Raw genomic sequence first — 57,671 nt, 5'->3', positions numbered from 1 at the left:
TGAATAAATCGGCGATTCCGGCGCGAAGCGTCGGGATAAGCAGCCACCCCTCCGCAAAGAGCTGCGCAAAGCCGAGCGGGGCCGTAGCCGGAGAAGCCGGTTGCAACGAAGCGGCCGTTTCCTTGCCAGCCTGCGTGCTTACACCCGTTTCACCCTTAGGGCCGCTTGCAGCCGAGCCATAACCCGGCGTCGCTTCGAACGGTACCCAGCCTAGCGAAGGCAGGTAAGCCTCGACCCAGGAATGCGCATCCCGATTCCGCACCTCCACGGTATAGATCGTCGATGTCGAATTGGACGCAGAGGGAGTGTCTGTCGCTGCTGTCTTGGGTGCGTCCGACACAGCCGTGGCAGCAGATGGAACGGATCCAGCAGATGCAGCAGACGTCACAGACGGATCCGATGGAGACGGAGAAGATTCTGATGCCGCCCATTCTGTGGCGATCACTTCTCCGGGGGCGAACCCTTTTACCCAACGAGCCGGAACGCCGACTGACCGAAGCATGACTACCATCGCGGAAGAGAAGTGGTCGCAATACCCGGCTTTTTGCTCGAACAGGAACTGATCGACCAAATCCTGACCGTTTCTTGGCGGCTGGCTGCCGTTCAAGCTGTAAGCGTAATTACTGCTTAAATATCTCTCTATCGCTGCAGCTTTATCGTAAGACGAGGTCTGATCTTTCGTTATTTGCTCCGCCAGCTCCTTCACGCGAGAAGGGAGGCTTGGGGGGAGCTGCAGGTAGGTTTCCAAGTTTGGCTCGGCCAGCACCTGCCCGGAGGACATTCCCTGCGGGCCGGCACTCCCCCCGCTCCAAGCAAACACCTGAACCTTGTAAGAGGCGACAGGATCAGCCATCGCCGGCAGCTGGTATTGGTCGGACATTGAGTTCCGCCAAATCCATGCCGCCGGGACCGGCTTCCCTTGCTCTGAGACAAGCGATTCGACGCGAGCCAGTTTGCCCCCAAGAAATAATTGACGATTCAAGTTTTTTTGCATCAGGGTCACCTCCTGTACGACAGGAGTCCAAGGGTCAAGGGCCGGGTTCGAGCTCTGCGGCATCACCTCCGCCGACAGATCGGTCCCTTGCGCCGGCTTCAGCTCCTCAAACGAGGTCAGCCTCGCTTCCGGCGTCGTCCACCCTTGTCCGGTGTAAAAGGTTTTGGCATCCCCGCGCCAGTACGTCAGCTTGGTTGTCCGGGCCGTGAAGGCGACCGTCTCGTCGGCAGTTAAAGGCGACCCGAGCCGGCTGTCATCCGTACCGTAACCGGTTTTGGCCGCTGCCGGGTAAGGCTGTTGTGTCCACAAGGAGAGCGGCCAGCGATCCTCCCAATGGGACACATAGGCCTCGGTCGGCACCGCAGCGCCTTGAACCGGATGCTGCCCGGCCCCCAGCCAGGCTCCTGCCAGAACGATAGCCGTCCAGACAAGGCTGACCGCAAAAGGAGACCACCCCTTGGTCTCTCGGGCACGAGGAGTATGAGTCCGCCCGGAGGTTCTCTGATAAGTCAATGAAGGCAAATGTTCGCCCTGCCATGCCGTTTCGTTGGCGGGTTGACCCGTTCCTTGAGCAGCCCTCGCTGCCGATGCCAATGCCGCTGCCGCTGTTGCATCGCCCGCTTCCCGCTTCCAACGGGCTCCCCGATCGACCTGCAGCAGCCCCTGCAGCAGCAGGCCCGCTCCGCTCGCCTGGAGCAGCCCGAATGACATATCGACATCAAATACCAGCTGCAATACGACCAAATACAATAAAGTCATGCCTACGAACCAAAGCAGCTGCTGCCGGTCCGCCACAAACATGTGTAAAACCCCGATGAAAAATGCCCAGCCCGTCAAAAACAGCAGCGTTCGCGTTGCCGGCTCCAGACTGTCCAGCCGCCCTTGCAGCGCAGCCCGGACATCCCCGATCAAGCCGTTGCCCCATTCAGCCCACCACCCCGGGGACGGAAGCCACTGTCCGCTGTGCAGCATCGAGGTCACGACAATCACCACGGCGAATTTCGCAGACCATTTGGCGGATCGGCCCCATGGCAGCAGATGGATGATCAAGAACAGTGCGAACGAAACCAGAAACGGGGTCAGCCGGTATATCTCCGTCCTGTCGGACAGCTGCTCCAGCGGGACAAGCCAGCAGCGGAGCAGCCCGAACAAAAGCAGCGCATAGCCCAGACGCAGCAAGAGCGGAGCCGGCGGTTCAGGCGCCGGCTGCGGTTGGATCGGCCGCTTGGCCATGGCCCTCACCCCCTTCGGCGGTGCGGCCGGCACGGGCCGCGCTTACCGCCGTAAAGCCGACACCGGCAGACCCTGCCTGCCGGCGCCATACCTGCACGGCATCGGGCGGCATGCCCTCGCCGTGAATGTAAACCAGGTGCACGGCGCGCGGACGCAGCCTGCACAGAAGCCGCAGCAGCTGCTCATCCGGCTGAGCGGTGACGACGACGATCCCGGCCCCTGCCTGCAGCGCCTCGCGCTGCACCAGGGCGGCTACGGGGTGTTCGCCGTCGCAAGACAGCTGCGCAAGCAGCTCCAGGAGCTGCGGAAGGCTCTCCCGTCCGCGCGCCTCCCGGACCTGCCCTTGCCGGTCGTTCGCGGCAAGGCGCACGCTTAAGCCCTGCTGCAGCGCGGGCAGGGCCAAGCCCCCCGCGGCCCGAAGGGCCGATTCGAACGCCGCTGCGTTCGAACGGCCGCCGGCCGCGTCGACACAGACGAGCAGCCGGTCCGGCTCGGGCTGCTCGGTTTCTTTCGCGCGCAGGGTGCCCGTGCGCGCGGTGGAGCGCCAGTGGATCCGGTTCATCGGATCCCCGGGCGTATAAGGCCGTGTCCCGTATGGAAACGGGGACGCGGCCTGCCGCTGCTGCGCCGCAGGCGTGGTGCGGCGCGGCACGCCATCGCCGGCGCCCGCAGCGGGCCGGGCCGCAGGCGTCAGCGGCTGCGGCAGCACCAGCAGCCGGTGCGCTCCCGCCGTCGCGCGGCGGCTGAACTGCAGCAGCCCGAAGGCATCGCTTACCTTCAAATGGACGTGATCCAGCACGTACAAACCGCGCGGCAGGGCCGGCACATGAAAAGTAAAGGCAGCTGTCCCGGACAGCGATGAACGAACGACCTCCCGGACGACAATCGGGCGATGGCCAGCCACGGTCGAGCTCCATCTCGCCTCAAGCATGAGCCAGCCGGAGGGAACCCAACCGCGGCCCAGCATCAGCTGGCCGTCCAGCTTCAGCGCCTCACCGCTCCAGGCGCGCGTCTGGTCTGAACGTAAGCGGATCCGGCCCGTACGGGCCATCCCCCACAGTCCAACCCCCATATAAATAAACAGAAGGCCCGCACCATAAAAGCAAAACCAGGCGGAACGTCCTCCATAGTTCATCGCCCAATACCAGGCAGTTCCCCAGCAGCACAGCAGCATGCCAAAATTCCATAGGTTGCGCATCACCGGCCGCCTCCTATTGTGCCGGCGCATAGCTGCGCGCCAGCACCGGAACCGCTCCGACAATTTCTTCCACGATCGCTTCCTTGCGCTTCTGCGCCATTTCCGCATCCGGCGTGAGTAGGAGACGGTGAGCCAGCACCGGAACCGCCAGCTGCTTCACATCATCCGGAATACAGTAGGTGCGGCCGGATATAAAAGCTCTGCCCTGCGCAGCCCGCAGCAGCGCGATGGATGCCCTCGGACTGGCTCCCAGCGTCACAGCGGGATGCTTGCGGGTGGCGTTCACCAAATGAACAATATAGCTTTTGACCGCTTCATCGACATGAGTCCGACTCGTTTCCTTTTGCAGGGCAGTCAGCTCCTCCTGCATCAGAACCGGTCGAAGCGAGGCCGTTGGATGCCGCTCCTCCAACCGGTTCAGCAGCTCAAGGCGGTTCAACAGCTCCAGCTCCTCCGCTGCGTCAGGATACCCCATGCTCAGCTTCATAAAGAATCGGTCCAGCTGAGCCTCCGGCAGCCGGAACGTCCCTTCAAAATCAAACGGATTTTGCGTCGCCAGTATAAAAAACGGCTCCGGCAGCGAATGAGACGTCCCATCCACCGTCATCCGACGCTCCTCCATCGCCTCCAGCAAAGCGGACTGCGTTCTCGGCGTCGCCCGGTTCAGCTCATCCGCCAAAATCAAATTGGCCATCAGCGGTCCGGGGCGGAACTCAAACTGCGCATTGTGCTGATGAAACACACTGCTTCCCGTCAAATCGGACGGCAGCAGGTCCGGTGTGCACTGAATCCGCTTGAAGCTGCAATCGACAGTGCCGGCCAGTGTACGAACGAGCATGGTTTTGCCTACCCCGGGCACATCCTCCAGCAGCACATGCCCCTTGCATAATAAAGCGATCAACAGCTTCTCTATGACATCACGTTTGCCAATGATGACTTTTTCCATCTGATAGATGACCTTATAAAGTACCTCATGCGGCGGATCAAATAGGGATGAATGCACCTGCATCTCGAAAATACCTCCTCATAGATTCCATTCTATGATTCTAGTATTTCCATTTCCGAGCCAATTTAGACGCTATCAGCGGATGCTCCCGTCCCAGCTAGCAAATAGAAATCCCGGCTGCATGTCGACCTGAACCTTGTACTGTCCGTTGTCCGATCCGAAGGATGCGATGTGTCCGCCGAAGGCTTCAGCCGTCCCGCGCAGCGGTACCCAGATCGTCCCCTCGCGCAGCTCCATTTCAGGCAAATGAACGGTACGGCTCATCCCCTCCTTGCGGATCCGCTGCTCGTGGCGCGAGAAGTCGTAGCTGATCTCCAGCAGGCCTTTGGTGACAACGGCCGTACGCTGCTGCTCCTTCCACTCGATTTGTGCGCCGAACGCTTGGGACCCTACCCGAAGGGGTACCTGAATATGACCTTTATGCAGCTTATACTGTCCCGGTTGCAATTCGTACGAGGCAGCGCCCACCGTAAGCTTCAGCGGTACCTGGGGCGGAGCCGTCTTGAGGCCCGCATCCTGTCCAGTACTCATCGCTACCGTGGAGCCGCTCGCCAGCGCTTCATTAACCACCGCTGCGGTGTGCGCGTCCGGAACGCCAGGCTGTCCCTCGGCTTCGGTAACGGCCACGCCGCTTGCTTGACCGGCTTCCATCGCCAGCATCTTGCCATGCTGCTCTGCCTCCGCGAGCAGCTGCTCGAACTTCGACGTTGACAGGCTGCGCGGTATCGTCAGCTTGCCTGCGCGAAAATGATTCGGCCGCACCTCCGGTGTGAGCGGAGCGAACGCATAGCCTTTTTCCTTAAAGAGGTGAATAATGTCCGGCAGCGCCTTGACGGTCTGCTCATGTCCGGTTCCGTCATGCATCAACAGGATCACCTGATCGCCGAACGGCCCCTTTTCAATCGTCTGCATGATCTCTGAGGCCGGCACACCGACCCTCTTGGAATCTCCGCTATCTATGTTCCAGTCATGGACTTCATAGCCTGCCTGATCCAAATAATAAAAGTAAAACGCGTCAAAATTGCCGAAGGTGCCGCCCGGCGCCCTTACGAGCCTTGTTCGGATCCCTGTCTCCTCCTTCAACACTTGCTCTGTGCGCTGGACCTGATCCCAGAACGTCTCCACATTGGAATACAGCTCTTTATATACGTGATTGTAGGTGTGATTGCCAATGGCATGACCTTCCTCCACCGCTTGGCGGACCAGCTCCGGATGCGCTTTCACTTGTTGTCCGAGTACAAAGAAGGTCGCTTTCACGTCCTCTTCCTTTAATATATCAAGCACCTGGGAGGTCAGCTTGCTCGGCCCGTCATCGAATGTCAAGTAGACCGTCGGCTGCGCCGGGTCTGCATACGTTTTCTCCTTCCAGACGCGCTGTCCCGCTTTCAGCTGGGCATACGGCCCATCTACGCTGCTGTCGATGCCATCCGCCTCACCGGAAGCCTCAATACGATTCCATGAAAAAGGCATAATGAGCAGTGAACTGAGGAGCAAGGCCATGACAAAACAGAAGGTACGTTGTACGATGACACCAGGACGACAGCTTTGCATGTAGGGATCCCTCCGCATAATCTACTTTTGAATATCAGCCCTCTAGCAGGAAGATGACTTACTAGACTATATGGGAGATTTCGGATTCCTATGCCCAAAATCTTCATACGACTTGGCCCTTTCCGCCACAACGCAAAAAAGACAGCCCCAGCCATGAGGAGGACGCTGAAAAAGCTACGAGCTGCATGGACGGGTCCTTCTTCCGATTCGCTGTTGTCCCCGGATTTTCTTAACTTAATTTCAACCCGCTTATAGCGGTCAAAATCCCGGGACAAAGGCGAACGCTTACGCTTCTTCAGAACGATTCCGTCCACTCCGCCCGTTTTTCAACGGCCTCAACCATGAGAGGACTGCCTTTGCTTGCCTAACGATATGATTTACTCTCCAATCAAGCCGGCGGTTTACTTGACTCCGGCATCGTAACGCTTGGCCGCTTCGAGCACCTCGGCCGCGTGATTTTTTACCTTCACCTTGGTCCAAGCCTGGATCAGCTTGCCTTCCTCATCGACAAGAAATGTCGAGCGGACAACACCCATGTACTCTTTGCCGTACATTTTTTTCAACTGCCAGATGCCGAATAGCTCGCATACCTGATGCTCCTCATCCGAAAGCAGCCGGAACGGAAGCTCGTATTTCTCGATAAATTTATCGTGCTTCTTCAGGCTGTCCGGGCTAATCCCGATCACCTCGGCATTCACTTCCTTGAACGCGCCGGTGTAATCACGGAAATCACATGCTTCCTGCGTACAGCTCGGGGTCATGTCGGCAGGGTAAAAATAAATGACCAGCTTTTTGCCGCGGAATTGCTGCAGCGATACTTCCTCTCCATGTTGAGAAGGAAGGGTGAAATCCGGCACAGCCTGTCCTGGCTCAAGCAGGGCTGTCGTCATGTCTCATCAGCTCCTCGTTGGACACATCTATACAGAACCCGCTTTGTACCAACCGGGTTTCCTTAACGTCTCATTATAGAGAACACAGCTCCGGCTTGTCCACTTCCTTGTTAAAGGAGGCCAAGGCACTGCTAAGCTTGGCAGCAGCCTTCTTATTCTCCGGCAGCGCCCGCTCGGATTTCACAGCCGCGGCCATATGGGCCAGCAGCCGTTCCGGCATATAATCATCCCTCTGATTGTTCCCTGTTGTGGCCAAAACCAGATTCCACTCCGGAACAACAAAGATACGCTGCCCTCCCGAGCCCGCCGCATAGAAGACCAGCGCCGGGATGTCGCTCGAGATGGGTTTAAGCCACCAATTGAAGCCGTAGCCCCCTTGCGTACCGTCCCGAAAGGCAGGCCTTTGCCTCAATTGGACGGATGCTTCCACCCACGAGCGGGGCACAAGCTCCTCCCCTTCCCAAAGACCTCCCTGCAGGTAAAGCAGGCCGAATTTGGCCATATCCCTGGCCGTCAAATACAGGGCCCACGAACCGATGGTGATCCCCTGCGGGTCCGCTCCCCATCCGAAGCTTCGGACCCCCAGCGGGCGGAGCAGCTTGTGCTCAGCGTACAGAGCGACGGGGATGCCGATCGCTTGCTGCAGCAGCCCTGACATCCAGTGCGCGTTTCCATTGCAGTAACGGAATACTGTGCCGGGCGCCTCCGCCATAGGGCGTTCCAGTACATAGCCCAACCAGTCGGGAGCATCGGCCATTTCAATGGAAGACTGCTCCCCCCGATTGTTCCACTCCAATCCCGAGCTCATAGATAATAACTGGGCAATCGTAATCTCCGATTTCCTTACGTCCTTCGCGGCCAACTCCGGGAAAAAATCCCCTGCTCTTTGATCGACTCCCTCAAGCAGCCCCATGTCGATCGCCATCCCGGCCACGGCCGAGGTGAAGCTTTTGGCAATCGAATAGACCGGATGAAGCTTTTCCTCATCCCATGCCTGGCTGTAGCCCTCCGCAACCAGACAGCCATTGCGAACCAGGACGAAGCTGTGTAAATTCCGGCTGCAGCAGGCTTCCACCGCTGCTGCTATCCCTGCGGAATCGATTCCTTGCTCCTCGGGCGATGCCGTCAACCAACGGGTGGTCGGCCATTGGCTCAATGGCTTGATCCGGTTCAATTGTTGTACGATTTTTTCGCCTGAATAGGCTGCTGTAACCGATGATAACACTCTCAATGGCTGCATTGTTATCGTCTCCCTCCTCATGACTCCTGCTTTCTCCGAATACGGCTGCAGCCACCCCCGACAGGAGGTGGCGCTTTGTTGAATGCCTTATTTCTTTGTCTGTTGTTCCGTCTGATGAATCCAGCTTTTCAAGGCCGGCTTTATTTGCTCCGTCAGCTTTGTGATCAGCTCATCCTCTGTTATCCCTTGCGCTGCTGCAATGTCCGCTACGGACTTGCCTTCCGCCAGCTGCTGCTTGACCTGCTCTTTATCCAGTTTAAGCAGCTCCGCCAGTTCAGCCGCCTTCGGTTTGAAGGTCAGCTGCAGGCTCTTGTTGTGCTGTCCCGCTTCCTTCGCCTTATACTGATAGCCTTCCTTATTCACAATTTTCGTTATTTTATCCGTAATTTGTTTATTCAGGCGGTCTGCCTCATCCTGCGTAATTTTGTTCGCCTGCAATGCCTCGTTCACTTGAGATGCTTCCAATTGGACCAGCTGGCTGACTAAGCCTTCCCCGCTCACGCCTTTAGAAGCCGCAACCTCGGCAATCGACTTCCCGCTTGTCAATGCATCGTTTAAGTCAATCCAATCCATACCCAAAATATTGGATGCATTCCCCTCCACTTGACTCCAGTCCAAATGGAATCGTTTGTTCAGAGGTATGGAGGTATCTGCCGGAGCCGGCGCAATCACCGTTGTGTCCTCGTCCTCATCCGCATAAGCCTGCGGGGTTGTCAAGCCTCCGAATCCTCCCAACAGCAAAGCCACCGCAACCGTCCCTGCCCACATCTTGCGCTGCATCGATCTCATAGGTCTCTCCACCTTATCCGTAGCGTATTTTTTACTTTCATCGGGAGTTCTGCTCCCTTGCAAGACTTAGTGTAAGAGTAAAATATGAAAAAAAAATGACACCCAGATGAGTGCCAGCTAAATATATGGTTAAAAATGGGTTAAACCCAGCTTAAAATAGAGGGCGTTCCGAGCTCCGTGTCGGCATCCTTATTGAATGCTAAGAAAGCCTCTCCTGAATTTGACCTACGGACAGAGCATGATACTGGGAAAGCACGCGGCATACATCCTGCAGCTGCTCCTCAGGGCAGCGAACGATTAACGTCAGCTCCGGTATTCTTCCTTTCATCTTGATTCCTGCTGCCTCTCGGACATTTTGGACCCACCGGGTCATCCCGAAGCCAATGACAAAACCGGCTAATGCCGTAAGGATACCCCATATAATGGGCCCCCAGACGAGAACAAAGCCGTAGCAAATGCCAATTACGGAAAGAGCGGTGGCAGCAGCCATCCCAACCTCGAAGGGCAAAGTAGTCCGGCCCGATGTCTGGACTGCGCGAGGAGCCGACCAACGAATCGGGTTGTCCATAGCGACCAGCATGATCCGCTGCCGGCCAATCCCCATGTGCTCCAGAACGGCCAACGCCTCCTCTATCTCTAATGAATGCTCGAAGGTGCTTAAAATTAGCATGCTACCCCTCCGTATCCGAAAAAAGATCCAGTTGAAACTGGGGATACCGCTCACCGAAAAATTGCCTTTGCTCCAGACGGAACAGCCGGTTATGATCCAAGGTTGTCATATAGGCATCATACATGGCGCCCCCAATAACGGAAGGCATGAATAACAGCCACTGTAGATTCAGAATTTGCGTGGCTTCCGTTATTTTCCCATGAAATAGATACAAAAGCGCTTGGTGCGAATGCGATAGCGTCATGTAGATCATCCACCAGAATACGCCGTAAAACCCGAGCGTCAACCGATGGTTGTACAGCTGGCCGAGCCCCGGCAAAATACAGGAGGAAATCATGGCCGCCCACGGCCGTCGCAATGAAATCGTTGAAATGCACAGCGGCCGGATGGCATAAGGTGTGATCCGGGCATTTTCAAGAACAGCCATATGATGCAATTTGTTGGCCTCGGTCGCCCCCAAGTAGCTGTCCCATATCGCAAAAAGGTAGACGAACATATAAGCGAACAGCCATCTCGGATCCAGTACTTCCTTTGCCAGCTCGAATCTTCCGCTGAAGGAATACACCGTTGCCTCGTTGATATGCGTTAAGCGGTTAATAAGCACTTCCCATAGCGACAGAAAGAAACCGCGAAAATGTTGATGCAGCAAAAAGTGGCCAAAGCCCGGGAAAGCTGCTGACCACCACACGACAATGAGCGGATGCTGCCAGCGCAAATAGGTAAGGCCGTCTTGACTGAGCAGTACCATCTGTCTTCTGGGAGGAGACGGAGATGCTGCCTGGTTCAGGTTGTTCAACACACATAACCCCTTACAGGTGTTACATTTTTTTCTAGTAGTATGCGGTGGATTCGGGTATTGTATTCATTCCGCTTCCATGGCTTGTCGTATGTTCCAGGCTTCGAATGGTTAAAGTAACGGTGATCGAACAAGAAGGAGGGAATTGCAATGGAAGACTTGCAGCAATTTGTGGAGAAAATTCATGACAAGCAGGCGAAGGATGAGAAAAACCGACGGCACCAGGGAAAAGGCACGCCGGGGGACAAGCTGCCGAATAAACAGCACAGCACCAATAAGTAACCGATTGAACTTCAACCTGCAGCTTTACTTTAACTTTTCTTCCTTATCGCATTGTGCAAAAATCAAAGCCCTGATCTTGGCGATCAGGGCTTTGGGTCGTGCGATTTAACTTGCGTCGTTACAATACGGTTTATGCAGCAGCACCTTACGATCCCGCTCCGCGGTACCGCTTGATGCCGAAATTCCAAACCAGCAGCGCTATCGTCAAAAATCCGATCCCGACCAGCGGGGTCAATAAAGCAAACCGCCCCCAATGCTCCCGATCCAGGAAATAAGCCGCCGGGTAAAACCCGACAAAGCCGAATGGCAGTACCCAGGTCAGTAGGAAGCCGAGCAGCTTGTTATAAATCGTCATAGGGTACCGGCCGTAGTTTTGCAAATTCCACAGCAGCGGCAAAATCCCTGTCGGCGAATCCGAGAAAAAGGCCAGCGACGTAAAGAAAATATAAACGCCTCCGTAAATCATGATCGAGCCTACTACCAGCAGTACAAAGATCAAAGGGTCATACCATGTCAGGCTCAAACCGAGATGCGTCCAGGAATAGACCATAATCAGAAACCCGGTCAGTGCGCTGAACAGCGAGGACGGGTCCATATTTTCCAGCATCAGCTGAATGAGGTTATAAGCGGGACGGGTCAAAATCCGATCCAGCTCCCCTTTTACAATATATCGCTCACTAAAGCCCCATAGGTTGAAAAAAGTAATAAAAATGCCGTAAGGCACCATAAAATAGCCGTAAATGAACAAAACCTGCTGCTCATTCCATTCGCCGATCCGCTGCGTGTGCTGGAACACCACCAGAATGAAGAACAAATTCAGTCCGTTAAACAACAGATCGGACAAAACCTCAATCCAGAAGTCCGAACGGTAGGCGAGACGCGTTTTCATGTAATTTTTCAAGTAGTCGGATACCAGGCTTAAATAAAACATCGTCATCAACCTCCCTGCACGAACAGCCGCGTTCTGGCGCTGCGCCAGAGCACGAACAACGGTAGGATCAAGATCAAGAACCAGAGCACCTGCACACCCAGCACCTGGTAAGCTGCCGTTCCCGTTGTCTTGCCCGTGAAAACAGCGCCTGGCAAATACGTTATGGCTTGGAACGGAAGCAGCTTCAGCAGACCCTCCGCCCAGCCCGGAAAGAACGACATCGGTACAACAAGCCCGGAGAACAAATCTACGGCCACCCGCTTCATCCGCATCATGCCCTCGTTGTTTTCGAGGAAGAAGGCGAACAGCCCGGTGATGATATTGATCTGGGAGTTAATGAGAAAGCTGAAGAACAGCATCAGCAGGAATAATCCCCATACGCCGGGATCCGTCGGAAGCTTCACCGGAAACAATAGCGATACGATCACCATCCCTGGCGTGGAAAACAGCAGCAGACGGAATATACCTTCACCGAAGCCCTGCATCATTTTGACAATAATATAGTTATACGGACGGATGAACTGAATCGCTACACTGCCGTCCTTGATTTCGTTGGCAATTTCCCGGTCGAGGTTGTTAAAGTAGAACGCTCTAGCCATCCAGGATACAGCTACATACGTCGTCATTTGCCCGACCGTCATGCCGCCAAGCACTTCATTCGTTCCGTAGATCGCCTTCCACAAAAAATAATAAGCGCCGATATTGAGCGCATAAATGAGGATCCCGCTGTAATAATTGACCCGGTAGGCAAGCATCATCAGAAAGCGAATCCGGATCATATCGACATAGGCACTAAGCATGAACTTTCACTTCCTCCTGCTCCGCCTTCTCGTTCAGAGCATGCATCGCTTTGGCTTCGGCCGATCCCGACTTATAAATCTCACGCACGATGTCATCCGTATTCGTTTCGACGATCTTGATATCTTCAATGCCCATGACCCCGACGACACGGCTCAACACCTCGGACACATTTACCTTCTGCTGAGGTATCCAGACCCGGGCTGTCAATTCATTGTCTACCGACCAAGCAACCTCAAGACCCTCCGTCAGCTTCTGCAGACGGTCTAAGGAAACGGCTTCGGCAAATTGCAGGATCACTTCCTTGCCTTTGCCCCACTTCGCCTTTAATTCCTCCAAGCCTCCGTCATAAATGATCCGGCCGTCGTCGAGCATAATAACACGGGAGCACAGCGCCTCGATATCCTGCAGGTCATGCGTCGTCAGCAGGATGGTCGTCTCGTACCTTTGGTTCATCTGCTTCAAAAATTCCCGGATTTCCGTTTTCACCACAATATCAAGTCCGATCGTCGGCTCGTCCAGAAACACAATCTGCGGATTGTGCAGCAAGGACGCCGCCAGCTCACAGCGCATACGCTGCCCGAGACTCAGCTTCCGTACAGGCCGGCTGAGCAGCTCCGACAATTGAAGCCGTTCCACCAGTTCATCCAGCCGCTGCTTGAAGTCTGCTTCAGACACCCGGTATACCTTCTTCAACAGCTGGAACGATTCGATAACGCCGATATCCCACCACAGCTGGCTGCGCTGGCCGAATACGACGCCGATGCCTTTCACGAATTTCTCGCGGTCCTGGAAAGGGATGTAGCCGTTGACGCGAATCTCTCCCGCCGTGGGCACGAGAATGCCTGTGAGCATTTTGATCGTTGTCGATTTCCCTGCTCCATTCTCGCCGATGTAGCCGCAGATCTCCCCCTTCGGGATCTGAAAGCTGATGTCCTTGACCGCTCTGACTTGAGTGTATTCCCGGTTAAACAAATCGCGGACAGCCCCTTTGAGGCCGCTGCGGCTCTTTTGTACCTTGAACTCCTTACGCAGGTTGTTCACTTCTATAGCTTGCATGGTCTCCTCCTGAGCGTGCTTGTATATTTTTCGATACGGGGCTATCTGGTTGTTTTCCACAAAAGGAGGACTTTACGCCCCGTCACCTCCTTGCGGAACGTGTCGCAATCTGACGTAACTTGCTATAAAGTTTGGAAACAAATTATAATAAAAGGACGCCTTTCCTCTAATATCCGGGTATGACCCTGCAACTTTTCCAAACCCTATACACGTTATGATACACGAACCTTTTCTAAAGGAAAAGGAGCCGACGACCAAAGAGAGGATGAGACCCGATGGTTAGAAAAATCAAATGGACCTTGCTCACGTTGCTGCTTCTGCTCTTGGTGGGTGTCGGATATTATACATATGCGTTCTTACATTTCGCGAATAATATTCAAAGCAAGCCCGAAGGGAAAATTTTCGGTACGGTAACCTCCAAGGGCACAAGCAAGCCGGCCGAGTCCTATACTCCGCCCAAATGGGAGGGGAAGCAGCGGGTCAATGTCCTTCTGCTCGGCGGCGATTCGCGCGGCTTGAAGAAGAATGAAATTCCCAGGTCCGACACCTTGATGGTCGCTTCCATTGATCCGGTTACGAAAAAAGCATATTTATTTTCCATCCTGAGGGATACGTATGTCAAAATCCCGGGCCAAGGCGAGGACCGTATCAATGCGGCGCTGGCGACGGGCGGCCCGAATCTGGCCATGAGAACGGTCAGCGATCTGTTGGGTATCCCGATTCAATATTATGTGTATACGGACTTTAAAGGATTTATCGCACTGGTGGATGCCATCGGCGGGATCGACATCGATGTGGAGAAAAACATGAAATACACCGATGCGGAAGACGGGCACGAATATGACATTGATTTAAAAAAAGGCATGCAGCATCTGGATGGGAAAACCGCCCTGCAGTATGTCCGCTTCCGGCATGACGCCATGAGCGATTTTGCCCGTACAGAGCGGCAGCGAAAGTTTATGACGGCGGTAGCCCAGAAGATGCAAAGCACCTCCTCGCTCATCCGGCTGCCCAAAATATTAAACAGCGTTGATCCTTTTATTGAAACGAATCTGTCCACGACCGATATGCTGAAATTAGGCTCCCTAGGCTATGAAGCGAAGACGGAAGGCATGGTCAGCCAGCAAATCCCTCCCTCGGACCTGTTGATTGAAAAACGGGTTGGCGGAGCCGAAGTGATCAGCGTAAACAAAGACAAGCTGCAAGCCTATTTGAAGCTGCTGTTCGAAGGGAAGGACCCCGCCACAGCACAAAAGGAAGCCTCTGCGCCGACGACCAAGGGAAGCATAAAAACAACAAGCGGCACATCGGACAGCAAAAGGTAATCCCTCATCCCCTATGAACGGGCAAGCTCAGGCAAACCAAAGAGCAATGGGCTCAAAGGAGAGGTTCGACATGATTCCAATTTATACGGTTGATGCTTTTACGTCTCAAGCTTATTCCGGCAACCCGGCGGCAGTATGCATTCTGCAATCATTTCCTGAAGAGGATACTTGGCTTCAAAGCATTGCCGCGGAGATGAATTTGTCGGAGACGGCCTTCCTCTGCGCCACGGAGAAGCGGGGAAGCTATAAGCTGCGTTGGTTTACGAAGCAGGCGGAAGTCGAGCTGTGCGGCCATGCCACGCTGGCGAGCGCTCACGTATTATGGGAAACAGGAGCCGCCTATGGCCTAGACAAGCTTCATTTTCATACCCTGAGCGGTGTATTGACGGCCCGCCGACTCCAGGATAGCATTGAGCTGAACTTTCCGGCCGAGCCGCCCGAGCCGAGCTCTGCTCCCGAGCTGCTGAAGCAGGCGCTTGGCGTTGAGCCAGTTGCTGTTTCCCGCAATCGGTTCGATTATATTGTAGAAGTGGCATCGGAGCAGCAGGTCCGCGAGCTGAAGCCCGATTTTCAGCTGCTTAAGGAGCTTCCTGCACGAGGAGTCCTGGTGACCAGCCGCTCGGACGACCCGGCCTACGATATTACGGCACGGTGCTTCTTCTCTCCCATTGGCATTGACGAGGACCCGGTGACAGGCTCCGCCTACTGTGCTCTGGCTCCGTACTGGCGGACGAAGCTTGGAAAAAGCGGCATGACGGCCATTCAGCTATCGGCTCGAACCGGTGTGGTCAAGCTTCAGACCGTTGAAGACCGAGTACGGATCGAAGGCAAAGCCGTTATTGTCATCAAAGGCCTGCTGATGCACTAATAACCCGTAGGCTACGATGAGAAAACCTCTATCGAAGCCTTGCTAGGATAAGCGACCGCGTTCAGCGGAATGAAGAAATAGAAGGAGCTTGTTTTCCCCTATGACGAATTTGAATTTGAATCCTAACCAACAACCTTTATCCAGACCCCGGTCTGCTGCATTATACGAAGAAGCACTGAAGCATATCGTCGGAGGCGTCAACAGCCCCTCCCGCTCCTTCAAGGCTGTCGGGGGCGGCGCCCCTGTATTTATGCAGCGAGGCCAAGGCGCTTATTTCTGGGATGCCGACAATAACCGGTACATCGATTATTTGGCCGCTTACGGACCTATCATTTTGGGGCATGCCCATCCGCACGTGACGGCCGCTATCGTCCGCGCAGCGGAGAACGGCACGCTGTACGGAACGCCGACCGAGCTCGAAATCGAATTCGCGCGTATGATCAAGGAAGCGATTCCTTCCCTGGACAAAGTGCGCTTCGTCAACTCCGGCACCGAAGCGGTTATGACGACCATTCGCGTCGCCCGTGCTTATACGGGCCGCAACAAAATAATCAAGTTCGCCGGCTGCTACCACGGCCACTCTGACCTGGTACTCGTCGCCGCAGGCTCAGGACCTTCCACGCTGGGCATCCCTGACAGCGCCGGCATCCCGATGAGCATCGCGAACGAGGTCATCACGGTGCCCTTCAACAATGCCGAGGCGCTCGAAGCCGCGCTCGCTCACTGGGGCGACGACATCGCCGCGGTGATGGTCGAGCCTATCGTCGGCAACTTCGGCATGGTGATGCCGAAGCCGGGCTTCCTCGAGGCGCTGTGCTCCCTCGCGCGGGCAAACGGCTCCCTCGTCATCTACGACGAGGTGATTACCGCGTTCCGCTTTCATTACGGCGCGGCGCAAACGTTTGACGGCCTGGAGGCGCCGAGCCTCGCGGCCATCGAGCCGGACCTGACGGCCCTGGGCAAAATCATCGGCGGCGGGCTGCCGATCGGGGCCTATGGGGGCCGCAAGGAGATCATGGAGCAGGTAGCGCCCCTGGGTCCCGCGTATCAAGCGGGAACGATGGCGGGCAACCCTGCCTCCATTTCTGCAGGCATTGCATGCCTGCAGGCACTGCGGGAGCCGGGCGTCTACGACCGGCTCGACCGTTTGGCCGCCCGGCTCGAAGCGGGCCTGGCCCAAGGCGCGCGCGAGCACGGCATCGCGCTGACGATTAACCGCATCCGCGGGTCGCTGTCCACGCATTTCTGCGACCATCCGGTCACAGACTACGATCAGGCGCAGGATACCGACGGCGAGCAATTCGCCCGCTTCTTCCGCCTGATGCTCGAGCAGGGCATCTGCCTCGCCCCCTCCAAATATGAAGCGTGGTTTATGACGACCGCTCATACCGATGAGGATATTGAGGTGACGATTCAAGCAGCGGAACGGGCTTTTGCCGTCATGGCTTCCGAATCGACGACCCGATAAACGGCTTCCATGCCCTTCTATTTCGAGAATGAACTATAGGGAGAACCGCTTCTTTACGCTGCGGTTCTTTTTGTCGTCTGAAGCTCATTCGCCAGAAAGAATAGGAAATCCAGTTGTTCTTTTGTACAAGCCTTACTTTTTTGATGATTTACCTTACTATCTTTTATTCCTGAAATAGGCATCAGCCTATAAAATATGACATGTAAGCACTTACAAAAAAAGAGTCGATCAAGGGGGTAATCATTGATGAACAAAAGAGTCGCTTCATTGACGTTCATTTCGCTTGCGCTTGCCTTAAGCGGGTGCTCGACAGCTGCACCGAAAGATACCAAACAAGCCTCTACAGGGAGCACGAATAAGAAAATCGAGCTGCGCATGACCTGGTGGGGCTCGCAAACCCGTCACGATCTGACAACCAAGGCTTTAAAGCTGTTTGAAGAAAAACACCCTGAGATTACAATCAAGCCTGAGTTTTCAGGCTGGGACGGTTATTTCGACAAGCTCTCCACCCAGGTGGCCGGAGCGAACGCCCCGGATATCATTCAGATGGATTATGCCTTTCTTGCCGACTATGCCAAGCGTGGCGCCCTGCTCGATCTGGGACCTTACGTGCAAAGCAAAGATCTAAATACCGATAAGCACGATCCGAGCATGATCAAAGCAGGCTCCATCGACGGCAAGCTGTATGCCATTACGATGGGTGTGAATGCTGCCGGAGTCATTTACAATGCTTCCGTGTTTAAAGAGCTTGGCATCGAGGAGCCAAAGGACAATTGGACGTGGAAGGATTTCAGCGCAGTCGCGGGCAAAATTGCTCAAGCCAAAGGCAAGGGCTACTTCGGGTCGCCGGACATTTCAGGAACAACCAATATTTTCGAAATCTATACCCGGCAGAACGGTCACGGCTTATTCACCGACGGCAAGCTGGGAGCTTCCAAGGAAGACCTGGCTTCATGGTTCGGCATGTGGGAGGGTCTGCGTAAAAGCGGCAGCGTTACGACACCGGAGGTTACCGCAGCCATGACGAATGCTCTGGAGACGCGCCCGATCTCGCTGGGCACCGCGGCGATGGATTTTGCCTGGTCCAATCAGCTGTCCACGTTCCAAAAAGTAATTAAAAATCAAAACGATAAGCTGAAGATCCAAGTGATTCCTCATCTGGAGAACGAGAAAAAAGGCGGCCAATATTTGAAGCCGAGCCAGTTCGTCTCCGGGTATTCCAAAACAGCGCATCCGAAGGAAGTCGCCATGCTGATCGATTTCCTGGTTAACGATCCGGAGGCGACCAAAATTCTTGGCTCCGAGCGCGGCGTACCCGTCAATTCCCAAGTCCGGGAGCAGCTCAAGCCGACATTGACGGAGATGGACCAATTAATATTCGACTTCATCAATACGGCCGCTAAGCAAGCAAGCGACATCGACCCTCCTTATCCGCAGGGCTTTGCCGAAATCGATAAAAACTTCAAAACGTCTAGCGAGCAAATTTCGTTCGGACAAGGGGCGGTTGATTCGATTGTAGGCCAATTTATTACCGGCTCCAATGCTATTCTAAGTAAAACAAACAAATAAATAATAAAAAAATACTCTGACGGTGGCCGTAAAGCTCTTTTACGGCTGCCCCTCATTTGCTGAATTTCTGAGAAGGCGGTGACTTCTGTGAACGGACAATCTACTGTATTGCTTGCCGAATCGGCTCCATCCCAAAACCGGGTAAAGGTCAAAAAAAGGTATCATCAAAACAAAGTCGCCTTGCTGTTCCTGACTCCCTGGCTCGTCGGGCTTGTGTTCCTCACGCTGGGGCCTATGCTCGCCTCCCTGTACTTTTCCTTTACGGACTATAGCATTCTGTCGCCTCCCGCTTGGGTCGGGACCTCCAACTATGTAACGATGTTCACCGGCGATGCGCTCTTCACGAAATCATTAAAGGTTACGTTTCTTTATGTTTTCGTCTCTGTCCCTCTCAAGCTCGCATTCGCCTTGGCCGTAGCGCTTTTGTTGAATAAAGGCATTCGCGGCTTGGGTATTTACCGCACCATTTATTACATCCCCTCCCTGTTGGGGGGCAGTGTAGCGATTGCCATGCTGTGGCGCAAAATGCTCGGCGGCGACGGCTTGCTGAATCAGCTGCTTCTTTATGTGGGCATTCATGCACCGGATTGGGTGGCCAATCCGAAGTATTCCTTATATTCCATTGTTTTGTTATCCGTCTGGCAGTTCGGCTCCTCGATGATCATTTTCTTGTCAGGTTTAAAACAAATCCCTTCCGAGTACTACGAGGCTTCTTCCGTGGACGGCGCGGGAAAAATCAATCAGTTCTTCAACATTACGATTCCGATTTTATCCCCGGTTATTTTCTTTAATCTGGTCATGCAAATTATTACGTCATTTCAATCATTCACACAAGCGTTCGTCATCAGTAACGGAAGCGGCGGCCCGGTGAACTCGACCTTGATGTATTCGCTGTACTTGTACAAAAAAGGCTTTGCCTTTTTCCAGATGGGCTACGCTTCCGCAATGGCCTGGGTGCTCGTGATTCTGATCGGATGCTTCACGCTGCTTGTTTTCCGGTCCAGCAGGACATGGGTTCACTACGAGGATGGGGGGAAATAACCGATGAATGTAACTGCAGGAAAAATGGTGTTCTTGAAGCATATGTTAATTCTTGTGATTGCCTTCGTCATGCTGTATCCCGTGCTCTGGATGCTCGGCAGCTCGTTCAAGCCGGCCAACATGATCTTCTCGGAAATCTGGATTTGGCCCAAGCAATGGAATTGGCAAAATTACGTATCCGGGTGGAACGGTACCCAGGGCAATTCCTTCTCCCATTTCCTTGGGAACTCCCTGATCGTTTCCTTGGGGGCTGTCGCAGGCAATGTCATTTCCTGCTCTATGGCCGCTTACGCCTTTGCCCGTCTCCATTTCCGCTTCAAAGCCATCGGCTTCGGGCTGATGCTGATGACCATTATGCTCCCGCATCACGTTACGCTCATTCCGCAATATATTTTGTTCAACAAGCTGGAATGGGTCAACACCTTCCTGCCGCTCATTATACCGAAGTGGCTCGGTACGGATGCATTTTTTATCTTTTTAACGGTGCAATTCATTCGCGGGCTGCCCAAGGAGCTGGATGAAGCGGCGACGATTGACGGCTGCGGACCTGTCCAAATTTATTGGCGAATCGTGATGCCTCTCGCGCTTCCCGCACTGATCACGACGACCATCTTCACCTTTCTGTGGACGTGGGACGACTTTTTCAGTCAATTAATTTATTTAAGCGATGTCACCATGTTTACTGTACCGCTGGGTTTACGGTTATTTCTCGACTCCAGCTCGCAGTCCGATTGGGGCCCTATGTTCGCCATGTCCGTCCTGTCGCTTGTGCCCTGCTTCATCCTGTTTATCGTGTGTCAAAAGTACTTTGTGGAAGGCATTGCAACGTCTGGTATTAAAGGATAAGATCGAAGGTAAACGGACCTTGACAGCCGGGACTGGATGTTGATCACTCATGCGCACATCAAGATATGCGAATTACAGCTCGTTATTTCAGCGAACGAAGCTCTCGACTTTGATGGCTACCTGCTTCATCATTCTGAATCTGACCTTCCTTCTCACGATTATTTGGATTGCGTACAGCTCCTTCTCGGGAGTGACCTTCACGGAAATAAGCAAAGCCAGACTTGCGCTCTTAAACGAGAGCACCAAGCGCGGCTTCGATTTCATAACCAATCTGACCAACACCGCTTATTCGGTAGTCAGCAATAAAGAAGTGGTTGATCGTCTGGACGGAAAAAGCATATCCAAATACGAAATGATTACGAAAAGGCGGGAAATTTCCGATATTTTGCATCACACGCTGGTGCTCAATACCGGAATTAGCTCCATTGAAATATACTCGGATTTGTATAACGAGGTTCCCTATGCCGCAACGGATTTGGTTTATCCGATCCGGCTCATAGCCGACAAGGAGTGGTTTCCCGCGCTGAAGCAGGCGGATGCCGTCTGGGTACCGGTTCAGGAGAAGGGTTCGCCCGATTCCCTGATCGGCTACGCGCAGCACGTGTTCAACAGCAAGGGAGAGACGGTTGGCTATGTGCTCATCCGCATGTCGCAGAACGATGTGCTGCGGAAATTCGCCGATGTCCCGATGGCGCTGGATGGCCAAGTGCTCGTAGTCGATACGGCAGGCAAAATTATTGTGAAGGTCGACTCGCCTCAGCAAAAGGAAACAGAGCCGATCGTCGATTCAAACTGGCTGGGCGAAAGGTCGTATTCTTTGACCGACGGCTTCGAGGTGTTCCGCAAGGACGGCCACTCTTATCTGGTCGTCTTCTCCAAGCCGAGCACGGTACAGTGGCGGCTTGTGCAGATTATTCCTGTGAGCTCCCTTCTCGCTTCCACCCAGCAGGCCGGCTGGGTTGTCCTCGGCATCGGCGTGCTCATTCTATTCATCTCCGCCATCTTGGCGTTCCTGTTCGTCAAAAGCAGCATCAATCCGCTTCGCAGGCTTATGATGGAGATGAAGAAGCTGGAACGCGGCGATTTCCACGCCCATTCGGCCAGCTCTTACACGGAGGAATATGTCCAGCTGTCCTACAGCTTCAACCATATGGTGTCGCGCCTGAAGGACCTGATGGACAGCGTCAAAAAAGAAAGCAAAGCGAAGCGCGAAGCGCAAACCAGTCTGCTTGAGGCACAGATCAAGCCGCACTTTTTGTATAACACATTGGATATGATTCATTGGCGGGCACTCGATTATAAGGCGGAGGATATCAGCTTTATGATTCAGCAGCTGGGCAAAATGCTGCGGATCGGGCTCAGCGGCGGCAAGCTGTTCATCCGTCTTCGCGACGAGCTGGAGCATGCCCGCTGCTACATCAGCATTCAAAAAGAAAGGCTCCCCTTCCCCATCGAATATACGGAGCAAGTCGAGCCTCGGGCGCGCAGCTATTATATCCCGAAGATCATCCTTCAGCCCCTGATTGAAAACGCAGTCATTCACGGCAAGCCGGGGCAGGAGGAGAAGCCTCTGCAGATCGGGCTGACCATTCGGCAAATCCAGCCTGAAGGCAGAGCACCTTATCTAGAGCTGCAGCTTACCGATAACGGTACCGGTCTGCCGGAGCATTGGGAGCTGGAGCATACGACGGGGATCGGCATCCAGAATGTCCGGCGGCGCATCCAATTGTACTGCGGCTCCTTCTACGGCCTCCGTATGGCGAACCGGGAGGAAGGCGGTGTAGCGGTCACGGTTCACCTTCCCGTAATCGAAACGGAGGACCAACTAAAACAATGGTTAGACGGTGAGAATGAATGAGATCGATTCTGCTCGTGGATGATGAACCGCATATCCTCAATGCACTATCGCAGCATGTCGGCTGGACGAAGCTCAATATACGCATTGCAGGCATGGCGAAAGACGGCAATGAAGCGTATGTGATGTATAAAGAGCTGAAGCCGGATTTAGTGATGACGGACGTCTATATGCCGGGAATGAATGGCATTGAGCTCGTTCAGACGCTCCGCAAGGAGGATCCGAAGCTGCCTATCATTATATTAAGCGGCTTCGAGGAATTCGAAAATGCGCGCCAAGCCATGCGATGGGGCGTGTTTCATTTTTTGCTGAAGCCCGCCGGCGTCTCCGAGATCGAATCCGTGCTGGACGAGGTGCTCCAGGAGCTCGACGTGCTCGAACAAAAGCAGCGGCTGGAGGCGCATTACAAAGTCGAAATCGGACGCATGCTGCCGTATTTGCGGGAGAAGCTGTTTTATGAGCTGTTGACAACCCGCTACCATAAGAATGAAATTTCCGAAGAACGGCTGGATTACCTAGGACTCCCCAACCCGCAGGAGGTGGCAGCGGTGAGTCTGCGGATGACGCGGCCGTCCTTTCTGACCAAGCTGAAGGAAAGAGACTGGCAGCTGCTGAAGTTCGGTGCGGACAACATTGCCCGCGAGCTGCTGGAGGAGGAGCTGAAGCTGTTCCCTTCCGTGCTCGGCCATGTGCTGAACTATTCGGACAGCCTATTCGTGCTGCTGTTATTTCATACGGAAGCAGAGCAGGAGGAGCTGTACCGGATTTGCGAGCAATTGGCTCAGAAGATCACGGAGAAAATGACGACGTATTTGAAAATCGAAGCGATCGCGGGAATCGGCTCCGTCAAGCACGGCTTGCACGAGCTGATGGATTCGTATCTCGAAAGCCGGGAAGCGCTGGAGGCAGCGGAATTCCAGGGCACAAGCCAGGTTTACCCTTACCGGGACTGGGTGCGGCTCCAATCGTCGGCGGATGGCTTCGCCCCGCTGCTGAAGCAGTGGAATGAGGCGCTGTCCGGCAAAGATCTGGACAAAGCCAGACAGCAGTGGGTTCTCCTCCGCACGCAAATGCAGCAGGAGGGCAGCGGCTCGCTAACGGATGTCCAGACGATATGCGTCGGGCTTTTCAGCTCCATGATCTTTTACTGGAACGACCAGTTCCCGCTCATTGGGCCGCCGCGGACGATGTCCCAGTTTCTACAGCAAATCCAACAGCATTACAGCTTGAAGGAGCTGCTCAGCTGGATTGACGAGCTGGTGGAGGAATGGCTCCAATCGTCGGTTCAAGAGCTGTCCGGCCGGAAGAGCAACCGCCTTGTCGAAAGCGTGAAGCAGTACGTGGAGCAGCATTACAGTGAGGATATCAGCTTCGCCTGTATTGCCAAGGAATTGTTTGTCCATCCCAAATATTTAAGCCAGCTGTTCAAACGGGTGACCGGATCCAACTTTGTCCATTACTTGAATCATTATCGCATCCATCGGGCGATCGATTACTTGCAATCGGGACAGCATATGGTATATGAGGTCAGCGAGATGGTCGGGTTCAAAAACCCGACATATTTCAGCCAGGTATTCAAAATGATTACCGGCAAAAGCCCTTCGGACTTTTTTCACCCATAATCGTGCTTTAGTCCATGCAAGAGCCTCCGCGAGGCGCTGTGCTCCCTCGTGCAGGCGAACGGTTCCCTCTTCGTCCCATGACGACGTAATGACTGGGGTGCATGACAAAGGGAAGCTATGTAGTCAACCAGTCGCTTGACCGTTGAACTCCCATGCACTACACTGGAATAGACAACTTAATGCGTACGGGAGCTTGGGGAACCAGGCTGAGAGGGAAGCTAAGCCGCTTTCGACCGTTATACCTGAACTGGATAATGCCAGCGGAGGAAAAGCACGTGGTAACCCTACATGTAAGGACCGCTTCTTTCCCGTTGCGGTCTTTTTGCCGTGCGGTTACAAAGAGCCTTTCTCCGGTTGTCCTCAATTACGCAGTGACGGATAAAGCACTGCCCGAGGAGGAACGACCTATGACAACACCCCGTAACAATGCATCCGATTCAGCCTTGGTAACCGGTCAAACCAGCAGTAAGGAGCCATCCGTGCAAGAACCGAGCCTGTCCTCTTTTCCCGGAAGCCGCAAAGTATATGTGGAGGGCTCCCGTTCCGACATTCGAGTCCCGCAGCGCGAAATTACTCTAAGTCCTACAATCACCACAACCCAGGAAAGTCCGAATGCACCGCTGCGCGTCTATGATACGAGCGGTCCTTATACCGATGAAGAGGTGCATACCCGGATTACCGAAGGACTGCCTCCCCTGCGGGCGCCTTGGATCATGGAGCGCTCCGATGTAGAGGCGTACGAAGGACGGACCGTGAAGCCGGAGGACAATGGTCTCCGGGCACGCAGTGCCCTTTCCTCTGCCCCTCTGCCGGAGACAACTCCCGCTGACGACCCTACAGGCATCTTTCCCGGCCTTCGACGCACGCCGCTCCGTGCCAAAGCGGGCCGCAACGTGACCCAGCTGCACTATGCCCGCCAAGGCATGATTACGCCGGAGATGGAATTCATCGCCATCCGCGAGCAGGTGCCGCCTGCATTCGTGCGTGATGAAGTGGCTCGCGGCAGGGCCATCATACCTTGCAACATCAATCATCCCGAGAGCGAGCCGATGATTATCGGGCGAAACTTTTTGGTCAAAATCAATGCGAATATCGGCAACTCCGCCGTCACCTCCTCCATTCAGGAAGAGGTCGAGAAAATGCGCTGGGCGACACGCTGGGGGGCGGACACGATCATGGATCTGTCGACAGGCAAGCATATTCATACGACCCGGGAATGGATCCTGCGTAATTCCCCCGTTCCGATCGGAACGGTCCCTCTGTACCAAGCCTTGGAAAAAGTGGACGGACGCGCGGAGGCGCTAACCTGGGATGTTTATCGCGATACCCTGATCGAGCAGGCGGAGCAAGGCGTCGATTATTTTACTATCCATGCAGGCGTGCTGCTGCGCTACATACCATTGACCGCAAGCCGTATGACGGGGATCGTATCCCGCGGCGGTTCGATCATGGCGGCTTGGTGTCTGGCTCATCATAAGGAAAACTTCCTGTACACCCACTTCGAGGAAATCTGTGAAATCATGAAAGCCTATGATGTCTCGTTTTCCTTGGGAGACGGATTGCGGCCGGGCTCGATCGCCGATGCGAATGACGAAGCGCAGTTTGCCGAGCTTGCGACGCTGGGTGAACTGACGCAAATCGCTTGGAAGCATGATGTACAGGTGATGATTGAAGGTCCGGGACATGTGCCCATGCATTTAATTAAGGAAAACATGGACCGGCAGCTCGAGGTATGCCAGGAGGCGCCGTTCTATACCCTGGGACCTCTGACGACCGATATCGCTCCGGGGTACGACCATATCACTTCAGCTATCGGCGCGGCCATGATCGGCTCGTTCGGCACTTCCATGCTTTGTTATGTTACGCCGAAGGAGCACCTCGGGCTCCCGAACAAAGAGGACGTACGCGAAGGCGTCGTTACCTATAAAATAGCTGCGCATGCCGCTGACTTGGCCAAGGGCCATCCGGGGGCACAGGATCGGGACAACGCCCTCTCCAAAGCCCGGTTTGAGTTCCGCTGGAGAGACCAGTTCAACCTGTCCCTCGATCCGGAGAAAGCCATGTCCTATCATGATGAAACGCTCCCCGCCGAAGGAGCCAAATCCGCCCACTTCTGCTCCATGTGCGGTCCGAAGTTTTGCAGCATGAAGATCTCCCACGACATCCGCAGCCTTGCTGAAAATACAGAATTCGACACCAATATACAAGAAGTTCGAGATGGAATGAAAGAGAAATCAGAGCAGTTCCAGGCGTCCGGATATCAAATCTACCGTTAATCCCCAAACGGAAAACGAACTATTATCAGATTATGATAATAGTTCGTTCGTTTTTAGTGAAAATTCACACACTTGCCACACTTTCCCTTTATTCACCAGTTATGCAAAATAGATAACGCTTACATCCATTGTTTACCCGGAATGTTCTATTGTGTCGAAAGCAATTTCGTGATATTCTATAGATACTCTATTTTTAAATAAAATCGGCTAATTTATAAGGTTTTTGGCAAGAAAGCCGTAATGATATGCGCTCATTTTGTCGAGGTGGGCTCATTGTTTTTTTTTGTAGAGCCTCATTCTATCATCATTCGCTATCATCGACCAACCGCTGCAAGTCCCTTTTATGCAAGTAAAATGTATTTTTATTCATTTCGACGTCATAATTGGATTTGTCCGCTTTCCGCTTTCTTACTGCCTTGGATACAAACCTTGCTTGGTGACGATTTAGACCCGCATACTTTTATTGGGAGGTGACGGTCAGCCTGCTGACCACAAGAATGAATGAAGTAATGCGCAATGAAGGCCGTTTTCAGAATCTGTTAGGTACCGAGCACGATAGCTGCGGTATTATTTGCATCGTAGAGAAGGACGGTTTTCCATCCCGCGATAACATTCGCAAAGCGATTGATGCCCTCGTTAAGATCGAGCATCGTTCGGGTTTTATTAACGGCGAAGGGGACGGCTGCGGGATTCTTACCGATATTCCAAGAGCACTTTGGGAGAAAAAATTAACGGACGCCGGTTTGGACGGCAAACTGGCACATGACAACCGCTTCTCCGTTGCCCATATTTTCGTTCCGCGCAACTTGGATGTTTCCGCATCTGACATGCAGCAAGGCATTCGTGAATTGTTCGCCCAGCACCAAATCTCCATTATTCTTGAGCAAGAGAACCAAGTGGACAGCAGCGTTCTCGGTCCGAACGGCCGCAACGATGAGCCTACCTTCTGGCAGGTTGCCGCTATTTGCGACAAGCCTGAAGTGGTCGTAGCCGACCATTTGTTCGAGCTGCACACAGCTATTGAGAAGAAGTACTATGTGCACGTAGCTACATTGAGCAATGTAACGGCTGCCTACAAAGTGATGGGCGCAGCCAGCATTCTTCCAAAATATTTTAATGATATGCGCGATCCGTTGTTCGCGGCTCAAGTAACGATCGGTCACAACCGCTACTCCACAAATACCCAATCCAGCTTCTTCCGTGTTCAGCCTTTCTCTTTGCTTGGTCACAACGGGGAGATCAACACGGTGAAAAAGCTGCGTCTGGAAGCAGACATGGTCGGCGTACAGCTGGTTGATAACGGCAGTGACTCGCAGGACATGAACCGTACGATCGAAACATTCATTCACCGCTTCGGCATCAGCTTGTTCGAGGCAATGGAAATCGTATTCCCTCCTATTATTAATGAAATGAAGCTGTTCCGTCCGGAGCTGCAGGATCTTTATGTGTACTTCCGTCAAATTTGGGGTCATTACGCCCAAGGTCCGGCGGGTATTGTATCGCGTTACGGCAACGAATGTATTTTTAGCGTCGATGCGCTCGGTCTTCGTCCGGTATGGATGGTAGAGAGCGAGACATCCCTGTATTTCTCCTCCGAGCAAGGCGTCATTACGGTTGGCGAAATGGTTGCCGATCCGAAGCCGATCGCTCCGGGCGAGAAAATGGGTGTCATTCTGACGCCAGGTGAGCACGTTCAAGTGATCCCTTACTCCGAGGTTCAGTCCTTGGTTTACGAGCGCGCAAGCAAGCGTGTTGATTTCAAAGGTCTTCGCAAGCATTTGGTTGAAGGCGTGTCTTCGGTTGAAGCAGCTTCCAGCTCTGACCTAACCGTTACAGATGCATTGTACAGTGCATTTGGCTGGGACCGCGAAGGCATTCAGCAAATCGAGACCATGTCCGAAACCGGCGCGGAGCCGATTCGTTCCTTGGGTCATGACGGTCCTCACGCCTGTATCAATTGGGAGCGTCAAAACATTCCTGACTTCATTAAAGAGAGCGTAGCGGTTGTTACGAACCCTGCGATCGACCGTGACCGTGAGATGGAGCATTTCTCCACCCGCGTTGTCGTTGGACCTCGTCCATCCGTTTTCGGTCAGCCTGATGAGCGTTTGCGCGTTGAGCTGCTGACTCCGCTTCTGCTTGAAGGCGCTAATGGCGCAGCTTCGCTTGCAGAGCTCGGCCAACCAAGCTATGAGCAGTTGATCGCTCAATTCTCCGGCCAAGGAGCCCAGGCGGTTGCCGTTCTTTCGACAACCTATGCACGCGGCACCTCCTTGCAGAAGGCTTTGGATCAATTGGCGGCAGACGCCATCGCTGCTGTACAGAACGGAGCTATGCTGCTTGTTCTTGACGACGCTCAGGCTCATCAGAACGATCGCTTGTTCCTGGATCCGCATCTTGCGGCTTCCAAAGTCGACATTGCGCTTCGCGCGCAAAAATTGTCCTTCGGCGACAACCTGCGCCGTCAAGTGACCGTCATTCTTCGCACCGCTGCGATCCGTAACCTGCACGATATCGCTGTAGCTTGCGGTCTGGGTGTGGACCTAGTGTCCCCTTACCTGCTGTTTGCTACCGCTGCTGACAAGAACGGCGCACCGGCGGCACATAAAGTATACACAGCCTTGTCCAAAGGCTTGGAGAAAGTCATTTCCACAATCGGTACGCACGAGCTGCGCGGCTACACCCGCTTCTTCTCGTCGATCGGCTTGAAGCCTGAAGTATCCGATGTGCTTGATATCGTGAACTACCTGGGCAGCGAAAAAGCCGGTACCGGCTTCGCCCAATTGGAAAAGGATGCGGAAGCCCGCTACGAGGACTTCTCGAATGCCAAAGCCAAGGCAGCTCGCAACTTCCACTTCTTCCAACGCATGTGGAAAGCACTCGGCGAGGCAGCTGCAGGAACGGCTCCTTATACGGACTACCGCGACAAGCTGCGCGAGGAAGAGAAGCGCAATCCGATTTCCATCCGTCACGTTGCTGATTTCGACTATGAGCGTGCGCAGCAGGAAGGCCGCAAGCCTCTTGACCCGTCCAAAGTCAACATCGGTATCGGCGGACATGATTTGCCTATGCTGATCTCCTCCATGTCGTTCGGTTCCCAGAACGAAACTGCTTTCCGTGCGTATGCGGAAGCCGGTGAGCGTCTGAACATGGTCACCATGAACGGTGAGGGCGGAGAAATTAAAGATATGCTCGGCCGTTACAAAAGAACACGCGGTGCGCAAGTAGCATCCGGTCGTTTCGGTATTAACGTTGAGCTTGCGAACGCCGTTGCTTTCTTGGAAATCAAGATCGGTCAAGGTGCAAAACCGGGCGAAGGCGGTCACTTGCCGGGCTCCAAGGTTACAGCCAAGATCGCTGCAGCACGTAACGCAACGATCGGTTCGGACCTGATCTCGCCATCCAACAACCACGATATTTACTCGATCGAGGATTTGGCGCAAATCATCTCCGAGCTGAAAGAAGCCAGCGGACGTAAAGCCAAAATCAACGTGAAAATCCCTGTTGTACCGGGTATCGGTACGATCGCAGTCGGTGTGGCCAAAGCAGGCGCGGACGTCATCACCTTGTCCGGCTTCGACGGCGGAACAGGTGCGGCTCGTATCCACTCCTTGACTCACGTCGGTTTGCCTACCGAGATCGGTACCAAGTTGGCTCACGTCGCCTTGATCGAAGCTGGTCTTCGTCACAAGGTCGAGCTGTGGTCTGACGGCGGCTTGAAATCCGGTGCGGACGTTGTCAAAATGATGCTGCTCGGCGCAAACCGCTGCGGCTTCGGCAGTATCTCCATGCAAGCCATCGGTTGTACGACTTGCCGCGGCTGCCACCTGGATACTTGCCACGTTGGTATCGCAACACAAATCGATTCGATGGAAGAAGCCGAAGAAAAAGGTCTTCGCCGCTTCGTTCCTCGTGTATATGACACTGCGGTAGATTCCCTGGTTCGCTTGTTCGGCGGCATGGGCGAAGAAATCCGTGAAATCGTCGCTCAGCTGGGCTTCGAGAATGCTCAAGATCTTGTAGGTCGTTCCGACCTTCTGCAGCAAGTGAGCTGCCTGGAGCAAATCGACTTGTCCGAAATTCTTCGTCCGGCTCCACTTTCGCTGGTGGCTGCTCAGGATGCTCAATTGGAAGCAGCGGCGGCGGTATCGTCCGATATTCGCATCGCGGCTGGCGCAGAAGGTCAAGAATTCTTCCCGGATTCCTTATCCTTCGACGCACCGGTTGAACGCGTATGGTCCAAACTGGATGCCGAGTCCCGTATTCTCGGAACACGTTTTGCCAGCCATCGCGTAAGAGACCGTTTCGACGGAAGCTATGACAGCTTGCCTAAGGTATCCTTGAACTTGACAGACGGCTCCGTAGCCGGTATCGGCTTGGGTGCCTTCAATGCCCGCGGCGTTGAAATTACTGTTAACGGTGGTGCCGAAGACGGCGTTGGTAAAATGTCGCTCGGCGGTAAAATCGCCATCCTGAAATCCAAAGGCCAGAACAAACAATTCATCAACGGCTCTGTTGGTAAATCGTTCGGCTATGGTGCTCAAAAAGGTTTGTTCCTGATTCAAGGCAATGCCGATACACGTGCCTGCATCCGTTTCTCCGGAGCAGACGTTGTCTTCGGCGGAGAGATCACCTCTCCTCTGGAAGATCACCTCGGTGGTCTGGCAAGCCGCGCGAACCTGAAGGGCTTCGCTTTCGAATACATGACCAACGGTCGTGCCGTCGTGCTGGGCGATCCAGGTCCATGGATTTGCGCAGGGATGACCGGTGGTGTGATCTACCAACGTTTGGTTCCAGAAATGGGCTTGGACGAAGCAGCAATCACACGCCGTATCGCCAAAGGCGCGAAAGTAAAAATCGAGAAGGTCGGTGCTCAAAGCATCAAAGACTTGAACGAACTGCTCGGCGCGTACCACGAAGAGCTTGCTGCTTCCGGCCAATCCGAGGCTGCAGCTACCATCGCACACTTGCTGGCGAATTTGGAAACCAGCTTCGTACGTATCGCTCCGGTGAATCTGCAAGCAGACCAATCGGTTGCTACAGAATAATTAATTCTCTAAATAAGATAACAGCCTCACCCATGAGCGCCATGCTCGGGGGGAGGCTGTTTTTTTGTTTCAAACCGATCCGAATTGTATAATGAGTGTATAAGTTAAGATACATCAGGCAAATCTGCGACAGGAACGGTCCATATCTATTCCGACCATTAGATCAACTATGACGATACACACGATACCGCATCAGTAAAGGAGGATCTTACCTATGGTTCATGGGGTTAACGAGAACTACCGGGCAGGCCGTGATGAAGATCATGAGGTATTCCCTTGTACTTGGTACGCGGTCGGCTGGGGAAAGGAAATCAAAACGAAGCCTGTGAAAAAGAGGCTGCTTGGACGGGATGTCGTGCTTTTCCGTGACGCGCAAGGGGAGCTTCGTGCCCTCCATGCTTATTGCCCTCATCGCGGCGCAGATCTTTCATTAGGCCGCTGCGATGGCGGGCTGCTGCAATGCCCTTATCACGCCTGGGGCTTTAATGGTCTTGGGGAATGTGTTGAGATTCCGGCTCATCCGGATCGAGCTATCCCTGGCTTTGCCCATACCCGTTCTTATCCGGTTTCAGAGCAGATAGGCCTCATCTGGCTTTACCCCAAAACGTATGAGGAACTGGAAATGATGGAGCCCGCTCCCCTCTCCCTGTACCCGGTTCTCCAAGAGCCTAGCTACAGCCTGGCTCCTTATGACGCCGTCTGGAAGGCGCATTTAACCCGTGTTGTCGAGAGCGTACTGGATGTGGCTCATGTGCCCATCGTACATAATAAAACAATAGGCAAAAAATCAACGGTTGAGATCAAAATCGACTTTGAAGCGCACGGAGACGAAATCCGAATCCGCAACGGGGGCGGCATTCTGGATTATCGTTTTCCGCAGCAATGGCTATTAACCCCCTTGAAACAGGAAGGAAGCCAGTTTATTAACTATGTTACCTTTACCCCCATCGATAAGGAGGTTACGGCAATTTACGGCCTGGCCGGCCGAAATTTTGCCACCAAGGTACCGGGGCTGAATACCATTTTCTCTAAGTACAGCAGCAAGGTGCTGAAGGAAGATCAAGCCATCGTCGAGAGCCAGCATCCCGGCCCGATTCCGGATTCGCTGCGGCTGGAAGCCCATGTGCAGGCCGATGGGCCGCAGATTCGGTTCCGGCAGCGATGGTATCAATTTCTGACGAGTGAGGAGCCGCGCGTATTCATTCATGAGGCCACTGGGGGTTAATCGCCCATTTTCTGTTCCGGTAAATACAATGATGGCCTGCTTCGAACCAAACAGAGCGCCGATAAGGCCGACCATGGACGAGACCGAGATAAACTAGTGCATGGGTATGGGTATGGCTCTATGTACCTGCCGAATTATAGTTGGCGCGCCGCAGCTACCGCTTCAAGAAATTCTTTTGCCGCAGCCGTAACTTTACGGTAATCGCCGTCTTTTTGCGCCGCTTTCGTAATGTAGCTGCCAACTCCAACCCCAACGCATCCGGCCTTGAGCCATTCATGGACGTTCTGTGGCGTGACGCCGCCTGTCGGGGTAATCGCTGCCTGCGGCACTGGAGCTTTGATCGCTTTCACATATTGCGGACCTACGGCTTCCGCAGGGAACAGCTTCACAATATCGGCGCCTGTTTCCAGGCTTTCTATAATCTCTTTGGCGGTGAATGCACCGCTTACCGTTACCGCTTGATAGCGGTTCGCCATTTTGATCATATCGGGATTCAACTGCGGACTTACAAGCAGCTCGGCACCGGCCAATATGGCAGCCCTGGCTGTCTCCGCATCCAGAATCGTTCCGGCACCGATAAGCACATCCGGGTACTTCACAGCTAGTTTATTAATTACTTGCAGAGCGTTCGGCACACTCATTGTAATTTCCAATACCTGAATGCCACCTTCAATAGCCGCTTCGGCTACAGCCAGCGCTTCCTGCTCGCTCTCGGAACGGATGATCAGAACGATTCCGCTTTCCGCAATTTTTTTAAGGTTTTCGAGTTTTCTCCACATAGTTCATGTCCCCCAATGTTTTAACTTACTCATGATCCATATACAATTTCTCACCACTGTAGCCGAGTTGACGAGAAAGCTTCAATGCGGCTTCGGTAACTAGCTTGACGATCATTTCTTCACGCTCAGGCGTCATATTGGAATAAATGCTTGCGACACTGATCGCGCCAACCGGATGATGGGTCTGGTCATAAATCGCCGAACCGATACAATACATTTCCAAATTATCTTCACGGTCATCGATCGAGTAGCCCCGCTCACGGATTTCCTTCATATCCTGCAAAATATCGGAAAGCGTTACCTTCGAATAAGGCGTCTTACCCACGATGTCCCCATCACCGACAATATATTGAATTTTGTCTGTTGGCAGTGCGGCCAGCAGAGCTTTCCCCAATCCAGTCGTATGCATGAGTCTGCGGGAGCCGAGCTTGGCTGTAGGCCGCACCGCCGAATAGTTTTCCGCTTTGTCGAGGTAAACAATTTTCCCTTTATCTTCAATTCCCAGGAAAGCAGTACTGCCCAACTGACGGTTCAGCTCCTCAAGATAAGGTCTTGCCTGTTGAGGAAGCCCTGCGCTCGACAGATATGCACTTCCTACCTCAAAAGCCCCCAATCCCAAGCGGTACGTCTTCAGCCGCGCATCATCCATTTCGATAAAGCCTTTGTAGAGCAAGGTCTGAACCAGCTCAAAGCCGCTGCTTTTGGGAAGACCCAGGCCGGTACAGATTTCATTGAGCGTCAAAGGCGAGCCGCTTTTAGCCAGCAGGACCAGCAGGTCAACCACTCTCTCTGCCGATTTATTCAGACGAATATTGTCCATATAGTCTCCTTTTGTTGTCGAGGCATTCATGAAGTTCGTATATGCGAACTAGTTTCGCAATGTCGAATTTTGAGTTCATTATATCTATAAAATGTTCCGAATTCAATAGTAAAGTTGATTTTTTAAATTGGCATATTATTTATGATTTATTCTAAAATAATTTTCCTCACAGGATTGAATTCCTCATGTAAACGGTATATCCTAAGAGGGGTTAATTCATATTCGCGAATCAAGTTCGTATATGCGAACCAAAATTTTAATGACAGCGCATTTTTACCTCTGCTGTCTTTCTCTTTATCTTTTTCACTCTTTTATTCGTCAGGAGGGCGAGGTTATGGAACCTACCGTCATTTTTTTGATTGGCTCCGCAGGGTCCGGGAAATCGACTATCGGCAAGCTGATCGCGTCCGAATATCATTTTTGCTATCTGGATAAAGACATTGTTTGCAATAAATTCACCGGACGATTACTGGAATCGAATGGATACTCCCCCCACGATCGGGACGGGAACGCATTTTACAGCGATGTCGTGATGGGCCTTGAATATCAAACCCTGCTTGACATTGCCAATGACAATCTGCAGCTTGGCCGCTCTGTCGTGTTGGATGCCCCATTCCTCGGCTACTTTGCAAATAAGGACTATATTCGGCAGTTAAAGGAGACCTATGGCTGGACGCACGTCAAGCCGCTAGTCGTACAAGTCACTATCGATTTCGACGTTCTGAAGGAGAGAATGCAGGCTCGGGGGCTGGAAAGGGATGCCTGGAAGTTCGACAATTGGGATGCCTTCGTACAAGGCATTAAGGAAAAGCAGTGCTTGTGGGAGGATATTGAGATCATACAGCTTGATAATAGCCCAGCCGTAGTGGATATAGAGAAATTACGGCAAACACTGCCATTCGAACAATCTCCTGGCCCGTCTGCAAATCCGCTGGCTTGATCACAAGCAGGCAGCTGGGATATTTCAAATAAAAAAAGAAACTGCATAGAATTCCATTCTACGCAGTTTCTGTCAGGTGAACTGTCAATTATTGCTTCGCTGCACGATACGCTTCGATATACTGTGCCGCTTTCTTGGCGACCAGGCTATAATTCCGCTCTTTGACCGCATCGGTCGTCAGATCGGAACCGATCCCTACCGCTATGGCGCCAGCTTTGATCCACTCGGCCAAATTGCTGAGCGATACGCCGCCTGTCGGCATGACGTTCGCATGAGGCAAAGGACCTTTAATGGCCTTAATAGTCGATGGCGAGTACAGATTGCCAGGGAACAGCTTGACGATGTCGACGCCCAGCTCCAGCGCCTGCTGGATTTCTTTGACCGTCATGACGCCGGGCATCACGGGTACACTGTAACGGTTGCACAGCGTGATCGTGTCCGGGTTCAGCGACGGTCCGACAACGAACTCGGACCCGCTTAAAATCGCAGCTCGCGCTGTCTCCGGATCCAATACCGTACCTACGCCGATGATGGCGTATTTCGATGGATCCTGCGTCGAGCTGGAGTATTTCTTTGCAAGCTTCTCAATCGCTTGCAAAGCGAAAGGCACGGTCATCGTCACCTCGATGACCTTGATACCGCCCTCGATGGCTTGCTCCGCCATCTCTACAACTTCCTCCGGCGTTTCGCCGCGCAGAACCGCGACGACGCCTTCATTACTGATTTGCTGCAGCAATCTAATTTTTTTCATATCGTTTCATCCGTTCCTTTGCTTATAGTAATATTACCGTTCCACGTGCTTCACATTGTTCAGTACTGCCTCAACCTGCTCCCAGGTCGGGATACCCTCCCAGTCGCCTTCCATCTGAACGACCATCGAGCCGATCAGGTTGCCAAGACGAACCGCTTCCGCATGGCTGTAGCCCTTCAACAGACCTACGATGAATCCGGCGCAGAAGCCGTCACCGGCTCCAACCGTATCGATAACCTGCTCCGCCTTGAAGTAAGGAACTGCCGTCACTTTGCCCTGCTCGACAACGTACGTTTCGTCGTCTCCGCCCTTGACGATGGAGACGGCGTTCAGCTCACTAAGATGCTTCACAATCTCATCGAAGCTTTCGGTTTGGTACAGCAGCTTCAGCTCGTCCAGCCCCGGCAGGAAGTAATCCGCTTCCTTCGCCAGCTCCAGAAGCACACCGCGGGCTTCTTCAATCGACCACAGCTTCAGACGCAGGTTCGGGTCGAAGCAGACCTTGACCCCATGCTTGCGGGCCAAGCGAATCGCTTCTTTCGCCGCTTCGCGGCAGGACTCGCTAAGTGCAGGCGTAATGCCTGTCACATGCAAATATTTTGCTTGCTTAATATATTGTTCATCCAAATGCTCCGGCTTCAGCGTGCTTGCCGCAGAGCCTTTGCGGTAATAGTATACCGAGGTTTTACCGGATACGACCTCGCGAAGCATCAACCCCGTCGGCGCCTCCGTCGTCAGCTCTGCACGCGATACGTCTACGCCTTCGCCGCGGATTTTTTTCAATATGAGTCTGCCAAAAGGATCTTTACCGAGACGGCTGAACCATCCGACACGGTGGCCGAGACGTGCTACTCCGATCGCAACGTTGCTCTCAGCGCCGCCGAATAATCCCTGAAACTGCGGGGAATATTCAATGCCTTTGGAGCTGGTAGGCATCATCAGCGCCATCGTCTCGCCAAACGTAATGATTTCCGGCTGAAACATCTGATTTGAGCTCTGTTGTCCTGCCATTATCGGTTCATCCACCCGCCGTCAACGCAAAGCACGTGACCGTTCATATAATCGGAAGCGGCGGATGCCAGGAAGATTGCAGGTCCTTGCAAATCTTCCGTTGTGCCCCAGCGTCCAGCAGGAATACGTACGAGGATTTGGGCATTACGTTCTTCATCGGCACGCAATGCTGCCGTATTATCTGTGGACATATACCCCGGAGCGATCGCATTGACTTGAATGCCTTTGCTTGCCCATTCGTTAGCTAATGCTTTCGTAATCCCTGCAATCGCATGCTTGGATGCTGTGTAGCCAGGCACGTTAATACCGCCTTGGAAGCTGAGCATCGAAGCAATGTTAATGATTTTACCGGAGCCTTGCTTGATCATCTCACGGCCAACCAGCTGACACAGGAAGAAAGCGGCATTCAGGTTCAAGTTAATCACATCATGCCAATCTTGCGCAGAGTGGTCTGCGGCAGGCGTACGGCGAATAATCCCAGCGTTGTTGACCAAAATATCAATTTTACCGAATGCACCCAGCGCTTCGCTGACGACGCGCGGCAACTCGGACTCATCGGACAAGTTCGCTACGACCGTATGAACCTTGCGGCCCATCGCCTCGATTTGCTGTTGGGTTTCTCTGTTCCGATCGTTGCTTGTTACGATAACAATGTCGGCACCGGCTTTGGCCAAGCCTAAGGAAATACCGCCACCTAAGCCTACCGCACCGCCAGTGACAATCGCTACTTTACCGGATAAATCAAAAAAACTCATGTCTGCACCCCATTTAAACGTTTAATGTTAATCGACAATAAAACCACTGCTAGGTTGTCTCCCTTCTTATTATAAGTGAAGTACCCCTATTGTGCCAGCCTTCACCTTATAAAATCACAACCCTGTCTGAAGAATGTCCACCCTCAGAACCTCCTGTGAGCTGCACTCCCTGATAGGCGAATCATTCCTCGGGCCTGGGTCGGACCCGTTTCACTGCTTCTTTACTTATAGGGCACTACAAAGCACACCGCTCGATTTCAAAGCCCAATTGTTCGATCATTCGATGGTCCTCTTCTGCAGCTTGCCCCTCCGTCGTTAAATAATCGCCCACAAAAATGGAGTTCGCCGCATACAGCGCCAACGGCTGCAATGAACCCAGATTCAGCTCGCGGCCCCCGGCGACACGGATTTCTTTGGAAGGAAGGATGAATCTCATCAGTGCAAGAATCTTCAAGCATCTGCGCGGATTCAGCTCTGTGCGGCCCTCCAGCGGCGTCCCCTTTATGGGATTGAGGAAATTAACCGGGATCGAATCTGCGTCCAGCTCTCTGAGCGCAAAGGCCATCTCAATCAATTGAGCGTCCGTTTCCCCCATGCCGGCAATCACTCCTGAGCAGGGCGACATCCCGGAGGCCTTCGCCTTTTGAAGCGTCTCTACTCTTTGATCATATGTATGGGTTGTCGTAATTTGGTTGAAATGCCCCTGGCTCGTATTCAAATTATGATTGTACCGGTCCACGCCCGCTAGCTTCAGCCGCTCCGCCTGCTCCTCCGTCAAAATCCCGAGACATGCGCAAATTTTCATCGGCATCGCGGATTTGATTTCCTGAACGGCTTCAATCACCTGCTCCAATTCCTTGTTGGTCGGTCCTCTGCCGCTGGCTACGATACAATACGTTCCGACCTGCAGCTCCATCGCCTTTTGTGCACCGGCCACCAAGGTTTCCTTGTTCAGCAGCGGGTATTTTTCGATCGGGGCCTTCGATACGATGGATTGGGAGCAATAGCCGCAATCCTCCGGGCATAGGCCGCTTTTGGCGTTAATAATAAGATTCAGCTTGACCCTTTTCCCGTAAAAATGCTTACGCACCCGAAAAGCCGCATCCATCATCGCCAGCAGTTCATCCTCTTCCGCCTGCAGCACATGCAGCGCCTCCTCCCTCGTAAGCGGCTCCCCGCCAATGGCTTTGTCTGCGTATGCGTACCAATCCGTCTTCCTATATAACATAACGAACCGCCTCCCATGCGATACTGAATCGTAGAAAAAGAAATCGGCCCATCCATGCGATCAAATAGGACGGGTCCCTTTTTAATTCAATTGTAAACCATCAAATATAATTAATGGTTAACAATTAGTATAAGTTATACTACCTCATTCTCAGGAGATGGACAACTCTTTCTATGGAACAATAGCTTCGGCCTCTCTTACCTGCGGCCTGTTCATCAAGCTTCGGGGGCTGTGTACTGTCAATCCGGGGAAAGCCCCTCCTCAAAGCATTCCTGCGTCAGCCGGATCCATTCCCGCGCGGCAAAGCTTAAATACATCTGCTTCCGCCATATCATCGCCAAATGCCATGGCAGCGTTGGGTGAACCAAGGGAAGAATGCGAACACGGGCCGGATTCAGCACACGGCAAATCGGCTCTGGAAGCAGTGCAATGCCGAGATTGGCCGCGACCATCTCCCCGATGAAATCCCACTGGGAGCTTTTGTATAGCACTTGCGGCCTAAATCCCGCCCGCACGCATTCCGTGATGATCCGGTCATGCAGCGCAAAATCCTCGCTGAACAAAATAAACGTCTCTTCCGCAAGCTCGGCCAGCGGCACTTCTTTCCTATCCGCAAACGGATGTGACGGGTGAACGACCAGCTTCAGCTGCTCTTTTATAATCGTGTACGTCTCAAAAAGCTCCGCATCGGTCGGCAGCAGCACGACGCCCATATCCAGATGTCCGCTCGCCACCTCCGCTTCGATTTTGAGCGAGCCGTCCTCCACCATATGTATCGTGACGCCGGGGTACTTGTCCCGGAACCGCTGCATCACCTTCGGAAAAAAGCTCGATCCCGCCATGGGCGGCAGCCCGATGCGAATGCTTCCTTTTTGCAGGTGCGTAAGGTCATGAATTTCCCGCTCCAGATCGTGAAAGGAGTTCACAATGTCCTGTGCCTTCCCCAGGATGGCCCTTCCCTCCTCCGATAGCTCCACACGCTTGCCGATGCGTAAAAACAGCTCGATCCCGAGCTCTTCCTCGAGGTTTTTAATCATTTTGCTTAGCGTCGGCTGGGTGATGTGCAGCGCCTCTGCCGCCTTCGTAAAGCTGTTCGTTCGTGCCAGCTCCAGCACATATTGCAGGTGTCGGATATCCAATGATAACCCCTCTTTTTTTCATAGATAAATGGAATGATCTTTATTCTAATTATTCATTTTACCAATGAAAACAGATGCTGTACACTTTCAATAAAGGGGGATTTCCCGATGCGGACTTTTGTCAAAAGCACGCTGCAAGTGCTCATTTTCATTATCATTTCCTACGTCATGAACCGGATTGCCGACACGCTGCATGTAAGCATTCCAGGCAGCATCCTCGGCCTCGGCCTCGTATTTGTTTTGCTGCAGACGAAGGTCATCAAGCTTGAATGGCTCGATCTGGGCGCCAAATGGCTGCTCGCCGAAATGCTGCTCTTCTTCATTCCGCCCGCCGCAGGGATGATTCAATATAAGGCACTGCTGCTTAACAGCGGATTCCGAATTGTGCTGGTTGTCGTGATCAGTACCGTTCTAGTGATGGTGTGCGCAGGTCTTGTTGCGGAATGGATTGCCAAACCAAAGGAGAATAAACCGTCATGAACCTTATCGCTCTTGGCTGTCTTGCGGCCACAATCGCCATATATATGTTAACCAAGCGCTTTTATCAAAAGGTGCCTAAGCTCTATTTCACACCGCTTCTGCTGACCCCTGCCATTGTCGTGCTCTCCCTGGTGCTGTCCGGTATTCCTTATGAATCGTACCACGAAGGAACCCATTGGCTGAGCGACATGATTGGTCCCGCAACCGTAGCTCTGGCCGTACCGCTGTACAAAAATATGGCCGTGCTCAAAAAACACGCATTCACCGTCTTGGTCAGCGTGATGTCCGGAGCCATGGTGGCTATTCTCTCCTCCGCATGGCTGGCCAAGGAATTGCACCTCAGCACTGAAATTATGGAGAGCTTGGCGCCCCGCTCTGCAACGACCCCCATTGCTATGGCCGTTTCGCAGCTGACTGGAGGCGTACCTACAATCACGGCGCTATTCGTCCTGATGACCGGACTCCTTGGCATGCTGATCGGTCCCGTTATTATTCGTATCTTCCGAATCCGCAACGATATCGCCCGCGGCGTTCTCCTCGGAACAAGCGCCCATACCGCCGGAACCTCTAAAGCATTCGAGTTCAGCTCCATCTCCGGCTCCATTTCGAGTATTGCTATGATCTTAACCGCCTTTATTACTTTGTTGATTACGCCTTGGGCTTTACAGTGGTTTCTGTAAAGCCTTTTTTATTTGTTCCCATCTCCCCTTATCTCCTACTCCTTTAGGCCCCTCCCATCTCCCTTGTTGTTCCTGTGTTCGTATGTTCGTATGTTCTAGTGTTCGTATTATTGTTCTGTTCGGATTGATGAAAAATAGGTTCAATTTCAAGAAAATTGAAGGAATCCATAGGAAATTCAAGGTCTATGCCTGTTAATCCCTGTAATGACGCTAATCCTATACGAAAAAAGCATTTTTTTCCTCCTTGCTTTCCCAGCTGGAAGAGATTAGAATAATTAACACGAACAAGTGTTCTTATTTTGTTCGTGTTTTTGGAAACCTATTTCTTTTACAACGCACCAAGAAGGGATCATATCCTGTTCGTGCACTGCCTCTGCTCGCTGCTGGAATGATGGCTCCGACAACATCTCTCAAGCTAAGAAAGCTTTATCGTTATACCCAATCTGATCTTTCATACGGAGGTTTCGCCTATGGGAAAAATAATTATAGATTTGGACAAAGGTGCCCGGGAGTATACCCGCAAATATGCAGTGATCGATGCCAAGGGCATCGCGCTGCTGCTTCGAGACGGTCATCATATCCGCTCAAGAACGTACTATCCGGGAGATTATGCCGGAATCGATATTTTAACGGATCTGCACCAGGCCATGTCGGTCGCCTCACTCACGCCACGCCAAAGCGAATCGATCGCATGGGTGTACGGCTGCGACCTGACGCTGGATACCGCCGGCGTGCTCATGGGCATCACCAAGCAAGCGGTGAAGCAGGCCATCTGCTGCGCGACAGAGAAGATCGCAGCCGTCTTTCGCCACTGGGGGGAGCTCGAGAACAGGATGGAAGAATGCAAGGCAGGTGATCGGCATGAGCTTTAATTATAAAGTGGAATTCGAGCAGCAGGTCCGCAAGCTGGTCATGTGCAGCATCATGGATCGCCATGTGCGCATGCAAGAAATTCAGAAGCTGATCGACTCGTACATCAACTCGACGGACACCGTCCCTGATACGACCCCATTGGAGCGGCTGGCAGACTATATTCTGAAAGAGGAGCTGACAGATCGGAATCCTTACAAAGTGTCCCATACCAGTCACCCGATTATGAGTACTTGGCAGCTGGACCTGCGGCATAACCGCGAGGTAACGCTGAAGGTAGCCGAAGAGATCGCAGCCGACGGCAAACGGTACGCCGTACCGAAGCGTCGTTACCGTTCGACAGCCGAGCTTCTGCTGCTGGACGAGCAGGCCCGGATCCGCAATGCGCAGCGGGCCGCCCAGTACGAGAAAGATACGGCCCCCGGCCCCATTCACACTTATTTCCTCCCGAATATGGGGACTCCCCCCTATAAATCCCACGACCATAATAAGTAATTTTAAAAAAGTTATTAACTTACCTTTACTTCTCCCCCTCCTCAAGCCTATACGTTATGAAACGGTTGAAGCATCGCTTGTGCAAGCGGTGCTGACTCCGGTAATGAAGCACCAAGGAGGTGACTATATCATGACGTATCGGCGGCTGAAGCACATTCGGAAAACGAACGAGACATCCAGAGGGGATCCGCTGCAACATTTTCGTACCGCTATCCAAAGATGCTGTGAAGCGGCACGCCATTAATTTTGCAAAGGGGGTGACGCTGTGTCACTCATCACGGAAATGCATTCGATTGAAGCCTTTCTGAAGGAGAAATTCCCGTCCGCCCAGGTCCTGCTGCATGACATGCCTCAGGAGCCCGCGGCCGACAGCTTCAGCGTTGCCTTAATGAACGACGTACGCAAATCGGAGACGCATCTGCACATCCGTACAGAGCGGGAATTCCAGCTCCGATATGCAGGAACGGGCACAGAAGCGGTACTGGAGACAATGGACCTGCTCAGCTCCCTCGTCTACCAAACCCAGCTCATTCCTATCACGGATGCGCCGCGGTTCCTTCGTATCGCATCCTTTACTTTTTCTACGCCTAATCCGACCGGGAATGGCCTGTTTATTTGTACCGGGAGTCTGCGAACGGAAGGACGCACGGCACGAACACAGGAATCGTACGAGAAAATGCAGCATGTCTACGTACAGCAGGTGACGGTGTAGGACGGTTTCATATCACGGTCCTAATGAGCTATCGGCAGCTCATCAGCAAAAGCAAAATACCTACTAACAAGGAGGCTTTACTATGGCAGGAGGCAGTTGGGATTTGACATCATTACCGGTTCGTCCGGGTTTGTATATGAATTTTAAAGAAGCGGCGGCAGCGCAAATTACCGGTGGACAGCGCGGGGTCGTTGCCGTTCCGCTGAAGTCCTTCACAGGCGGTACGGCAGCGGCCAAAGCCTTTTATACGGTAACGACAGAAACCGAGGCTTTGAAGCTATTCGGGGCCGACTCTATTCAATCGATCAAGCTGGCTCTGCAGGGCGGCGCTAAAGAGGTGCTCGTTTACACGTTACCGGATAGCGCGACGGCGGCAGATTACGCGGATATGCGTACGGCTTATGATACGCGCCCATTCAACGTATTCGTCTTCGACGGAGAATACAACGAAAGCGAGCAAGCCGCGCTGAAGGCCTGGATTGCCGCCAATCGGGAAGAAGGCAAGCATTTCATGGCGGTGATCGGCGGCAATGCCGTGTCCGATGCCGACCCTGTGCAGGGCAACTCCCGCTCCGGCCTGAACAAGGACGATTACATCATCAACCTGATCAGCGGCGTAACGGTAGGCAATGCAACCTACAGCTCGTCGCAATTCGCCCCCTACATCGCGGGCTTGGTCGCAGGAACCAGCATCAACCGTTCCATCACCTATGCTCCGATTCAAGCCTCCGATGTGACGAAACGTCTGACCAACACACAGATCAAGGATGCGCTGCTGGCGGGATCGCTCGTTTTGGTGCATGACGGCGAGAAGGTGAAGGTGGAGCAGGGCTTGACGACAAGCAAGCACAAAATCCGCGCCGTCCGCACCCGCCAAGCGGTCAGCACCGACGTCACGCAAACCGCCAACGATGCCTACATCGGCAAGATCGATAACAACATCGATGGACAAGCCGCATTGATCAGTGCCGTCAAGGCGTACCTGGAAACGCTGGAAACGTCCAACGCGTTGTCTGACATCAACGTCAGCCTGGATCCTCAGCATCAGAGCACAGGCGACTCCGTCTATTTGCTGATCAGCTATCGCGAGATCGACTCGATGGAACGTATTTTCCTTACAGTCGCCATTTAACAAGCTCAATCATTTACAACATAAAATGAAGGACGGTGCATAGGCATGAAGCCAAATATGTTGGATTCCACCAGAACGATTCAAGGCAGCTTCGGCGAGATTTACAGTGAAGGACAATGGCTCTCTAACTTTTACTCGGGTGAGGCTGCAGCCGAAATTTCGTACGAGAAAATCAAACGGGCCGGCTCCCGCATCAGCGGCAACAAAGCCGGTACCATCGAACTGTCGGGTACCATCAAGGGGTACAAAGTGACCTCTGAGCTGGCCCGTAAAGTAGCTCAGGTCATGAACAGCGGCAGCAAAGCCTTCGTTACCGAGCTGAATATGAAGCTGAACGACCCGGAAGCGTATGGCTACGAGTATGTGCGTCTCAAAGGGGTGCAGTTTACCAAGATCGACATTATGAAGTTCGAGCATGGCACGATCGTGGAGACGGAATGGCCGTTCGTGTTCGATGATTTCGAGTGGCTTTCCGAGATTAAAGCGAACTAATCCACGAGGCTAGGCTAACATATTCCGCAGCCCCTGCTGCGTTAACGATACCGGAATCCGACGTGATCACACGCCGGGTTCCTTTTTCTAATAACCCTTTGGAGGATGATGACATGGATGCATTGCAAGCTTTTTTAACCGCGGATTTGACTATTGAAAAAGAGGTCCTTCTTCGCCGCCTGCAGACGACTCTGCTGATTAAGGCGATCGATTCCGGTACGCTGGACAAGGCTCGGGAGCAGGCTACCTTTTATACAGGCACAGGCAAGAACCGGGAGCGCGAGGTGGATAATGAGAAATTCAAAGCTATCCTCATTACCCATATGGTAATGAACGTCGATTTCGGGAACAGCGACCTGATGAAAAAGCATAATGCAATGAATGCGGTCGACTGCGTCCGCAAAGCGCTGCTCCCCGGTGAAATCGAGCGCGTTGTGAACGAAGGGCTTGCCCTCTCGGGCTTCGGTGATACCGACGAGACGATCGACGACCTAAAAAACTAATCCGGTCAGGCGGTGTGCCGTTCTTGGTTCATGTCCTGTTCCAGCGATACCATATCCCGCCTGACGAATTTTATGCAAAGCCTTATGCCTCGAGAATGGCTATGCTCGCATCCGTCCTAGTCCAGCTCGAGGATGAAGAAAAGGCAGCCCAACGAGGAGGTGGCAGGTAATGGATTACGTGAAGGTCGTCGTCGAGCTTGACGATAAATTTAGTGGAAAAATGAGAAAAATTACAAAAGAAATCATTCGTTTTACCAAGGTTACAACCTTGGCTACTACCGCTGTAAAAAGACTAGCCTTGCTAAATGTAGCGGCTGTAGCCTCTTTTGCCGTATTAAACCTAAGTGCCAAGAACGCATTCACTTCCATAAAAAAAGGGAGCTTATCAGCTTCATCCAACCTCATGCTGCTCACAGCCCAAACCGCCCTATTCGGTCGTGTTGCAAAGAATGCATCCGCTTCTTTCAAGGGTGCATTACCTGCAGCTGGTGCAAAGGGATCCTCGGCAGCAGCTGCAGAAGGAAGCGGAGGAGGTCTGCTCTCAACCATTGGTGGAGCTGCAGTCAAATCTACCTATGCCGTTAGCAAGGCCGCGCTCAAGCTGTCCTCCGATGCAGAGCAAGCCAACATTGCCTTTGAAAGTATGCTGGGCAGCAGCGATAAAGCCAAGCAATTTAGCGATGAGCTTGCCGCTTTTTCCAATAAATCTCCATTCGAGCTCCCACAAATACGGGAAGCATCCAAGAAACTGCTCTCTTATGGAATGACGGCCGAGAGCGTTGTCCCTATGCTGACTGCGGTTGGCAATGCTACGACAGGATTGGGACTAGGCAGCGAGAGTTTCGATGAAATCACTGGGGCCTTAGCCAAAATGAAATTGGATGGAAAAGTAAGCAGTGAAGAGATGGACAAACTTGTCGAGGCTGGAATTCCGGCCTGGGACATTTTGTCCGGCAAAATTAAAGTAAGTACCGACGATTTGAATGAAATGGCTGAGTCAGGTACCCTCCCGGCAGACAAGGCCCTCAAAGATTTAACGGACGGTATGAATAACCGATTCCCTTCTGCTATGGCAAAGCAAGGCCAAACGTTAGAAGGACTTTATAGTCAACTCAAAAAAACCTTTGAAAATAGTCTGCTTCAGAAATGGGGAGACGGGATTTCCAATGCGTTAAAACCGCGGTTGGAGATGCTTATGGGTTGGATTAGCCAGAATAGCTCCACGATAAGTCAATGGGGGCAAATGATTCATACTGCAGCATTCGGTGCAACGGATGCCATTTTAAATGCATTCCAGTTCGCTTTTAACTATGTTAAGACCCAATATTTTAATAACCCTGAATTTATGAATTTGTCCGTTCCTGCCAAAATCGCATTTATATTGGACGACCTTTTAAATAATTTCAATACATGGCTAAAGTCAGGAGGGCAAGAGCAAATCAGTAAGACGACGGAGCTGCTTGCCGCCTCCCTTACGGATAGCATCAAAACGATTGTTGAGCCCCTGTTGCCTGTAGCCCAGGACATAGGAATCCGCATTGCGGGCGGGATTATCGAGGGACTTGAGAGAACGATCGCAGAAAATCCCCTGCTTATGACAATCATCGGGGGATTCTTGGGTGCTGAGATGGGAGCCATATTTGGTCCTTATGGGGTTTTGATCGGCGCTGGTCTTGGAGCTGGCCTTGGTCTGTATGGCAGTTACGCTGCAAAGGATGCGGTTGCCGAAAGGGATAAAGTCGCTGCAGCCTCTAATAATTCATCCGTCCCTTTTTCAAATGGTCCTCGACTACTGCCTTCGCAGAATGTCCCTAGTATGTACCATCACGCCGGCGGGCTCGACCGCGTTCCCTACAACGGCTACCACGCCCTCCTCCATAAGGACGAGCGTGTCCAAACCAAAGCTGAAGCCGACGCATGGCGCAGCGGCGATGCCAGGTCCCCGCTTCAATTCAATTTTCATTATCACGGGGAACGTATGAGCGAAGCGGAAATTGATAACGTCATGGGTATTTTCGTACGCAAAATGGAGGCGCTAAGCTGATGAATAATATAGCTATCTGGCTTTCGTTAAATACGGAGGAGAAGCTGCGCATTCCCGTGAATCCGGAGACGATCAAAGTGTCCGCAACCGGAGGCTTCGAAGATGTTGAGGTCACACAGCTCGGGGAATATACATTCATGGGAAACCCGAAATTGCGGGAATTCACCTTTTCTTCCTTTTTTCCTAGAGATTACAGCCCTTCCTATTGTGAATCTCTCAACGAGTTTAAGGAACCATGGACGATGGTCGAGCAGCTTCAAGCTTGGATGAATGGCCGAAAGCCCGTCCAGCTGGAGGTGGCCCGTTCTAATCAAGAGGCCCCGGAGCGCTTGTACCAATTGATCAACGTGCCTGTGACAATTCGTTCTTTTTCCTATGAGGAGCGAGCCGGTCATGTCGGAGACCTTTTTTATGATTTAACTTTAAAGGAATACCGTTCCATCGAGTTCAAAAGACTTACCCCATCTGACGATGGAAGTGTCCTGCTGTCGGAGAATACCTCCCGCCCCGATCCTGCAATCCCACCGGAAAGCTATGAGGTCCGCAAAGGAGATACGCTATGGCATATCGCCCAAAAGACGCTGGGTGCCGGAGACCAATGGCCACGCATATATGAGCTGAATCAAGAGGTAATCGGTCCGAATCCGAATCTCATCTACCCTGGACAGACGTTGGTGATTCCCCAATGACCCTTCAAGTGCTATACAACCAGGAGATATACCTCGATCCCATCGTCAACTCGGTCACTTGGTCCGGCGACATCACACAGGCTTATCGTAAGCTGGAGGTGTCTATCACCAACACGATCGATGGAACGGCACAGGCAGTCAGCATCGAGCTGGGAAAAGAGCTGAGGCTGCTGGATGGCGATTCGGAGCTGTTCCGAGGCGTCATTTTCCAACACAATATCGATGCCAAAGGAAAAATGTCCATCACAGCCTACGATGAGAACATTTATTTAACCAAAAACACGGATTCCCGGAAATTTAGTTCCATGACCGCCTCTGCCATCATTCGTGAGCTCTGTGCTCATTTCCAAATTCCAGTAGGTGAAATTGCCGATACCGAATACGTCATTCCCAAGCTGATCTTACGGGACAAAACCGTGTGGGACATGATCGTCACCGCGCTTACCGAGACGCGCAAGCAGACGGGCCGGCGCTTTCTGCTTTCAGCCAGGGAAGGTGCAGTCCAATTGACGGAGCGTGGGAGTAAAATAACCGATTGGGTGCTTGAAGATACAACGAATCTGCTTGGTGCTTCCTATTCGCAATCTATCGAAGAGCTCCGGACCCAAATTAAAGTCATCGGCGGGGATGAGGAGAAACATCCGATCGAAAGCATGATCGCATCCGAGGAGTTAATTCAAGCCTTCGGTACCATGCAGCATCTGGAACGGGCCCAATCCGACATAAACGCTTCGCAAATCGCCCAACTGGCAGCCCAATTGGCGCAAGAGCATGGGAAAATCAAAGACGATGCTACCGTTGAGGCCATCGGCAACCTGGAAGTCATCTCGGGAACCGCAGTCTATGTCAAAGATTCTCTTACCCGCATCGTTGGAGCTTTTTATGTCAATAGCGACTCCCATACCTTTGAAAACGGAACGCACAAAATGAGTCTGACGATTTCAGGCGATGAGAATTTACCCCAATTGGCATACGAGCAGCCGAGCGAACCCAAATCCCCCTGATAGGAGGTCTATCGATGGTTGAAGGCTCCAATGTCAGCAAATTCGTTCAACTGATCAGACACATAGGCTACAACGACTTCGATCGGTTCGAATTAGCAACTGTGCTGTCCCCACCTCCTGCACTCCGTATCAGAGTCGATCATATGAAGATCGATTTGGACGCTGCAGACGTTGTCGTGGCAGAGCATTTAACCGAGCACGGTCGAAGCGTCCGCTTTCAAAATGATCCGATATCCTCGGCTTCAGCCGATGAGGATTCGGGTACCCCTTCCCCGCTCCCCTCCGGGGACGTGCTGCTTACTTTCAAATCCCCGCTGCAAGCGGGTGATCGAGTCATTATTGCTTCTGCCAATGCCGGGCAGACGTATGTCATTTTAGATAAGGCGGTGAGGTATTTTGGCACTTAGTCCGTTAAGCAAACCGGAGCAAAGAGCCGTGCGGGTGAACAAACAGACGAAACCGTCCAAAACGTATGCTTTGGATTTGGATAACGGCACCATCGGCGGTTATATTGACGGTCTGGACGCTTTGAAGCAGTTTATCCGCAAAACATTAGCGACGCCGCGGTACCGATACATGATCTATAACGGCCAATATGGCTGTGAAATGGAATCCTTGATTGGACAAGACCTGCCTGCAGCGCAGCTGCAATCTAGCCTGCCCCGAATGATCAAAGACGCGCTGATCTACGATGACCGGATCCGGGATGTAACCGGCTTTGCATACCGTAGGGAAAACGATACTTTATTTGTCACCTTTGCCGTATCGACTACACTAGGAACAATTCAAGAGGAGGTGACCGTCTGATGGCTTATGAAGCTCAAACCCAGACCGCTATTTTAACGCGGATGCTGGATGCTTCTCCTTCCAATATGGATAAGCGTCAAGGAAGCGTGACGTACGACCTTCTATCCCCTGCATCCATCGAGCTGGCAATGGCCTATATCGAGCTGGAGCAGGTACTGAAGCTTGGCTTTGCAGATACCTCCTACGGTATCTATTTGGACCTGAGGTGCAAGGAACTCGGACTGACACGGAAACCCGCCGTAAAAGCGGTCGGGGACATTACTTTTACAGGTCCAGAAGACACCTTCATCCCGAAAGGCACCGAAGTATCAACCGGAGGAAAGATCCCGGTTTATTTCAAAACTATGGCAGATTGCCGATTAACCGGCGGCTCAGCAACGGTCGGTGCCGAAGCAAAAACCGGGGGGTTCAGCGGAAACGTCACGATCGGGGCGATCAAACTGCTATTCGGTGCCTATAGTGGTGTCGTATCGGTTACCAATACCTCTACTTTTAACGGTGGCGTGGACCTGGAAACGGACGAGGATCTTCTGAACCGCTACATGGAAAGGGTACGCAGACCTGCCGCCTCAGGAAACGCCAATCAATACCGGCAGTGGGCCTTGGAAATCGCCGGCATTTCGGATGCCAAAGTATACCCGCTCTGGAACGGAAACGGTACCGTCAAAATCGCATTGCTCGATTCCAACAAACGCGCCCCCCTTCCTTCAAAGGTCGCCCAGGTGAATCAATACATCGCTTCCGTTGCCCCGGTGGGTGCCGCGATCACTGTCGTTGCAGCCACGGAGGTTCCGATTCATGTCAGCGGAACGTACACCTTAAAGCCCGGCGCCACACTGGAAGATGCGCGTCGTCAAATCGCGGAGGGCGTAGCCAATTACTTAAAAACTCTTGCATTCTCCGATGCCATTGTAAGATACACCCAAATTGCCAATGTCGTTCTGGATACGGATGCCGTCGTGGATTATGCCAATTTGCAGGTGAATAGCGGAACTGCCAACCTGACCATTGAAAGCGGCAGCGTTGCGGTACTGGGGACGGTGAACTAATGAGGGACCATCCAACGATACACCAAGGCATGACGGATTACCTCCCCCATTACTATCGGGAATCCCCTATTACCCAGAACCTGCTGGACCGTGAAGCAGACGAGCTTGCCAGCTTGAACTCCGCCATTTTCGGTATCATCGAACAATGGTTTGTGGAAACCGCAACCTGGGGGCTGGCAGCTTGCGAACGGGTTTTGGGGATTGTGACGGATCCGCTCAAGCCTTTGGATCAGCGCCGCTCCGTCATCAAATCCAAGCTTCGCGGCACCGGTACGATTACCGTGGAGCTTATCCAAAATGTCGCGGAATCCTACGCCAACGGCACTGTACAAATCATTGAGGACTATCCCCACTATACGGTGACCATAAAATTTATAAGTACCCGCGGAATTCCCGCCAATCTGGAGGATATTCGCAACGCCCTGCGGGAAATCATTCCCGCACACTTGGCTGTTGTCTTTGAATTCACCTATCTTACCTGGGGTGAGCTGGATAGTGAAGAGCTCTCTTGGGATGCATTCGATACTTTGGGGCTGACTTGGAACGAATTAGAAGTATATCGAGCGAATTAATGAAACGGAGGTCATTGCATGCCAGATGTAACGCCGAGACTCGGCTTAAAAAAACCGCTAGGTAACGAAAACGTGACCCGCGCAGCCTATAACGAAAATTTGGACCTGATGGACGCGAACGCAGCAAAAAAATCCGATGTGGACGCTCTCCGCTCTGACAACACCAAGCCCCTCGCCGCCGAAGTCCGCACCTCCGATCCCTCAAGCCCTGTGTTGGGCCAAATCTGGCTGAGAAGCGATTTGTAGGGGGGTGGGAAGTATATGCCAAGCATTACTTTATATCCTATAGCTGATGCTCGCGTTTCCCAAAAGTATCCTACTTCAAACTTCGGTACGGAAACATATTCACAGGTAAACTATGAGGCTAGCGGGACAACGCTATCAAACTATGTTTTAATACAATTTGATTTATCAAGTATTCCATCAGGTTCTATCATTAACAATGCATCCTTAAATATATATGCTTCTGGAATTTCCGGAGCAACTGGAACATCATATTTGTATGCTGACCCCATCAAAGGTGGTTCATGGAGCGAAACTTCTGTAACATGGAATACTAAACCATTCGCCGATTCAGGTGGGCCTACTTCTGGTTCGTATTCGGGCTCCACAACTTCTGGAACTTACTCATGGCGGCAACTGGATGTACAAAAAATGGTAGAGGCATGGTCATATAGCATACTCGGCAATTATGGAATCCAATTATCTATGGTCAATAATGGTAGTAAAGGTATGAACATGCCTATGAGAGAGCAAGGTTCATCTAATGCAACATACTTGTCCATAAATTATACACCCGTTCCAGGAAGAACAATAAGAACTTTAACCTGCAATGCAAACAGAGGAACAACTGTTAACACATCCGTTGGTGGAGCTGTTTCCGATACTCAAACTTGGTATGGGGTTCCGAGTACAATAGTAACAGCGGGAAGTATTTACAATCCAAGTGACGAAGATTGGACGAATTACAGCCGTGCCTACTTAAATTTCGACATGTCGTCAATTTCTGGAAATATAACAAAAGCATATTTAAAACTTGCAGGATATCGTTACAACAACAACAATGGTGGTAATTTAAGAATAGGTACTCCATCCATCCATTGGGATGAATCTATTCCTGTTTCTGGCACTGTTAATTCTGTTTCTATTAATAATGGAACTGACTTCAGCCTTGGCTCTACCCAAAATTCGTATGACTTTATAGATATTACAAATATATTTTCTGCTATAAAAACTGCCGGAAATGGATTTGTCATAGGGGGCACAAGTACCACTGCTTATTACGGACAAAATGATATAGAAATACAAACAAGAACATCTTCATTGCCTCCTCAATTAGTTGTAATTACAGACAATACTCAACCCAACGCCCCTGTCCTCGGCTTTACTGACGGACAAGCGATAAACACGCGAACACCGACCATAACCTGGACATACAGCGACCCCGATGGCAACCCACAAGGGGGATACTTTGTTCAAGTCGTAAATAGTACTTACACAGCCACCGTCTACGATAGCGGTTGGATCCATGATGCCAATGCACGCAGCTTTACGATTCCAGCGGGAGCTATCCCTTCAGATGGACAATGGTGGATACGTATGGGGGTTATGGATAGCAATGGTGCCGTTAACCAGGCAAACGGAACAGGCGGTGGGGATAGCTCCTTCGGCAACCGCCGCATCATTATTGATACCGTTGCCCCCTCCTACTCCAGTGTTGGAGGCAATACGAATGGAAGACGCACAGATAACCCACAATACGTTAACATTGCTTCCAACGGCACTTTCCGTGTCTGGGTCAATGGTGTAGGAGATACTACGTCAGGTATCAACCGTGTACAATTCCCATCCTGTAATGCTACAACCGGCTCACCATGGAGTACGTGGTATAACGGCACACATGACGGTTCAGGCAATTGGTACTGTGATATTCCAATAGCTGCAGTAGGGAATAACGCGGAAGGTATTTATTTTACAGACCCTTACATCTTTGACAACGCAGGGAACGTAACAGGCTGCACCCGTGTGCAAACATCCGTTGACCGAACCGCTCCAACCATCTCAAGTGTCCAAGGCTACAGCTACACAAATCTAACCGCAGGTTCACGCCGCGTTTGGGCATACGGAGTCACAGATGCAGGGAGCTCGGGATTATTACAGGTACTTTGTAACTATACGGTTCCAGGGAGTGCAACAGTGAATAGCGTAACCTGCACGGCTTCAAGCTCTGACTATTACGTGGATATTCCCTTGTCCGCACAAGGCGAATACAGGGTAGATTTTTACTGTGTGGATAAAGCCGGTAACTGGATGAGCAACCCAAGCAGCAAAACCTCCTATTTCTTCGTAGACAGCCAGCGCGCAAACGATCCTAATCCTAACGTAACCTATGGTACAACGACTGCCACCTTTGCCTGGAATGCCTTTTCTGACCCTGCCCCATCTTCTGGTTATGATAAGACATACATGTATCTTGGAGAGTGGAACGGGTCCGGTTGGGTAGGGACTCCACTGTATAGTGGGGCGAGCATTGGTAATGTGATCACGCTCAGTGTAAGTGGACTAAAGCAAGGAGCACGCTATCGCTACACTGTCACGCACTACGATAAGTCCGGCAACGAGAGCGCTTATACGTATAAAGAATTTGTCACCAAGAAAAAAATTGGAGAATGTCACATTCAGAAGGCAGGTCAACGGATAACCTTACCGGTATACGACCTTGCTTCCGGAGTCAACGGCTCTAAGGCTCTACGTACAAAAGTCTCCGTCGGCATTGGCTGCTTCGAGCTCGTTCCTACGACTTCTACAAGTGCATCACCGTTTCGGGTGGCCACCCCTCAAGGAATTAAAGCTATTTCAAAATAGTTAACGAATTTCACTCCCTAAATCTTCAATTATCTAAAATACTCTTCACTGAATAATTTCCTATCTAATACATTGCTAAAAATACACGCGAGGATGATTCGTATTTGAATCTTTCTCGCCTTTCTTTACTTTAGAGATAAACTAGCACTGCCAAAACTCCCCTATCCTTTAAAGCTAATTAAGTTACTCCAATAACCAGAGGAGGTACACAAAGATGGAAGGTGTTGATGTTCTGACCTATTTTTTTACCCAAGGGCCCTTTGCCGTTTTGTTTGTTTGGCTGCTCTTCTCTTCCCATAAGGAATCTCGTGATCGGGAACAGAAGCTTATTCATGAAAGTCGAGAGCGTGAAGGAAAACTCCATGATATTCTTGATAAGTTCAGCGATAAATACGACGTGATCATTACAGAAATCAGGGATATGAAAACTCGGTTTAAGGAGTAGTACCTCATGGAAAACGACATATTAACCCTCGCAGCGCTAGTTGCTGCTTACGTCGGGGTAGTTAAGCGATTCGGCATGAATGAAAAATGGACTCACATCGCTGCCCTCTTGTTTTCAGCCATTTTCGTTCTGATACCGGAATCCGCCCAAAGCCTGACCATAAAGATGAGCGTTATCGGACTGACCGCTTCAGGCGCATATCAATATGTTAAGAAACGGAGTGATGGAGACACATGACATTCAGAATAAAATACTCCGTTTCCCCGTCCTATTTAACAGGCGGTTCTCTGCGCCGTCCTTCACTTCCCATGAACCAAGTGCGTTTTATTGTTGCTCACGATACAGGGAATCCCGGCTCTACAGCCGCTAATAATGTCGCCTATTATGAAAGATCTCGGGACGATATGGAAGCGAGCGCTCATATTTTTGTAGACGACTCAGACATTATCGAATGTATCCCCTTTCTAAGCGGCCCTGCCGAAAAAGCTTGGCATGTTGTTTACAACACACCTATTGATAATCAAACATTTGGAGTCGACGCGAATGATTGTGCCGGTGGGATTGAATTGTGCTACGGAGAAAACATCAATGGCAAGGAGGCATACCAGCGTTATGTCTGGGTGATGGCTTACGCTTGCTGGCGCTATGGCTTAGATCCGGCTACGGACATCACTGCTCATTTTATTTTAGACCCATCACGCAAAATAGATCCAAAGAATGCACTAAGTCCGTTAGGCATCACCTTTGAGCAATTTCTTAATGACGTTAAACAAGAATATGATACCTGTATACAAAAGGAGCCTGAACCTATGCTGGATAAAGGCGTGGCACAAACCATTATCAGTACCTGGATCTCCCCTGCATGGCATCAAATGACTGGCAATCGTGATCAGCAAGATTACCTGCATTGGCTGGCTAATGAATTACGCAAAGCAGCAGGATTAGATCCTGAGTAAAAAATAAAAAGCCCTGAGACGGATTACGTCTCAGAGCTTGTCCACCCAATCAGATTCTTTCTGCTTCCTTCCTCTGCTTCTTGCTTAAAACCCCATCAAATTGATAGACATATGTCCCGTTGTCTGCCTTACAAAGTAATCTAGAAAATAAAAAAAAGCCCTCTACAGGCTTTAGCTTAAACGTCCCAGGAGGGATTCGAACCCCCGACCGACGGCTTAGAAGGCCGTTGCTCTATCCAGCTGAGCTACTGGAACATAAATATGGAGCGGGTGATGGGAATCGAACCCACGCTACCAGCTTGGAAGGCTGGAGTTCTACCATTGAACTACACCCGCTCACTATGAAATTAATGGTCGGGACGACACGATTTGAACATGCGACCCCCTGGTCCCAAACCAGGTGCTCTACCAAGCTGAGCTACGTCCCGATGATTATGGTGCCGGTAGAGGGACTTGAACCCCCACGGTTTCCCTCACGATTTTGAGTCGCGCGCGTCTGCCAATTCCGCCATACCGGCTTGTTAAATGGAGCGGAAGACGGGAATCGAACCCGCGACCCTCGCCTTGGCAAGGCGATGCTCTACCGCTGAGCCACTTCCGCTTGCTCCTAACAAAAGAGACAAGAAATATCTTACTATAATTACCCGTTTAATGCAATAGTTTTTTTTGGAGCGGAAGACGGGAATCGAACCCGCGACCCTCGCCTTGGCAAGGCGATGCTCTACCGCTGAGCCACTTCCGCGAAAAAAATGCGCGTAGAGGGACTTGAACCCCCACGGTCGCCCGCTAGATCCTAAGTCTAGTGCGTCTGCCAATTCCGCCATACGCGCGCTTGAGAAAAATGGTGAGCCATGTAGGACTCGAACCTACGACACCCTGATTAAAAGTCAGGTGCTCTACCAACTGAGCTAATGGCTCAAACAATGGCTGGGGATCTAGGATTCGAACCTAGGCATGACGGAGTCAAAGTCCGTTGCCTTACCGCTTGGCTAATCCCCAACAGTTTGGATTAAAAATGGGGCGATCGATGGGACTTGAACCCACGAATGCTGGAGCCACAGACCAGTGCGTTAACCCCTTCGCCACGACCGCCATATTCAATTACTACTGGTGCCGTCGAGAGGACTTGAACCCCCAACCTACTGATTACGATTCAGTTGCTCTACCGGTTGAGCTACGACGGCAGAAAAGCAATACAACCAAAACAAAACCAAGAAAGTAACGAGCCAATCGAAAGCAAAAAAATGGCGGAGCCGACGGGATTCGAACCCGCGGTCTCCTGCGTGACAGGCAGGCATGTTAGGCCTCTACACCACGGCTCCACACTGATATTTTTGAAACCATAGTAGTCCCAAAAATAAATTGGTTGCGGGGGCAGGATTTGAACCTGCGGCCTTCGGGTTATGAGCCCGACGAGCTACCGGGCTGCTCCACCCCGCGTCATTGTATTTCTATGGTGGAGGCTGACGGGATCGAACCGCCGACCCTCTGCTTGTAAGGCAGATGCTCTCCCAGCTGAGCTAAGCCTCCATAACTGGAATAAATAAATGGTGACCCGTAGGGGATTCGAACCCCTGTTACCTCCGTGAAAGGGAGGTGTCTTAACCCCTTGACCAACGGGCCTTGCATTAAATTAATTCTACGGAGAGAGAGGGATTCGAACCCTCGAGACGCTTGTGACGCCTACACGATTTCCAATCGTGCTCCTTCGGCCAGCTCGGACACCTCTCCATATGGCTCCCCGAACAGGACTCGAACCTGTGACAACTCGATTAACAGTCGAGTGCTCTACCAACTGAGCTATCAGGGAATATAATTTCACTGAATAGCAACGGGTGCTATTATAAAATTCGCTTGGCGACGTCCTACTCTC

Annotated in this window: 52 protein-coding genes, 17 tRNA genes and 1 riboswitch (1 of these 70 running past the window's edge); of the genes, 33 read left to right on the top strand and 36 right to left on the bottom strand. The window is 52.2% G+C overall.

Features of this window, described 5'->3' with window-relative positions:
• The 9 genes from CF651_RS10005 to CF651_RS09965 all read right to left on the bottom strand — a co-directional run.
• A protein-coding gene (locus tag CF651_RS10005) for a DUF4129 domain-containing transglutaminase family protein (protein ID WP_144029038.1) crosses the window boundary here: on the bottom strand, nt 1-2,227 show its 5' portion. It extends 449 nt beyond the left edge of the window; only the first 2,227 of its 2,676 coding nucleotides appear in the window; it begins with the start codon at nt 2,225-2,227; its stop codon lies off the left edge, out of view.
• Nucleotides 2,190-3,425: a DUF58 domain-containing protein gene (locus CF651_RS10000; RefSeq protein WP_179232751.1), complete on the bottom strand. Its 1,236-nt coding sequence runs from the start codon at nt 3,423-3,425 to the stop codon at nt 2,190-2,192. Before CF651_RS10000 ends, CF651_RS10005 begins: the two co-directional genes overlap by 38 nt.
• Nucleotides 3,426-3,438: 13 nt before the next feature.
• Nucleotides 3,439-4,434, bottom strand: coding sequence for an AAA family ATPase (locus CF651_RS09995; RefSeq protein WP_094014710.1), 996 nt, complete (start codon nt 4,432-4,434; stop codon nt 3,439-3,441).
• 72 nt (nt 4,435-4,506) lie between these two features.
• The gene (locus tag CF651_RS32225) at nt 4,507-5,982 is read right to left on the bottom strand and encodes a polysaccharide deacetylase family protein (protein WP_179232750.1); all 1,476 of its coding nucleotides are present in this window, start codon (nt 5,980-5,982) and stop codon (nt 4,507-4,509) included.
• 401 nt (nt 5,983-6,383) lie between these two features.
• Nucleotides 6,384-6,872, bottom strand: coding sequence for a thioredoxin-dependent thiol peroxidase (gene bcp, locus CF651_RS09985; RefSeq protein ID WP_094014709.1), 489 nt, complete (start codon nt 6,870-6,872; stop codon nt 6,384-6,386).
• A 73-nt stretch (nt 6,873-6,945) separates the two neighbouring features.
• On the bottom strand, nt 6,946-8,112 hold the full coding sequence (locus CF651_RS09980; RefSeq protein ID WP_179232749.1) for a serine hydrolase domain-containing protein: 1,167 nt from the start codon (nt 8,110-8,112) through the stop codon (nt 6,946-6,948).
• 87 nt (nt 8,113-8,199) lie between these two features.
• A complete protein-coding gene (locus CF651_RS09975; protein ID WP_094014707.1) occupies nt 8,200-8,901 on the bottom strand; it encodes a hypothetical protein in 702 nt (233 codons plus the stop codon).
• 199 nt (nt 8,902-9,100) lie between these two features.
• Complete coding sequence (locus tag CF651_RS09970) at nt 9,101-9,571, bottom strand: hypothetical protein (protein WP_094014706.1); 471 nt, start codon at nt 9,569-9,571, stop codon at nt 9,101-9,103.
• Nucleotide 9,572: 1 nt separating this feature from the next.
• Nucleotides 9,573-10,367: a hypothetical protein gene (locus tag CF651_RS09965; protein ID WP_245855822.1), complete on the bottom strand. Its 795-nt coding sequence runs from the start codon at nt 10,365-10,367 to the stop codon at nt 9,573-9,575.
• Between the two features lie 150 nt (nt 10,368-10,517).
• Between CF651_RS09965 and CF651_RS09960 the strand changes: the two genes are divergently transcribed.
• A complete protein-coding gene (locus CF651_RS09960) occupies nt 10,518-10,649 on the top strand; it encodes a DUF4023 domain-containing protein (protein WP_094014705.1) in 132 nt (43 codons plus the stop codon).
• Nucleotides 10,650-10,794: 145 nt separating this feature from the next.
• Here the strand turns inward: CF651_RS09960 and CF651_RS09955 are convergent, their stop codons facing one another.
• From CF651_RS09955 to CF651_RS09945, 3 genes are read right to left on the bottom strand one after another with little or no spacing between them, the layout of a single operon-like run.
• Nucleotides 10,795-11,580, bottom strand: coding sequence for an ABC transporter permease (locus CF651_RS09955; RefSeq protein ID WP_094014704.1), 786 nt, complete (start codon nt 11,578-11,580; stop codon nt 10,795-10,797).
• A gap of 5 nt (nt 11,581-11,585) precedes the next feature.
• Nucleotides 11,586-12,380, bottom strand: coding sequence for an ABC transporter permease (locus CF651_RS09950; protein ID WP_094014703.1), 795 nt, complete (start codon nt 12,378-12,380; stop codon nt 11,586-11,588).
• Nucleotides 12,373-13,437: an ABC transporter ATP-binding protein gene (locus tag CF651_RS09945; protein WP_094014702.1), complete on the bottom strand. Its 1,065-nt coding sequence runs from the start codon at nt 13,435-13,437 to the stop codon at nt 12,373-12,375. The genes CF651_RS09950 and CF651_RS09945 overlap by 8 nt, the downstream gene beginning before the upstream one ends.
• A gap of 275 nt (nt 13,438-13,712) precedes the next feature.
• On the opposite strand from CF651_RS09945, the gene CF651_RS09940 reads away from it, so the two are divergent.
• The 11 genes from CF651_RS09940 to CF651_RS09890 all read left to right on the top strand — a co-directional run bounded on the left by CF651_RS09940 (nt 13,713) and on the right by CF651_RS09890 (nt 32,580).
• On the top strand, nt 13,713-14,762 hold the full coding sequence (locus CF651_RS09940) for an LCP family protein (RefSeq protein WP_094014701.1): 1,050 nt from the start codon (nt 13,713-13,715) through the stop codon (nt 14,760-14,762).
• Nucleotides 14,763-14,832: 70 nt separating this feature from the next.
• Nucleotides 14,833-15,630 carry a PhzF family phenazine biosynthesis protein gene (locus CF651_RS09935; RefSeq protein WP_094014700.1) on the top strand — a complete coding sequence of 266 codons (798 nt, stop codon included), beginning with the start codon at nt 14,833-14,835 and terminating at the stop codon, nt 15,628-15,630.
• Nucleotides 15,631-15,730: 100 nt separating this feature from the next.
• Complete coding sequence (locus tag CF651_RS09930) at nt 15,731-17,098, top strand: glutamate-1-semialdehyde 2,1-aminomutase (RefSeq protein ID WP_094014699.1); 1,368 nt, start codon at nt 15,731-15,733, stop codon at nt 17,096-17,098.
• Between the two features lie 246 nt (nt 17,099-17,344).
• A complete protein-coding gene (locus tag CF651_RS09925) occupies nt 17,345-18,667 on the top strand; it encodes an ABC transporter substrate-binding protein (protein ID WP_094014698.1) in 1,323 nt (440 codons plus the stop codon).
• Nucleotides 18,668-18,847: 180 nt separating this feature from the next.
• Complete coding sequence (locus tag CF651_RS09920; protein ID WP_425436241.1) at nt 18,848-19,708, top strand: carbohydrate ABC transporter permease; 861 nt, start codon at nt 18,848-18,850, stop codon at nt 19,706-19,708.
• A 3-nt stretch (nt 19,709-19,711) separates the two neighbouring features.
• Nucleotides 19,712-20,554: a carbohydrate ABC transporter permease gene (locus tag CF651_RS09915; protein WP_094014697.1), complete on the top strand. Its 843-nt coding sequence runs from the start codon at nt 19,712-19,714 to the stop codon at nt 20,552-20,554.
• A gap of 49 nt (nt 20,555-20,603) precedes the next feature.
• A complete protein-coding gene (locus tag CF651_RS09910) occupies nt 20,604-22,412 on the top strand; it encodes a cache domain-containing sensor histidine kinase (protein ID WP_094014696.1) in 1,809 nt (602 codons plus the stop codon).
• A complete protein-coding gene (locus CF651_RS09905) occupies nt 22,409-24,031 on the top strand; it encodes a response regulator (RefSeq protein WP_094014695.1) in 1,623 nt (540 codons plus the stop codon). The genes CF651_RS09910 and CF651_RS09905 overlap by 4 nt, the downstream gene beginning before the upstream one ends.
• A gap of 175 nt (nt 24,032-24,206) precedes the next feature.
• A riboswitch (TPP riboswitch) is annotated at nt 24,207-24,317 on the top strand.
• A gap of 121 nt (nt 24,318-24,438) precedes the next feature.
• Nucleotides 24,439-26,307 carry a phosphomethylpyrimidine synthase ThiC gene (gene thiC / locus CF651_RS09900; protein WP_094014694.1) on the top strand — a complete coding sequence of 623 codons (1,869 nt, stop codon included), beginning with the start codon at nt 24,439-24,441 and terminating at the stop codon, nt 26,305-26,307.
• Between the two features lie 497 nt (nt 26,308-26,804).
• A complete protein-coding gene (locus tag CF651_RS09895) occupies nt 26,805-31,355 on the top strand; it encodes a glutamate synthase-related protein (protein ID WP_245855820.1) in 4,551 nt (1,516 codons plus the stop codon).
• A 214-nt stretch (nt 31,356-31,569) separates the two neighbouring features.
• Nucleotides 31,570-32,580, top strand: coding sequence for an aromatic ring-hydroxylating oxygenase subunit alpha (locus CF651_RS09890; protein ID WP_094014693.1), 1,011 nt, complete (start codon nt 31,570-31,572; stop codon nt 32,578-32,580).
• A 134-nt stretch (nt 32,581-32,714) separates the two neighbouring features.
• Here the strand turns inward: CF651_RS09890 and CF651_RS09885 are convergent, their stop codons facing one another.
• Nucleotides 32,715-33,359, bottom strand: a complete 645-nt coding sequence (locus CF651_RS09885) for a bifunctional 2-keto-4-hydroxyglutarate aldolase/2-keto-3-deoxy-6-phosphogluconate aldolase (RefSeq protein WP_094014692.1) — start codon at nt 33,357-33,359, stop codon at nt 32,715-32,717.
• 25 nt (nt 33,360-33,384) lie between these two features.
• Complete coding sequence (locus tag CF651_RS09880; protein ID WP_094014691.1) at nt 33,385-34,179, bottom strand: IclR family transcriptional regulator; 795 nt, start codon at nt 34,177-34,179, stop codon at nt 33,385-33,387.
• A 334-nt stretch (nt 34,180-34,513) separates the two neighbouring features.
• Between CF651_RS09880 and CF651_RS09875 the strand changes: the two genes are divergently transcribed.
• Nucleotides 34,514-35,119, top strand: a complete 606-nt coding sequence (locus CF651_RS09875; RefSeq protein WP_094014690.1) for a P-loop nucleotide/nucleoside kinase family protein — start codon at nt 34,514-34,516, stop codon at nt 35,117-35,119.
• Between the two features lie 88 nt (nt 35,120-35,207).
• Here the strand turns inward: CF651_RS09875 and CF651_RS09870 are convergent, their stop codons facing one another.
• From CF651_RS09870 to CF651_RS09850, 5 genes are all read right to left on the bottom strand, one after another.
• Nucleotides 35,208-35,870, bottom strand: coding sequence for a bifunctional 2-keto-4-hydroxyglutarate aldolase/2-keto-3-deoxy-6-phosphogluconate aldolase (locus CF651_RS09870; protein ID WP_094014689.1), 663 nt, complete (start codon nt 35,868-35,870; stop codon nt 35,208-35,210).
• Between the two features lie 33 nt (nt 35,871-35,903).
• The gene (locus CF651_RS09865; protein ID WP_094014688.1) at nt 35,904-36,881 is read right to left on the bottom strand and encodes a sugar kinase; all 978 of its coding nucleotides are present in this window, start codon (nt 36,879-36,881) and stop codon (nt 35,904-35,906) included.
• Nucleotides 36,881-37,636, bottom strand: coding sequence for a 2-dehydro-3-deoxy-D-gluconate 5-dehydrogenase KduD (gene kduD / locus CF651_RS09860; RefSeq protein WP_094014687.1), 756 nt, complete (start codon nt 37,634-37,636; stop codon nt 36,881-36,883). Before kduD ends, CF651_RS09865 begins: the two co-directional genes overlap by 1 nt.
• Nucleotides 37,637-37,871: 235 nt before the next feature.
• Nucleotides 37,872-38,864: a biotin synthase BioB gene (gene bioB, locus CF651_RS09855; protein WP_094014686.1), complete on the bottom strand. Its 993-nt coding sequence runs from the start codon at nt 38,862-38,864 to the stop codon at nt 37,872-37,874.
• A gap of 239 nt (nt 38,865-39,103) precedes the next feature.
• Nucleotides 39,104-40,003: a LysR family transcriptional regulator gene (locus CF651_RS09850; RefSeq protein WP_094014685.1), complete on the bottom strand. Its 900-nt coding sequence runs from the start codon at nt 40,001-40,003 to the stop codon at nt 39,104-39,106.
• 108 nt (nt 40,004-40,111) lie between these two features.
• On the opposite strand from CF651_RS09850, the gene CF651_RS09845 reads away from it, so the two are divergent.
• The 20 genes from CF651_RS09845 to CF651_RS09750 all read left to right on the top strand — a co-directional run bounded on the left by CF651_RS09845 (nt 40,112) and on the right by CF651_RS09750 (nt 55,798).
• Nucleotides 40,112-40,483 (top strand): CidA/LrgA family holin-like protein, encoded by a 372-nt coding sequence (locus tag CF651_RS09845; RefSeq protein ID WP_094014684.1) that lies wholly within the window; start codon nt 40,112-40,114, stop codon nt 40,481-40,483.
• Nucleotides 40,480-41,163 (top strand): LrgB family protein, encoded by a 684-nt coding sequence (locus CF651_RS09840; protein WP_094014683.1) that lies wholly within the window; start codon nt 40,480-40,482, stop codon nt 41,161-41,163. Before CF651_RS09845 ends, CF651_RS09840 begins: the two co-directional genes overlap by 4 nt.
• 470 nt (nt 41,164-41,633) lie before the next feature.
• Complete coding sequence (locus CF651_RS09835; RefSeq protein WP_094014682.1) at nt 41,634-42,035, top strand: sigma factor-like helix-turn-helix DNA-binding protein; 402 nt, start codon at nt 41,634-41,636, stop codon at nt 42,033-42,035.
• Complete coding sequence (locus tag CF651_RS09830; RefSeq protein ID WP_094014681.1) at nt 42,025-42,528, top strand: hypothetical protein; 504 nt, start codon at nt 42,025-42,027, stop codon at nt 42,526-42,528. The genes CF651_RS09835 and CF651_RS09830 overlap by 11 nt, the downstream gene beginning before the upstream one ends.
• Before the next feature lie 265 nt (nt 42,529-42,793).
• Nucleotides 42,794-43,240, top strand: a complete 447-nt coding sequence (locus CF651_RS09825; protein ID WP_094014680.1) for a hypothetical protein — start codon at nt 42,794-42,796, stop codon at nt 43,238-43,240.
• 82 nt (nt 43,241-43,322) lie between these two features.
• Nucleotides 43,323-44,372, top strand: a complete 1,050-nt coding sequence (locus tag CF651_RS09820; protein WP_094014679.1) for a phage tail sheath subtilisin-like domain-containing protein — start codon at nt 43,323-43,325, stop codon at nt 44,370-44,372.
• A 45-nt stretch (nt 44,373-44,417) separates the two neighbouring features.
• Nucleotides 44,418-44,864 carry a phage tail tube protein gene (locus CF651_RS09815; protein WP_094014678.1) on the top strand — a complete coding sequence of 149 codons (447 nt, stop codon included), beginning with the start codon at nt 44,418-44,420 and terminating at the stop codon, nt 44,862-44,864.
• A gap of 113 nt (nt 44,865-44,977) precedes the next feature.
• Nucleotides 44,978-45,367 (top strand): phage tail assembly chaperone, encoded by a 390-nt coding sequence (locus tag CF651_RS09810; protein ID WP_094014677.1) that lies wholly within the window; start codon nt 44,978-44,980, stop codon nt 45,365-45,367.
• Nucleotides 45,368-45,536: 169 nt separating this feature from the next.
• Nucleotides 45,537-47,411, top strand: coding sequence for a tape measure protein (locus CF651_RS09805; RefSeq protein ID WP_094014676.1), 1,875 nt, complete (start codon nt 45,537-45,539; stop codon nt 47,409-47,411).
• On the top strand, nt 47,411-48,100 hold the full coding sequence (locus CF651_RS09800) for a LysM peptidoglycan-binding domain-containing protein (RefSeq protein WP_094014675.1): 690 nt from the start codon (nt 47,411-47,413) through the stop codon (nt 48,098-48,100). Before CF651_RS09805 ends, CF651_RS09800 begins: the two co-directional genes overlap by 1 nt.
• Nucleotides 48,097-49,104 (top strand): XkdQ/YqbQ family protein, encoded by a 1,008-nt coding sequence (locus CF651_RS09795; protein WP_094014674.1) that lies wholly within the window; start codon nt 48,097-48,099, stop codon nt 49,102-49,104. The genes CF651_RS09800 and CF651_RS09795 overlap by 4 nt, the downstream gene beginning before the upstream one ends.
• A 14-nt stretch (nt 49,105-49,118) precedes the next feature.
• Nucleotides 49,119-49,511, top strand: coding sequence for a DUF2577 domain-containing protein (locus tag CF651_RS09790; protein ID WP_094014673.1), 393 nt, complete (start codon nt 49,119-49,121; stop codon nt 49,509-49,511).
• A complete protein-coding gene (locus CF651_RS09785; RefSeq protein ID WP_094014672.1) occupies nt 49,501-49,911 on the top strand; it encodes a DUF2634 domain-containing protein in 411 nt (136 codons plus the stop codon). The genes CF651_RS09790 and CF651_RS09785 overlap by 11 nt, the downstream gene beginning before the upstream one ends.
• A complete protein-coding gene (locus tag CF651_RS09780; RefSeq protein WP_094014671.1) occupies nt 49,911-50,960 on the top strand; it encodes a baseplate J/gp47 family protein in 1,050 nt (349 codons plus the stop codon). Before CF651_RS09785 ends, CF651_RS09780 begins: the two co-directional genes overlap by 1 nt.
• A complete protein-coding gene (locus CF651_RS09775) occupies nt 50,960-51,532 on the top strand; it encodes a putative phage tail protein (protein WP_094014670.1) in 573 nt (190 codons plus the stop codon). Before CF651_RS09780 ends, CF651_RS09775 begins: the two co-directional genes overlap by 1 nt.
• A gap of 18 nt (nt 51,533-51,550) precedes the next feature.
• Nucleotides 51,551-51,778 (top strand): hypothetical protein, encoded by a 228-nt coding sequence (locus tag CF651_RS09770; protein WP_094014669.1) that lies wholly within the window; start codon nt 51,551-51,553, stop codon nt 51,776-51,778.
• A 15-nt stretch (nt 51,779-51,793) separates the two neighbouring features.
• Nucleotides 51,794-54,397 carry a DNRLRE domain-containing protein gene (locus CF651_RS09765; RefSeq protein ID WP_094014668.1) on the top strand — a complete coding sequence of 868 codons (2,604 nt, stop codon included), beginning with the start codon at nt 51,794-51,796 and terminating at the stop codon, nt 54,395-54,397.
• A 214-nt stretch (nt 54,398-54,611) separates the two neighbouring features.
• On the top strand, nt 54,612-54,842 hold the full coding sequence (locus CF651_RS09760) for a BhlA/UviB family holin-like peptide (protein ID WP_094014667.1): 231 nt from the start codon (nt 54,612-54,614) through the stop codon (nt 54,840-54,842).
• A gap of 6 nt (nt 54,843-54,848) precedes the next feature.
• The gene (locus CF651_RS09755) at nt 54,849-55,079 is read left to right on the top strand and encodes a hypothetical protein (protein WP_094014666.1); all 231 of its coding nucleotides are present in this window, start codon (nt 54,849-54,851) and stop codon (nt 55,077-55,079) included.
• On the top strand, nt 55,076-55,798 hold the full coding sequence (locus CF651_RS09750) for a peptidoglycan recognition protein family protein (RefSeq protein WP_094014665.1): 723 nt from the start codon (nt 55,076-55,078) through the stop codon (nt 55,796-55,798). Before CF651_RS09755 ends, CF651_RS09750 begins: the two co-directional genes overlap by 4 nt.
• Nucleotides 55,799-55,979: 181 nt before the next feature.
• Here the strand turns inward: CF651_RS09750 and CF651_RS09745 are convergent.
• From CF651_RS09745 to CF651_RS09665, 17 genes are all read right to left on the bottom strand, one after another.
• Nucleotides 55,980-56,053: transfer RNA gene (locus tag CF651_RS09745), tRNA-Arg, on the bottom strand.
• 7 nt (nt 56,054-56,060) lie between these two features.
• Nucleotides 56,061-56,134 (bottom strand) — tRNA-Gly (locus tag CF651_RS09740).
• A gap of 15 nt (nt 56,135-56,149) precedes the next feature.
• Nucleotides 56,150-56,226: transfer RNA gene (locus CF651_RS09735), tRNA-Pro, on the bottom strand.
• Nucleotides 56,227-56,233: 7 nt separating this feature from the next.
• Nucleotides 56,234-56,316 (bottom strand) — tRNA-Leu (locus CF651_RS09730).
• A gap of 8 nt (nt 56,317-56,324) precedes the next feature.
• A tRNA-Gly gene (locus CF651_RS09725) sits at nt 56,325-56,399 on the bottom strand.
• Nucleotides 56,400-56,465: 66 nt separating this feature from the next.
• A tRNA-Gly gene (locus tag CF651_RS09720) sits at nt 56,466-56,540 on the bottom strand.
• Nucleotides 56,541-56,548: 8 nt separating this feature from the next.
• Nucleotides 56,549-56,628, bottom strand: a tRNA-Leu gene (locus CF651_RS09715).
• A gap of 12 nt (nt 56,629-56,640) precedes the next feature.
• Nucleotides 56,641-56,716 (bottom strand) — tRNA-Lys (locus tag CF651_RS09710).
• A 6-nt stretch (nt 56,717-56,722) separates the two neighbouring features.
• Nucleotides 56,723-56,797 (bottom strand) — tRNA-Gln (locus tag CF651_RS09705).
• 17 nt (nt 56,798-56,814) lie between these two features.
• A tRNA-His gene (locus CF651_RS09700) sits at nt 56,815-56,890 on the bottom strand.
• Between the two features lie 16 nt (nt 56,891-56,906).
• A tRNA-Thr gene (locus CF651_RS09695) sits at nt 56,907-56,982 on the bottom strand.
• A gap of 61 nt (nt 56,983-57,043) precedes the next feature.
• A tRNA-Asp gene (locus tag CF651_RS09690) sits at nt 57,044-57,120 on the bottom strand.
• A gap of 41 nt (nt 57,121-57,161) precedes the next feature.
• Nucleotides 57,162-57,238, bottom strand: a tRNA-Met gene (locus CF651_RS09685).
• Nucleotides 57,239-57,252: 14 nt separating this feature from the next.
• Nucleotides 57,253-57,328, bottom strand: a tRNA-Val gene (locus CF651_RS09680).
• Between the two features lie 18 nt (nt 57,329-57,346).
• A tRNA-Glu gene (locus CF651_RS09675) sits at nt 57,347-57,421 on the bottom strand.
• 19 nt (nt 57,422-57,440) lie between these two features.
• Nucleotides 57,441-57,529, bottom strand: a tRNA-Ser gene (locus tag CF651_RS09670).
• A 3-nt stretch (nt 57,530-57,532) separates the two neighbouring features.
• Nucleotides 57,533-57,608 (bottom strand) — tRNA-Asn (locus CF651_RS09665).
• Between the last annotated feature and the right edge of the window lie 63 nt (nt 57,609-57,671).

The sequence above is a fragment of the Paenibacillus rigui genome (assembly GCF_002234615.1).
Classification (GTDB): domain Bacteria; phylum Bacillota; class Bacilli; order Paenibacillales; family NBRC-103111; genus Paenibacillus_S; species Paenibacillus_S rigui.
The sequence above is the reverse complement of the archived record's forward strand: the minus strand, read 5'-3'. Positions and strand labels throughout refer to the sequence as shown.

Coding starts and splice junctions, on each gene's coding strand:
- CF651_RS09930 (WP_094014699.1), top strand. CDS start 15,731: ATGACGAATTTGAATTTGAATCCTAACCAACAACCTTTATCCAGACCC.
- thiC (WP_094014694.1), top strand. CDS start 24,439: ATGACAACACCCCGTAACAATGCATCCGATTCAGCCTTGGTAACCGGT.
- CF651_RS09910 (WP_094014696.1), top strand. CDS start 20,604: ATGCGCACATCAAGATATGCGAATTACAGCTCGTTATTTCAGCGAACG.
- CF651_RS09760 (WP_094014667.1), top strand. CDS start 54,612: ATGGAAGGTGTTGATGTTCTGACCTATTTTTTTACCCAAGGGCCCTTT.
- CF651_RS09935 (WP_094014700.1), top strand. CDS start 14,833: ATGATTCCAATTTATACGGTTGATGCTTTTACGTCTCAAGCTTATTCC.
- CF651_RS09830 (WP_094014681.1), top strand. CDS start 42,025: ATGAGCTTTAATTATAAAGTGGAATTCGAGCAGCAGGTCCGCAAGCTG.
- CF651_RS09770 (WP_094014669.1), top strand. CDS start 51,551: ATGCCAGATGTAACGCCGAGACTCGGCTTAAAAAAACCGCTAGGTAAC.
- CF651_RS09915 (WP_094014697.1), top strand. CDS start 19,712: ATGAATGTAACTGCAGGAAAAATGGTGTTCTTGAAGCATATGTTAATT.
- CF651_RS09805 (WP_094014676.1), top strand. CDS start 45,537: ATGGATTACGTGAAGGTCGTCGTCGAGCTTGACGATAAATTTAGTGGA.
- CF651_RS09980 (WP_179232749.1), bottom strand. CDS start 8,112: ATGCAGCCATTGAGAGTGTTATCATCGGTTACAGCAGCCTATTCAGGC.
- CF651_RS09960 (WP_094014705.1), top strand. CDS start 10,518: ATGGAAGACTTGCAGCAATTTGTGGAGAAAATTCATGACAAGCAGGCG.
- bcp (WP_094014709.1), bottom strand. CDS start 6,872: ATGACGACAGCCCTGCTTGAGCCAGGACAGGCTGTGCCGGATTTCACC.
- CF651_RS09780 (WP_094014671.1), top strand. CDS start 49,911: ATGGCTTATGAAGCTCAAACCCAGACCGCTATTTTAACGCGGATGCTG.
- CF651_RS09795 (WP_094014674.1), top strand. CDS start 48,097: ATGACCCTTCAAGTGCTATACAACCAGGAGATATACCTCGATCCCATC.
- CF651_RS09895 (WP_245855820.1), top strand. CDS start 26,805: ATGAATGAAGTAATGCGCAATGAAGGCCGTTTTCAGAATCTGTTAGGT.
- CF651_RS09845 (WP_094014684.1), top strand. CDS start 40,112: ATGCGGACTTTTGTCAAAAGCACGCTGCAAGTGCTCATTTTCATTATC.
- CF651_RS09835 (WP_094014682.1), top strand. CDS start 41,634: ATGGGAAAAATAATTATAGATTTGGACAAAGGTGCCCGGGAGTATACC.
- CF651_RS09890 (WP_094014693.1), top strand. CDS start 31,570: ATGGTTCATGGGGTTAACGAGAACTACCGGGCAGGCCGTGATGAAGAT.
- CF651_RS09995 (WP_094014710.1), bottom strand. CDS start 4,434: ATGCAGGTGCATTCATCCCTATTTGATCCGCCGCATGAGGTACTTTAT.
- CF651_RS09940 (WP_094014701.1), top strand. CDS start 13,713: ATGGTTAGAAAAATCAAATGGACCTTGCTCACGTTGCTGCTTCTGCTC.
- CF651_RS09755 (WP_094014666.1), top strand. CDS start 54,849: ATGGAAAACGACATATTAACCCTCGCAGCGCTAGTTGCTGCTTACGTC.
- CF651_RS32225 (WP_179232750.1), bottom strand. CDS start 5,982: ATGCAAAGCTGTCGTCCTGGTGTCATCGTACAACGTACCTTCTGTTTT.
- CF651_RS09865 (WP_094014688.1), bottom strand. CDS start 36,881: ATGGCAGGACAACAGAGCTCAAATCAGATGTTTCAGCCGGAAATCATT.
- CF651_RS09750 (WP_094014665.1), top strand. CDS start 55,076: ATGACATTCAGAATAAAATACTCCGTTTCCCCGTCCTATTTAACAGGC.
- CF651_RS09975 (WP_094014707.1), bottom strand. CDS start 8,901: ATGAGATCGATGCAGCGCAAGATGTGGGCAGGGACGGTTGCGGTGGCT.
- CF651_RS10000 (WP_179232751.1), bottom strand. CDS start 3,425: ATGCGCAACCTATGGAATTTTGGCATGCTGCTGTGCTGCTGGGGAACT.
- CF651_RS09765 (WP_094014668.1), top strand. CDS start 51,794: ATGCCAAGCATTACTTTATATCCTATAGCTGATGCTCGCGTTTCCCAA.
- CF651_RS09950 (WP_094014703.1), bottom strand. CDS start 12,380: ATGCTTAGTGCCTATGTCGATATGATCCGGATTCGCTTTCTGATGATG.
- CF651_RS09955 (WP_094014704.1), bottom strand. CDS start 11,580: ATGTTTTATTTAAGCCTGGTATCCGACTACTTGAAAAATTACATGAAA.
- kduD (WP_094014687.1), bottom strand. CDS start 37,636: ATGAGTTTTTTTGATTTATCCGGTAAAGTAGCGATTGTCACTGGCGGT.
- CF651_RS09870 (WP_094014689.1), bottom strand. CDS start 35,870: ATGAAAAAAATTAGATTGCTGCAGCAAATCAGTAATGAAGGCGTCGTC.
- CF651_RS09815 (WP_094014678.1), top strand. CDS start 44,418: ATGAAGCCAAATATGTTGGATTCCACCAGAACGATTCAAGGCAGCTTC.
- CF651_RS09840 (WP_094014683.1), top strand. CDS start 40,480: ATGAACCTTATCGCTCTTGGCTGTCTTGCGGCCACAATCGCCATATAT.
- CF651_RS09775 (WP_094014670.1), top strand. CDS start 50,960: ATGAGGGACCATCCAACGATACACCAAGGCATGACGGATTACCTCCCC.
- CF651_RS09800 (WP_094014675.1), top strand. CDS start 47,411: ATGAATAATATAGCTATCTGGCTTTCGTTAAATACGGAGGAGAAGCTG.
- CF651_RS09945 (WP_094014702.1), bottom strand. CDS start 13,437: ATGCAAGCTATAGAAGTGAACAACCTGCGTAAGGAGTTCAAGGTACAA.
- CF651_RS09875 (WP_094014690.1), top strand. CDS start 34,514: ATGGAACCTACCGTCATTTTTTTGATTGGCTCCGCAGGGTCCGGGAAA.
- CF651_RS09925 (WP_094014698.1), top strand. CDS start 17,345: ATGAACAAAAGAGTCGCTTCATTGACGTTCATTTCGCTTGCGCTTGCC.
- CF651_RS09880 (WP_094014691.1), bottom strand. CDS start 34,179: ATGGACAATATTCGTCTGAATAAATCGGCAGAGAGAGTGGTTGACCTG.
- CF651_RS09790 (WP_094014673.1), top strand. CDS start 49,119: ATGGTTGAAGGCTCCAATGTCAGCAAATTCGTTCAACTGATCAGACAC.
- CF651_RS09810 (WP_094014677.1), top strand. CDS start 44,978: ATGGATGCATTGCAAGCTTTTTTAACCGCGGATTTGACTATTGAAAAA.
- bioB (WP_094014686.1), bottom strand. CDS start 38,864: ATGTTATATAGGAAGACGGATTGGTACGCATACGCAGACAAAGCCATT.
- CF651_RS09970 (WP_094014706.1), bottom strand. CDS start 9,571: ATGCTAATTTTAAGCACCTTCGAGCATTCATTAGAGATAGAGGAGGCG.
- CF651_RS09905 (WP_094014695.1), top strand. CDS start 22,409: ATGAGATCGATTCTGCTCGTGGATGATGAACCGCATATCCTCAATGCA.
- CF651_RS09885 (WP_094014692.1), bottom strand. CDS start 33,359: ATGTGGAGAAAACTCGAAAACCTTAAAAAAATTGCGGAAAGCGGAATC.
- CF651_RS09820 (WP_094014679.1), top strand. CDS start 43,323: ATGGCAGGAGGCAGTTGGGATTTGACATCATTACCGGTTCGTCCGGGT.